The sequence below is a fragment of the Aeromicrobium sp. 50.2.37 genome (assembly GCF_024655735.1).
Classification (GTDB): Bacteria; Actinomycetota; Actinomycetes; order Propionibacteriales; family Nocardioidaceae; genus Aeromicrobium.
Map to the genome: position 1 here is coordinate 115344 of NZ_JANLGG010000003.1, position 47176 is coordinate 162519.

The window sequence follows — 47176 nt, forward strand, 5'->3', positions numbered from 1 at the left end:
AACGGCGGTGGCGAGGCGCTCGCCGCCACGATCGACGAGATCTGCGCCGACGTGTCGCGGGCCGTCGCCGACGGTGCGCGCATCATCGTGCTCTCGGACCGGCATTCCGACTCCGAGCGCGCCCCCATCCCGTCGCTGCTGCTCACCGCGGCCGTGCACCACCACATGGTGCGCGAGAAGCTGCGGTCGCAGGCCGGTCTGCTGGTCGAGGCCGGCGACGTCCGCGAGGTCCACCACGTCGCCCTGCTCATCGGCTACGGCGCCACGGCGGTGAACCCGTACCTCGCGCTGGAGTCGGCCGAGGACCTGGCGCGCGAGGGCAACTTCGTGCGCGACGTCGAGCCCCAGCAGGCGCTGCGCAACGTGGCCTACGGCCTCGGCAAGGGCGTGCTGAAGGTCATGAGCAAGATCGGCGTCTCGACCGTCGCCTCCTACACGGGCGCACAGATCTTCGAGTGCGTCGGCCTGTCCCACGAGGTCGTCGACGCGTACTTCACCGGCACGTCGAGCAAGCTCGGCGGCGTCGGGCTCGACGTCATCGCGGCCGAGGTCGCGTCGCGGCACGCCCGCGCCTACCCGTCCCAGGGCATCGTCGGCCGCCGGCGCTTCCTGGAGGTCGGCGGCGAGTACCAGTGGCGCCGCGAGGGTCCGGAGCACCTGTTCGACCCCGAGACGGTGTTCCGTCTCCAGCACTCCACGCGGTCGGGCCGCTACGACATCTTCAAGAAGTACACGCAGCGCGTGGACGACCAGTCCGAGCGGCTCATGACGCTGCGCGGCCTGTTCACCTTCAAGGAGGGTGAGCGTCCGCCCGTGCCGATCGACGAGGTCGAGCCGGTCAGCGAGATCGTCAAGCGGTTCTCGACCGGGGCCATGAGCTACGGCTCCATCAGCCAGGAGGCGCACGAGACGCTCGCCGTCGCCATGAACCGGCTCGGCGGCAAGTCCAACACCGGTGAGGGCGGCGAGGACCCCGAGCGTCTCTACGACCCCGAGCGGCGGTCCTCGATCAAGCAGGTCGCGTCGGGCCGCTTCGGCGTCACGAGCGAGTACCTCTCCAACGCCGACGACATCCAGATCAAGATGGCCCAGGGCGCCAAGCCCGGCGAGGGTGGCCAGCTGCCCGGCCCGAAGGTGTACCCGTGGGTGGCCAAGACACGGCACTCCACGCCTGGCGTCGGTCTCATCTCGCCCCCGCCGCACCACGACATCTACTCGATCGAGGACCTCAAGCAGCTCATCCACGACCTCAAGAACGCCAACCCGTCGGCCCGCGTGCACGTCAAGCTGGTCTCCGAGGTCGGTGTCGGCACGGTCGCGGCGGGCGTCTCGAAGGCCAAGGCCGACGTCGTGCTGATCTCCGGCCACGACGGCGGCACGGGCGCCTCCCCGCTGACGTCGCTCAAGCACGCCGGCGGACCGTGGGAGCTCGGCCTGGCCGAGACGCAGCAGACGCTGCTGGTCAACGGGCTGCGTGACCGCATCGTCGTGCAGTGCGACGGCCAGCTCAAGACCGGGCGCGACGTGGTGATCGCGGCGCTCCTCGGTGCCGAGGAGTTCGGCTTCGCCACGGCCCCGCTCGTGGTGAGCGGGTGCATCATGATGCGGGTCTGCCACCTGGACACCTGCCCGGTGGGCGTGGCCACGCAGAACCGCCAGCTGCGCGAGAAGTACTCGGGCAAGGCCGAGTACGTGGTGAACTTCTTCGAGTTCCTGGCGCAGGAGGTCCGCGAGTACCTCGCCGAGCTCGGCTTCCGGTCGATCGACGAGGCCGTCGGCCACGCCGAGGTCCTCGACGTCAAGAAGGCCGTCGACCACTGGAAGGCCGCGAGCCTCGACCTGTCGCCGATCCTCTACGTCCCTGAGCTGCCCGAGGGTGCCTCGCTGCGCAACACCACGGGCCAGGACCACGGCCTCGACGTCGCGCTCGACGCCGAGCTCATCAGGCTCTCGGCCGACGCGCTGGAGCGTGGGGAGCCGGTGCGGGCCCAGCTCGCGATCCGCAACGTCAACCGCACGGTCGGCACCATGCTCGGCCACGAGCTGACCAAGCGGTACCGCGGCGAGGGCCTGCCCGAGAACACCATCGACCTGACCTTCCTCGGGTCGGCCGGCCAGTCGTTCGGCGCCTTCGTGCCGCACGGCATCACACTGCGCCTCGAGGGCGACGGCAACGACTACGTGGGCAAGGGCCTGTCCGGCGGCCGCATCATCGTGCGTCCGCCGCGGGACGCACGGTTCGCGGCCGAGGCCCAGATCGTGGCCGGCAACGTGATCGGCTTCGGTGCCACCAGCGGGGAGATCTACCTGCGGGGCAAGGTCGGCGAGCGGTTCTGCGTGCGCAACTCCGGTGCGCGGGCCGTCGTCGAGGGTGTGGGGGACCACGCGCTCGAGTACATGACCGGCGGCACGGTGGTGATCCTCGGCCCCACGGGTCGCAACGTCGCTGCCGGGATGAGCGGGGGACAGGCCTACGTCCTGGACCTCGACCACTCGCTGGTCAACCCCGACATGGTCGAGCTCAACCCGGTCGAGGCGGGGTCCGAGGCGGCCGAGTCGCTCAGGACGCTCGTCGCCAAGCACCACGAGGAGACCGGCTCGGCCGTGGCCGAGCAGCTGCTGGGCGCGTGGGAGCAGTCGCTCGCACGCTTCACCGAGGTCATGCCCGTCAACTACCGCAAGGTGCTCGACGCCAAGGCCGAGGCCGAGGCCGAGGGCCTGTCCGAGGACGACACGACCGCACGCATGATGGAGGTGGCCGCACGTGGCTGATCCCCGAGGTTTCATCACGACCGCCCGAGAGGTGGCACCCCGTCGTCCCGTGGACGAGCGGGTCAACGACTGGAACGAGGTCTACCCCGGTGGGCCCGGCAAGGCGTTGCTCCCGATCATCTCCGAGCAGGCCGGGCGCTGCATGGACTGCGGCATCCCGTTCTGCCACCAGGGCTGCCCGCTGGGCAACCTGATCCCGGAGTGGAACGACCTGGTGTGGCGCGACGACTGGATCGAGGCGATCGACCGGCTGCACGCGACCAACAACTTCCCCGAGTTCACCGGTCGGCTGTGTCCCGCGCCGTGCGAGACGGCCTGCGTCGTCGGCATCAACCGCGAGCCCGTCACCATCAAGAACGTCGAGGTCTCGATCATCGACCGGGCGTGGGAGTGGCGCAACGTGCGTCCCGAGCCTCCTGAGTACCTGACCGGCAAGACCGTCGCGGTCGTCGGGTCGGGCCCGGCGGGTCTCGCCGTCGCCCAGCAGCTCACGCGGGCCGGTCACACGGTGGCCGTGTACGAGCGCGACGACAAGCCCGGTGGACTGCTGCGGTACGGCATCCCCGAGTTCAAGATGGAGAAGGTCCACGTCGACCGACGCATCGAGCAGATGCAGCGCGAGGGCACCGTGTTCCGCAGCGGCGTCCAGGTGGGTGACACGCTCACCGGCAGCCAGCTGCGCGACCGCTACGACGCCGTCGTCCTCGCCATCGGCTCCACGGTCCGCCGCGACCTGCCCGCCCCGGGCCGTGAGCTCGGTGGCATCCACCAGGCCATGGACTTCCTGCCGCAGGCCAACCGGGCCGCGCTGGGCGCCGAGCCGACGACGGACGGGTCGGAGCAGATCCTCGCCACCGACAAGGACGTCGTCATCATCGGCGGCGGCGACACCGGCGCCGACTGCCTCGGGACCTCCATCCGTCAGGGTGCGCGATCCATCACCAGCCTCGAGATCATGCCGCAGCCGGGGGAGGACCGCCCGGAGAACCAGCCGTGGCCCACCTACCCGATGACCTACCGGGTCGCGTCGGCGCACGAGGAGGGCGGCGACCGCGTGTACGCCGTCTCCACCAAGGAGTTCGTCGGCGACGACGACGGCAACGTCTCGGGTCTGCGCATCGTCGAGGTGGAGATGCAGGACGGTCGCTTCGAGGAGGTTCCGGGCTCGGAGAAGGTGCTGCCGGCCCAGCTGGTCCTCTTCGCGATGGGCTTCACCGGCCCGCAGCGCGAGGGTCTCGTCGAGCAGCTCGGTGTCGACCTCGACGAGCGCGGCAACGTCGTGCGCGACAAGAACTTCATGTCGTCGGTGCCGGGTGTGTTCGTCGCCGGCGACGCGGGCCGTGGCCAGTCGCTCATCGTGTGGGCCATCGCGGAGGGCCGCTCGGCCGCTGCGGGTGTCGATGCGTACCTGACCGGTGGGCACAGCCCCCTGCCGCGTCCGATCAAGCCGAACGACCGGCCGATGATGGTCTGAGGACCGCACGTCACGAGGACTGCGTCCGACGAGGGCAGCGTTCGACGAGGGTTGGGAGCGATGCTCCCGGCCCTCGTTCGTGGTCGGGGAGCCGCCGGTCGGGAGATTTGTTGCGCCGCACCACAAAGTGACTCGCGGGTACTGGTCCCACGTCGGTAGGGTCGGGGTGTGCGTAGAGCCAAGATCGTCTGCACGCTCGGACCGGCCGTTGCGACCGCCGAGCGCATCCTCCAGCTCGCCGAGGCGGGCATGGACGTCGCGCGACTCAACATGAGTCACGGCGACCATGCCGACCACGAGGAGAACTACGGCCACGTGCGCGCGGCCGCCGAGCGCACCGGCAAGGCGATCGCCATCCTCGCCGACCTCCAGGGCCCCAAGATCCGGCTCGGTCGGTTCGCCGACGGCCCGGTGGACCTCGCGCTGGGCGACCGGTTCACCATCACCGTCGACGACGTGCCCGGCGACGCCGAGCGCGCCTCCACGACCTACAAGGGGCTGCCGGGCGACGTCTCGCCCGGTGACGAGATCCTCGTCGACGACGGCCGCGTGCGCCTGCGCGCCGTGGAGGTCACGAGCACCGACGTCGTCACCATCTGCGAGACCGCCGGGCGCCTCAGCAACAACAAGGGCATCAACCTGCCCGGCGTCGCCGTGAGCGTCCCGGCCATGAGCGAGAAGGACATCGCCGACCTGCGCTTCGCGCTGCAGCTGGGCGTCGACTTCGTGGCGCTCTCCTTCGTGCGCAACGCCCGGGACGCCGACGACGTGCGCAGCGTCATGCGCGACCTCGACATCCACCGTCCGGTCATCGCGAAGATCGAGAAGCCCCAGGCGGTCGAGAACCTCGACGAGATCATGGACGCCTTCGACGGCGTCATGGTCGCGCGCGGCGACCTCGGCGTCGAGCTGCCGCTCGAGGACGTGCCGATCGTGCAGAAGCTCATCGTCGAGAAGGCGCGACGCAACGCCAAGCCCGTGATCGTGGCCACGCAGATGCTCGAGTCGATGATCTCGGCACCGCGCCCCACGCGCGCCGAGGCCTCCGACGTCGCCAACGCGGTGCTCGACGGGGCCGACGCGGTCATGCTCTCGGGCGAGACGAGCGTGGGGGAGTACCCGATCCAGACCGTGCGCACCATGGCCCGCATCATCGAGTCCACCGAGGACCACGGCCTGCCGCGCATGGCCGCCTACACCTGGCAGGCCAAGACCCGCGCCGGCATCATCTGCCGCGGCGCCGCCACGGTGGCCGAGTCCATCGACGCGCGCTACGTCGTCGCGTTCACGACGATCGGCGGCTCGGCCCGGCGCATGTCGCGGTACCGCTCGGCCATCCCGGTCATCGCGTTCACGCCCGACCCGCTCACCCGCAACCAGCTCGCCCTCACCTGGGGCGTGGAGACCTTCCTGGTGCCCGAGGTCAAGCACACCGACGAGATGGTGATGCAGGTCGACAAGCGCCTGCTCGAGGTCGCGCGCTGCACGCAGGGCGAGGAGGTCGTGATCGTCGCCGGTGCCCCTCCGGGCATCCCGGGATCCACGAACGCCCTGCGGATCCACCGCATGGGCGACGCGATCAACCGGGTCGTGCCGGCCTACGCGCACCCCTCCGACGAGGACTGAGTCGCCGCGCGCCGTCGCTCGACGAGCGCCTGTCCGGGTCCCGGCCTACGGTGGGACCATGACTGAATCGAACATGCATTCTGACGGCGACGACGCCACGAACTCGACGGGGGAGGTCCTCGGCGCCGACGCGGGCGGGACCACCGAGAAGGACCCGGAGGACTGGGTGACCGGCGACGAGCCCATGACCGGGGCACAGCGCAGCTACCTGGACACGCTCGCCCGCGACGCGGGGGAGACGCTGTCGGCCGACCTCACCAAGGCCGAGGCCTCCGAGCACATCGAGCGGCTGCAGCAGGAGACCGGTCGCGCCACGTCGACGTGAGCCTCGGCGATCCCGCCGGCGCGACGGTGCGGGGGTGGCGCCAGGTGGGGTGCCGACTGCGGGACTCGAACCCGCACGCCCTCTCGGACAACGGTTTTTGAGACCGTCGCGTCTACCATTCCGCCAAGTCGGCGCGCCCAGAGCGCCCGATAACCTTCTCACGTGAGCCCCACCCCACCTGAGACGGCCCTCCCCGACGATGCCGCCCGCGACGCCTCCGCCGCGCGGCCCCGCGTCGTCATCGCCGAGGACGAGGCGCTGATCCGCCTCGACCTCGCCGAGATGCTCGAGGAGGAGGGGTACGACGTCGTCGGGCAGGCGGCCGACGGGCTCGAGGCCGTGGAGCTGGCCACGTCGCTCGAGCCCGACCTCGTGATGATGGACGTGAAGATGCCGCGGCTCGACGGCATCGCCGCGGCGACGCGGATCGCCGGCCAGCGGATCGCCCCCGTGGTGATGCTGACGGCGTTCAGCCAGCGCGAGCTGGTCGAGCGTGCGCGCGAGTCCGGCGCCATGGCCTACCTCGTGAAGCCGTTCACCGCCTCCGACCTGGTGCCGGCCATCGAGATGGCCCGCAGCCGGTTCGCGGAGCTGGCCGCCCTGGAGGCGGAGGTCGAGGACCTGAGCGACCAGCTCGCGACGCGCAAGGTGGTCGAGCGGGCCAAGGCCCAGCTGCAGGCGGCGCTGGGACTGAGCGAGCCCGAGGCTTTCGGCTGGATCCAGCGAACGGCCATGGACCTGCGGATGTCGATGAGGACCGTTGCCGAGCGCGTGGTCAAGCACGGCGTCGACGGATCCACTCGTGGGGACGCCGGAGAACTGCCGGATTGAGCGCGCGGGTTACAACTTGGCTACGAAGCACGACATTCCTGCCAGGCTGACCCCGGTGACCCTGCTGGCGACTAGTTTCGACCTACGGCTCGGCCCGTCGGGGGCCGGACCACAGTTCCCCGGAGGATCAATGAAGCGCAGTACCAGGACCATGCGACTGGCCACGGTCGCAGCAGCGGGCGCCCTCGTGCTCGCCGCGTGCGGTGGTGGCGACGACGGCGGAGACGGCGGAGACGACAAGGCTCAGGCCTCGAGGTCCGACGGCGTCCTCACCGTCGGCTCGCTGCTGCCCCAGACCGGCAGCCTGGCGTTCCTCGGCCCGCCGGAGTTCGCTGGCGTCGACCTCGCCATCCAGGACGTCAACGCGGCCGGGGGAGTCCTCGGCAAGGACGTCAAGGGCGTCAAGGCCGACTCGGGCGACACCGACTCGGGCATCGCGCCCGCCGAGACCGACAAGCTGCTCGACGCCAAGTCCGACGTCATCGTCGGCGCGGCCTCCTCGGGCGTCTCCATGACGGTCATCGACAAGATCATGTCGGCTGGCTCGGTCATGTTCTCGCCCGCCAACACGTCGACCGACTTCGACAACGGCGACTACTCCAAGCCCGACCTGTACTTCCGCACGGCGCCCTCGGACATCCTCCAGGGTGCGGTCATGTCGAACCTGCTGATCGAGGACGGCAAGCAGAACGTCGCCATCCTCGCCCGTCAGGACGCCTACGGCGAGACCCTCGCCGAGGAGATCGGCAAGGGCCTGGAGAACGCGGGCAGCAAGGTCGCCGCCACGGTCTTCTACGGCGAGAACGCGCAGTCCTACGACTCGCAGGTCCAGGAGATCGCCGACGCCAAGCCTGACGCGGTCGTGCTGGTCGCCTTCGAGGAGACCACGACGATCGTGCCGCAGCTGGTCCAGGCCGGCGTGGCCCCGAAGGACGTCTCGACCTACTTCGTGGACGGCAACACCGCCGACTACAGCGGCAAGCTGCCCGACGGCACGCTCGAGGGCACCAAGGGCACCATCCCCGGTGCCGAGACCTCGGGTGACTTCAAGGACCGTCTGCTCGAGGTCGACCCCGACCTCAAGGACTACTCCTACTCGGCGGAGTCCTACGACGCGGTCATCGTCTCGGCGCTCGCGGCCATCGCGGCCGACAGCGACGGCGGCGACAAGATCGCCAAGGAGATCCCGGGCGTCACGACCGGTGGCGAGAAGTGCACCGAGTTCAAGGCGTGCGCCGACCTGCTCGCCGACGGCACGGACATCGACTACGACGGTGTCTCGGGTCCGATCGAGCTCGGCGAGACGGGCAGCCCCACGGCCGCCTCGATCGGCATCTACGAGTACGGCGCCGACAACACCTACAAGGCGGTCGACTACATCAGCGGCAACATCTGATCCGCTGACGTAGCGCACGTCCCGCACGAGGCCCCCGGGTTCCACCCGGGGGCCTCGTCATCTCCGCGCGCCAGTCCTTCAGCCCCGTCCCAGCCGTCACGGAGATTCCCAGGTCGACCTGGGAATCGTCCGGTCTGCACGGCTTCCCCTGCAGCTGCACGGGTTGCTCCCCGTGCTTCTGCAGGCTTACCGTGCCGATCCCAGCGTCCCGGCCGAGCCTCCGGACCGCGGTCTGCGCCGTTCCCCGCCCGAGCGGTGACTTTTCCACCGGATGGATCGACCAGCCGGGTGTGCGGCGTGGATCCCACCGTCTCAGCGCTGAGACGGTGGAGACGTCACCGTGCGGGCGGGGACTCGGTGGAGGACGCACCGGGCGCCCCTCATCGGTGGCTCAGCAACCGCACCTGCGCTCCCGACGTGCCAGATCCACCGATGGAGGCCCGGATCCGACCCATCGGTGCCTCAGCAACGTCAGAACGTCCTCTGTGGTTGCTGATCCACCGATGGGGCCGAGCTGCATGGCTTCCCCACGTCTGCGCAGATCGCTTCCCGTGCTTCTGCAGGATTCCCAGGTCGACCTGGGAATCTTCGGCACAGCCCCGGGGCGTCGGGGGAGCGGCGGGGACACGACGAAGCCCCCCGACCGTCGGCCAGGGGGCTTCGTCGTGGGTGGTGCGGTGCGGCGTCAGCTGGCCTTCTTGCCCAGCGTGCCGAGGTAGAGCTCGATGACCTTGGGGTCGTTGCCGAGCGAGCGACCCGTGCCGGAGTAGGCCGAGCGGCCCTGGTCGAGCACGTAGCCGCGGTCGCAGATCTGCAGGCAGCGCTTGGCGTTCTGCTCGACCATGATGACCGAGACGCCGGCCTTGTTGATGTTGCGCGTCTGCACGAAGACCTCGTCCTGCAGGACGGGGGAGAGGCCGGCCGAGGGCTCGTCGAGCAGCAGCACCTTCGGGTCCATCATGAGCGCCCGGCCCATGGCGACCATCTGGCGCTCGCCGCCGGACAGCGAGCCGGCCCGCTGCTTGCGTCGTTCGCCCAGCCGCGGGAACAGGTCCGTCACGAACCCGAACCTCTCGGCGAACCGCTTGGGTGCCTGGTAGCACCCCATCTCGAGGTTCTCCTCGATCGTCAGGCTCGGGAACACGTTGTTGGACTGCGGCACGAAGCCGATGCCCTTGGTGACCAGCTGGTCGGCTCGCTGGTTGGTGATCTCGGCGCCGTCGAGGGTCACGGTGCCCTCGTGGATGGTCACCAGGCCGAACAGGGCCTTGAGCAGCGTCGACTTGCCGGCGCCGTTCGGACCGATGATGCCGACGAGCTCACCGGGCTGGCAGTAGAGGTCGGCGCTGTTGAGGATGTTCACGCCCGGCAGGTAGCCCGCGATCAGACCGTCGGCGCGCAGGATCGCACCTTCGGCCCCGGCCGAGTGCTTGGCCTGCTCCTCCGCGAAGTTCGCGTCGCGCGCCGCCTCGCGGCTGGTGCCGTGGCCGGGCTCGTGGATCTCTGACATGTCAGGCCTCCTCGTCGAGCTCGGCCTCGGTGGCCGCCTCGAGCTCGCTCTCGTCCAGCTCGGTGATGTCGGTGTCGTGGTGCGCACCCAGGTAGGCGTCGATCACGGCCTGGTCGGACATGACCTGATCCGGCGTGCCCTCGGCGACGATCTTGCCCTGCGCCATGACGATGACCCAGTCGGAGATGTCACGGACCATGTCCATGTCGTGCTCCACGAACAGGACCGTGCGGCCCTCGTCGCGCAGCGACTTCACGTGACCGAGCAGCGACTGCTTCAGCGCCGGGTTCACGCCGGCCATGGGCTCGTCGAGCATGATCAGCTCGGGGTCGACCATGAGGGAGCGCGCCATCTCGAGGAGCTTGCGCTGACCACCGGACAGCGACCCGGCGAAGTCCTCACGCTTGGCGTCGAGCTTGAACCGCGCGAGCAGCTCGTCCGCGCGGGCGGTGATCTCGGCCTCCTGGGAGGACCACAGCGCGCGGAAGGGCGCGGACCAGAAGCTCTCGCCTCGCTGGCCGGTGGCACCGAGGCGCATGTTCTCGATGACGGTGAGGCGCGAGAGCACCTTCGTCAGCTGGAACGTGCGCACCATGCCGCGGCGCGCGACCTTGTAGGCCGGCACCTTCTGCAGCGACGAGCCGTTGAAGGACCACTCGCCGGTGTCGGGGGCGTCGAAGCCGGTCAGCAGGTTGAACAGCGTCGTCTTGCCCGCACCGTTCGGGCCGATGAGGGCCGTGATGACGCCCCGCTGGATCTCGACGTGGTCGACGTCGACGGCCTTGAGGCCACCGAACTGTCGGGTGATCGAGGTGCCCTTGAGGATCGGGTCGGGCTTGGCGACGCCCGGGGTGTTCGCGACCCCCGCGAGGGAGTCGACCTGGTGGGTGGTGTCAGCGGGCATCGATCGCCAGCTCCTTCCGGTCTCCGAAGATTCCCTGGGGTCGGTAGATCATCAGGAGCATCAGTCCCAGGCCGACGAGGATGAGTCGCACCAGGCTGGCCTGGATGTCGCTCATGGCCCAGTCGGGGATGAGCGGGTCGTCGCCTGCCGTGGCCTGGCTGAAGAACGAGCCGATGCCGGACATGAGGAACCAGAAGATCATCGCGCCGACCACCGGTCCGAGGACGCGTGCCGCGCCGCCGATGAGCAGGGCCGTGTAGGCGAAGAACGTGATGTTGGTCGAGTAGTCGCTCGGGACCACCGAGGCCTGCTTGAGGGCCAGGAAGAGTCCCGCCAGACCACCGAAGACGCCACCGAGGATCAGCGCCTGCATCTTGTAGGCGAAGACGTTCTTGCCCAGCGAGCGCACGGCGTCCTCGTCCTCGCGGATGGAGCGCAGGACGCGCCCCCACGGGCTGCGCATGAGGAGCCAGACCAGGAGGCAACCGAGCGCCACGAGGACCCAGCCGACCGTCAGCGACCACAGATCACCCCTGCGGAAGGCGACGACGCCGAGGTCGATGCCCGAGCTGTAGGGGTTGAGGTCCTGGAACGTGCTCGCGAAGCCGGTGAGGCCGTTGGAGCCGCCGAACACGTCCTTCGTCTCGACCGCGCCGAAGATGAGGCGCAGGATCTCGGCGGTCGCGATGGTCGCGATGGCCAGGTAGTCGGCCCGGAGCCGCAGGGTGGGCACGCCCAGCACGATCGCGAGCAGGACCGGGGCGAGGATCGCCACCACGACGCCCAGCCAGAACGACTGGTCGTAGGTGACGACGGTGACGGCGAGGCCATAGGCACCGACCGCCATGAACCCGGCCTGGCCGAAGTTCAGCAGGCCGGTGTAGCCGAAGTGGATGTTGAGGCCGATGGCGGCGAGTGCGAACACGATCGCCTGAGGTCCCAGCGCGGAGGAGAGTGCCGCGCTCAGCATGCTTCCGAAGTCCATGAGAGCCCTTTCAGCCGATCCGCTCGGCGCGGCCGAGGATGCCCTGCGGCCGGATCAGCAGGATGAGGATCAGCACGATGAGCGCGCCGACCTCCTTGATGGACGAGGGGACTCCGGGCCACCAGCCGATCTCGAGCGTGCCGACCTCGACCATGATCCCGATGATCATGGAGCCGACGAGGGCGCCCCAGATGGTGCCCAGTCCGCCGAGGGTGACCGCGGCGAAGACGAGCAGCAGCAGCTTGAACCCCATGAGGAAGTTGACCTGGCTGTTGACGGCGAGCAGGCCGCCGGCCAGGCCGGTCAGCGCGGTGCCCAGCACCCAGACCGACCGGATGACGCCGTCGACGCGCAGTCCCGACGACGCCGAGAGCGCCGGGTTGTCGGCCACCGCGCGCATCGACTTGCCCAGGCGGGTCTTCATGAGCACGACGCAGGTGACGGTCAGGACGACGACCGCGACGCCGATGATGGCGAGCTCTTTGTCGGCCAACGAGAAGGGACCGTACGACTCACGACCCTGGTTGACGTACTGCGACAGCGATCGGCGCGAGCCGCCGAACGTGTACTGGAAGATGTTGCGCAGGAAGAGCCCGAAGCCGATCGAGACGATCATCATCGCGATGATCCCGACGCCCTTGCTGCGCAACGGCTTCCAGAGGAACTTGTCCTGGAGCCAGCCGAAGACCGCGGACGCGATCACCGCCGCGACGATGGCGAGGATCACGGGGAGGCCGAAGGCACGGTTCGCGACGTAGGTCGCGATCGCGCCGAAGGTGATCAGCTCGCCGTGCGAGAAGTTGGTGAGCTTCGTGGTGCCGAAGATCAGCGAGAGCCCGAGCGCCGCGAGGGCGATGATGAGGCCGAACTTGACGCCGTTGACCATGGCGGCGGAGAACCGCTCACCGAAGGACGGACCGACCTTCTCGGCGACGCCGATCTGGAACTGCACGAAGTTGCCGCCGTCGAGCAGCGCATTGACGGTGCGCTCGGGGCTTCCGGCGAACTCGATGCCGGCTGGGAGCGAGTCCACGTCGAGGGTGACGACGTAGGTGCCGCGCTCGGGGATCGGGATGAAGGCTCGGCCCTCGGGACCCGTGGTCGCCTCGCCGACCTCCGTGCCGTCGGACGTGGAGGCCGTCAGCGTGGCGCCGGCGATGGGACCGCCGTCGGCACCGCTGTTCCGCAGCGTGACGCCCACGTACGGGCCGTCCGGCGGGGTGGCAGCCGCGGTGGGTGCCGAGGGGCTCGTGCTGGGCGATGGCGCGTCGGTGGCCGAGGCGCCGCCGAGCGGCACCAGGACGACCAGGCACGCCAGGATCGCCGACACGAGGACCTTGGATGTCAGTCGCACGCAGGTCTCCTGGAGGTTCGGGCAGCGCAGGTGGCGCCTTCGTCCCGGGGACTATATCCCCGGGAGGGTGGCAGGCGGCCCGATCCGGAGACTCGCCAGGTAACAGTTCTGTGAAGTCGACTCAGGCGAGAGCGACGGCGAGCTGCGTGAGAGCGGGGGCCACCAGCAGGGCGGGCAGCAGGTCGGCCACCGGGAGCTGCTTCAGGTCGAGCAGCCGCAGCGCGACCCCGACGAGGATGAGGCCGCCGGTCGCGCCCACGGCGTCGAGGTGCGCAGCGGGCAGCAGGCCACCGACGAGGACGCCGAGACCCGTGAGCGATCCCTGCACCACCAGCACGGAGAGCGCGGACGCGAGCACGCCGACGCCGAAGGCGGCCGCGAAGGCCAGCGCGGCGAAGCCGTCGAGGGTGGACTTGAGCAGCAGCTGCTCGGCGCCGCGGCCGAGTCCCTCGTTGAGCGAGCCCAGGATGGTGAGCGGCCCGACGCAGAACACGAGCGAGGCGATGACGAATCCCTGCACGAACCGTTCGCGGTCGCCGTCCTCGGGGCCGTCGGTGGCGGCAGCACCGTCGGTGGTGGGGCCGGCGGGATCGTCCAGGGGGACCGGGCGCGAGGACGAGCCACCGAGGCGGCGCTGCAGGATCGCGCCCAGGTCCTCGAGCCGGTCCTCGAGCCGGGCGAAGGACCCGATGATCCCGCCCACGGCGAGCGAGCCGAGCACGACGAGCGTCGGCGCGCCGCGTCCGGTCGCAGAGGTCAGGGCGTCGCTGTTCACGGCCGCGGCGGCGTCGGCGGCGATGAGCAGCGTGACCAGGCCGAGCGCCGACGTGACGGTCGTGCGGACGCGTTCGGGGAGGCGGTGCCCCACGAGGAGTCCGAGCCCACCGCCGACGAGCACGGTGAGCACGTTGGTGAGCGTGCCTGCCCCGATGAACATGTACGCTCTCCTTCTCGCCGTTGCCGGCGCGACCCACCCCGACGTCGCCCATCGTGGCACTGGCGCCGACCCGGTCCAGACACCACTCCCGCCGAGGACACCATGGCCACTCGTTCACCGATCGTGATGCGCGACGCGGTGCCCGAGGACGCAGCCGCTCTCGTCGAGCTGTGGGCGGAGTCGGCCAGGGCGAGCGACGCCGAGGGTGCTGAGGCCTTCTCGTACCAGTCCCTGTTCCGTGAGCCGAGTGTCGCCGAGGCCGCGTCGGCCATCGAGCAGAACCTGGCCAAGCCGGGCAAGCGCATCATCGTGGCCCTCGTCGACGGCGAGATCGTCGGCGCCACGGTGTGCGACCTCAGCACCCTGACGCCGATCACGCTCACGCCGATCCTGCTCGTCACCGACATCCAGGTCTCGCCGCGCCACCGTCGACGCAACGTCGCCGCCACGCTGCTGTCGGCCGCCGCCACCTACGGCGAGGAGCACGCCTGCGAGATCGTCGTGGCGGCCATCCCGCTCATGGCGCGCGAGCCGCACCGCTACCTCACCAAGATCGGCTTCACCCAGGTCGCGGCGGTGCGGGCGATCCAGGCCAGCCGGCTCCGCTCGCGCCTCAGCTCCAAGGCCACGCACTCCAAGGACACCGGCAAGCTGATCGCCGTCCGCCGGACGCTGCGTCGCCGCCAGGACGAGCGGCGCGCCGACAAGGTCTGAGGGTCGGCTCCCGCCGAGGCACTGCGGGTGACGCACGATTCTTCGTTCGCGTGTGATCGGCGCAGGATGCTTCGTTCGTGCCTGCCATCGGTGGATCCTCCACCGCAGACGGCTCGCAGAGGTTGAGGATCCACCGATGACGAGAGCAGGGGGTCAGGGATTCTTCCTTCTCGTGGACCGGTCCACGGGAAGGAAGCATCCCTGCCGCCCCGCGCGGCCGGGCGGCCATGATGCTGCGTTCACGTGCGCAGGCCCGAACGATGCTGCGTTCGCGACCGGATCCCGACACGAACGCGGAAGCCTTCGACGTCCAGCACGCGAACGCAGAATCCTGCGTCCCCCACACGCCAACGCAGAATCCTGCGTCCCCCACACGCGAACGCAGGATCCTGCGTCCGACCAGCACCCGCCACAGCCCGAGAACCCGGGCCGAGCCCGGCGCCGGCCGCCCGGTCGAGGCCCTCTCGAAGGCCGACCCCGGCGGGAGCCGAGGCAGCGCAGCAGTGAGCAGAAGCCCCCGCAGGCTGCGCAGCAGCGAGCCGATGCCCCCGCCGGCAGCGCAGCAACGCCGACGCCCCCGCAGGCTGCGCAGCAGCAAGCCGACGCCCCCGCAGGCTGCGCAGGAGCGAGCCGACGCCCCGCAGCAGGCCCGAGACGCGACCAGCGCCGGGGGCCACCACCGGCGCCCCGCACGCCGAGCCGTGTCGGCCCCTGCGTCTAGAGTCGAGCGCGTGGATCGACTGCTGCTGATCGACGGTCACTCCGTCGCCTACCGTGCCTTCTTCGCCCTGCCCGTGGAGAACTTCTCCACCACCACGGGCCAGCACACCAACGCGGTGTTCGGGTTCACCTCGATGCTGATCAACGTGCTGCGCGACGAGCAGCCCACGCACGTCGGCGTGGCGTTCGACGTCTCGCGCCGGACGTTCCGCACCGAGGAGTACGCCGAGTACAAGGGCAACCGCGCCAAGAGCCCCGACGAGTTCAAGGGCCAGGTCACGCTCATCAAGGACGTGGTCGCCGCCCTCGGGATCACGAGCTTCGAGAAGGACGGCTTCGAGGCCGACGACATCATCGGCACCCTTGCCACCCAGGCGCAGGCCGCCGGGATGGAGGTGCTGATCTGCACCGGCGACCGCGATGCGCTCCAGCTGGTCACCGACACCACCACGGTGCTGTACCCGCGCAAGGGTGTCTCCGACCTCGTGCGCATGACGCCGGCGGCCGTCGAGGAGAAGTACGGCGTCACGCCCGAGCACTACCCCGAGATCGCCGCCCTGGTGGGCGAGACGAGCGACAACCTGCCCGGCGTCCCCGGCGTGGGTCCCAAGACCGCGGCCAAGTGGATCAACCAGCACGGCTCCCTCGAGGCGCTCGTGGCCGACGTCGACGCGGTCCCCGGCAAGGCGGGGGAGTCGCTGCGCGAGCACCTCGACTCCGTCCTGCGCAACCGACGGATCAACGCGCTCATCCGCGACCTCGACCTCCCCGCCAAGCCCGCCGACCTGGCGTTCAGCACCGAGTGGAACCGCGACGCCATCCACCAGGTCTTCGACGCGCTCGAGTTCGCGGCGCTGCGCACGCGACTGTTCGAGTACCTCGGTGGCGGCGACGAGGCCACCACCGACGCGGCCTCGGTCGAGGTCGAGCTCGACCTGCCGGGGGAGGGTGGCCTCGCGGCCTGGATCGATGAACACCTGGGCGAGGAGGCCGTCGGCGTCGAGGTGGCGGGCGTCCTGCGACCCGTCGGCCCCCGCGTCGACACCGTCACGATCGCCACGCCCGGCGGCCGCGCCGTCTCGCTGTCCCCGGAGTCCCTCGGACCCGACGACGACGCCGCCCTCCAGGGGTGGTTGGCCGATCCGGCGCGTCCCAAGGTCATGCACGACGCCAAGGGGCAGCTGCACGCCCTCGCCGCGCAGGGCTGGACGATGCAGGGCCTCGTCGCCGACACCGCGCTCGCGGCCTACCTGGTGCGGCCGGACCAGCGCTCCTACGACCTCGCGGACCTCGCCCTGCGCTCGCTCAAGCGCGACATCGCGGTGAGCGACGACTCCGGGCAGCTCGCGTTCGACGACGACACGGCCGGCGCCGAGGGTGCTGCGCAGCGAGCCCGCGCCACCCTCGACCTCTGGGCCGTGCTGCGCGAGGAGCTGGAGCAGCAGGAGTCCCTCGACCTGCTCGACGACCTCGAGCTGCCGCTCGTCGACGTGCTCGCCCGGGCCGAGACCGCCGGCATCGCGGTCGACACCGACCACCTCGACGCCTTGCACGCCGAGTTCACCGAGCGCATGGTGGCCGCGGCCGACGAGGCCTACGCGGCGATCGGCCGTGAGGTGAACCTCGGCTCGCCCAAGCAGCTGCAGGAGGTGCTCTTCGACCAGCTCGACATGCCCAAGACCAAGCGCACCAAGACCGGCTACACCACCGACGCGGAGGCGCTGCAGCAGCTGTTCGTCAAGACCGAGCACCCGTTCCTCGAGCACCTGCTCGCCCACCGCGACGTCACGCGGCTGCGGCAGACGGTCGAGGGCCTGCAGAAGACCGTGCAGCCGGACGGGCGCATCCACACGACCTACTTCCAGACCATCGCGGCCACGGGCCGGCTCAGCTCGGCCGACCCGAACCTGCAGAACATCCCGATCCGCACCGAGTCGGGCCGACGCATCCGCGAGGCCTTCACCGTCGGCGAGGGCTACGAGACGCTCCTGACCGCCGACTACAGCCAGATCGAGATGCGGATCATGGCCGACCTGTCCGAGGACGCCGACCTCATCGAGGCGTTCCGGTCGGGCCACGACTTCCACACCGTCATGGCGGCCAAGGTCTTCGAGCGCGAGCCCACCGACATCGACGGTGGGCTGCGGGCCCGCATCAAGGCGATGAACTACGGCCTGGCCTACGGGCTTTCGGCCTACGGCCTGAGTCAGCAGCTGCAGATCTCCACCGGTGAGGCGCAGGGCCTCATGGACGACTACTTCGAGACCTTCGGCGGTGTGCGCGACTACCTGCACGGCGTCGTCGAGGAGGCCCGCCAGACCGGCTTCACCGCGACGATCCTCGGTCGGCGGCGCTACCTGCCGGACCTGGTGAGCGACAACCGCCAGCGGCGGGAGATGGCCGAGCGCATGGCCCTCAACGCTCCCATCCAGGGGTCGGCGGCCGACATCATCAAGGTCGCCATGCTCGGCGTCGACGCCGCCCTGCGCGAGCAGGGCCTGCGGTCACGGCTGCTGCTGCAGGTCCACGACGAGCTCGTGCTCGAGGTCGCCGAGGGCGAGCGCGACGCGCTTGAGGCGTTGGTCCGTGAGCAGATGGCCGCGGCGGCCGACCTGTCGGTCCCGCTCGACGTGTCGGTCGGCACCGGTCGCACGTGGCACGAGGCCGCGCACTGAACCTTGAGCGGACCCACGCGGGACCACGGGCCGTCAGTGCTCCTGCGCGGTCGTCCTGCCCGGGACGAACCAGACGATGACGGCCAGCACGGCCGAGACCGAGGCCACCGTGGTCACCAGTCCGGTCAGGTGCACGTCGAGCCCGTAGGCGACGCCCACCACGACGGCGGCGCCGGCCCACACCAGCACGACCACCCCGTGGGCGTGACGGGCGAGCGCGTCGAAGACGAGCAGGTGCACGACCGCCAGGCAGGACCCGGCGAGGGCGAAGAGCCACAGACGACCGGCGATCTCGTCGTACCGCTCGCCACCGACGAGCACGAGCGCGAGCCGCGGCAGCAGCGCCGTCGCGACGACGGCCAGGGCTCCGAGACCCGCCACGGCCAGCACTGCCTGGTTCCGGGCCCGGCGGGTCTCGTCGCGGGCCAGGTCAGGGAACAGGACCACGCTGACGAACTGCGGGGCGAACAGGGCGGCCTTCGAGAGGATGAGCCCGGCCGCGTAGAGCCCGGCCTCGTGCGCCTCGAACCGGTTGCGGGCCACCAGGGCGTCGAGGCTGCTCAGGACGAAGTAGGCGAGCAGGGCGTGCGAGCCGAGGACGGCCTCGCGCACGAGCGGACGGCGGCTGATCCCGTGCGGGTGCAGGACGTGGCCGCGCAGGAGCGGCGCGCCGACCAGGACCGGCACCCACGCACCGAGCGCGATGCCTACCATCGCCGACGTGGCGGACGGCTCCACGAGGATCGCGGCCGTCCCGAGGACGAGGCGGCCGAGCCCGTTCGCGAGGTAGATCGCCGTGAGTGACCCCCACCGCTCCGAGCCCTGTGCGACACCGGCCTGGGCGCCCATCACGGTGAGGGGAACGAGGGTCAGTCCGGCGAGGATGATCGGCCACGGTGAGTCGAGGCGCAGCAGCGGCACGAGCACCACCGACAGCAGCGCCACGACGGCGCCCACCGCCAGCGCTGCTGCGGCCGTCACCCGCACCACCACTCCGACGACGTCGGCGCGATCGTCGGGGGCCACGGCGATGCGTCGGGCCGTGACGGCCTGGATGCCGAGCGACACCACGTTGCCCATGAGCAGGATGCCGAGGAGGGCGACCAGGGCGCCCAGCTCGGCGGGTACCAGGCTGCGGGCGGCCGCGACCGTGAACCCGTAGATGGCGACGTTCATCCCCATCATGCCGAGGGCCACCGTCGATCCGCTCGAGAGGCGGTGGCTGGTGCTCGTCACCGGGCAACCCTAGCGACGGCCTGGTTCCCGCGCCTCGTCGAATCGCCCGGCGGGGGAGTCGTGCTCACCTAGTCTGTCCTCGACAAGGGAGGCACATGGCCGCGTGGCGCCGCACGATCGTCCTGCAGTGGAGCCTGCTGCTGGCGGTTCTCATCGGTCTGCCCTGGTTCCGGTCGGGCTTCGTGCTGTCCTACGACATGGTCTGGGTCCCGCGTCTCGACCTGGGTCGTCCGGACCTGTGGGGACTCGGGTCGGCCCTGCCCCGCGCCGTGCCCTCCGACGCCGTGGTGGCCGTGCTCGGGGCGGTGGTCGACCCGCAGCTCGTCCAGAGACTGGTCCTGCTCGGTGCCCTGCTCCTCGCCGGGGTGGGCGGCGCGCGGCTCGTCGCGTCGGCGGGCCTCGCCGGGCGCCTGGCCGCGGCGACCCTGGCGATCTGGAACCCGTACGTGCTGGAGCGGCTCGCCATCGGCCAGTGGCCGATGCTGCTCGGCTACGCGGCGATCCTGTGGCTCGTGGCCGAGCTGCGCCGCGACGATCCTCGCCTGCGCACGGTCGTGCTGGCGCTGGCCGGGACCGCGCTCACGCCTGCCGGCGGGCTCATGGGACTTGCCGTCGGTCTCCTCGCTGGCGCGCGGTTCGGCCTGGTCCGGATCACCGTGCTGGCAGCCGTGCTCAACGCGCCGTGGTTGGTCTCGTCGTTCCTGCAGGGATCGGTGCGGGCGGACCCCGGCGGTGTCGAGGCCTTCGCGCTGCGCTCGGAAGGACTGCTCGGGCACGTCGGCACGGCGTTCTCGCTCGGGGGCATCTGGAACGCCGACGTCGTGCCCGAGGGCAGGGGCTCGATGCTCGTGGTCGTCCTGACGGTGACGGTCTGGGCGCTCGCCCTGCTCGGGCTGGGCGTGCTGGCCCGGACCGCCCGTCCCGACCTCGTCGCCGTCCTCCTGGTGGCCGTGGCTGGTCTCGCCGTCGCCTTCACCGGGTGGCTCGCGCCCACGGCCCTGGAGGACCTGGTGGCCGCCTTCGGGCCGGCGGCGGTGCTCCGCGACGGGGCCCGTTATCTCGCTCTCCTGGCGCCTGCGCTCGTGGTCGGCTTCGGCGTCGGCATCGACCGCCTCGTGGCCGTGTCCGGATCGCGTGGGCTGGCAGCGGCACCCGCCGTCGCAGGCCTCCTGCTGCCGCTGGCGATCCTTCCCGCGCTGGCCGTCGGCATCGGGGGGCGTCTGGAGCCCGTGCAGTACCCCGGGTCGTGGGAGACCGCGCGGCTGGTCGTCGAGCGGTCGACGGTGCCGGGCGACCTCGCGGTGCTGCCCTTCACCGCCTACCGCGCGCCCTCGTGGAACGCGGGCCGACCGGTGCTCGACCCAGCGGGTCGCTTCTTCGACCGGCCGACGGTGACCGACGACCGGCTCGTCGTGTCCGGCTGCACGGTCGCGGGGGAGGACCCGCGGGCCGCCGCCGTGCGGCGCGCCCTGGCCTCCGAGGACGTGCCCCGCGCGCTGGCGCGGCTCGGCATCGGGCTGGTCGTGCTCGACACCACCGCTCCCGACGCCGATCGCGCGGCCCGGTCGGTGCGCGGCCTGGAGCTTCTGGGTGGCACCGACCTGCGGGTGTACGCGGTCGAGGGTGCGAAGAAGGTCGCGGTCGACGACACGGACCGCGCCGTGATGACCGGGGTCTGGGTGGTGTGGGCCGTCGTGGTCGGCGCGGCCCTCGCGGGCAGCGCCACCGGTGCGGCCCGTCGCCTGGGGGGCAGCCTGGCGAGTCGAGGCTCAGAGCGGCAGGCGGCGGAACAGAGGCCGCGGCACGTGCCGAAGACCTGACATGACACCGCGCAACGGCTTGGGCACCCACACCTGCTCCCGGCCGTCCCTGACCGCGTCGACGATCGCCGCGGCCACGGCCTCCGGTGTCGTGGCCAGCGGAGCCGGCTCGAGTCCCTGCGTCATGGTCGAGTGCACGAACCCCGGCCGGACCACGACGACCCGCCCTCCGTGCTCGCGCACGGCGTCCCCGAGGCCCGTGTAGAACGTGTCCATCCCGGCCTTGCTCGAGCCGTAGACGAAGTTCGAGCGGCGCGCCCGTTCGCCGGCCACGCTGGACAGCGCCACCACCACACCATGGCCCTGACGCCGGATCCGTGCTCCGAGCGCCACTCCGACCGTCACGGCGGCGACGTAGTTGACGGTGGCGATCTCGTGCGCGAGACCGACGTCCGTCCAGGCCCGCTCCTGGTCGCCGAGCACACCGAAGGCCACCAGGGCGACGTCGACGTCGCCAGGGACCGTGTCGACCACGGCGGTATGGCCGGAGGTGTCCGCCGCCTCGAAGTCGACCGCGGTCACGACGCACCCACGGGCGCGGAGGCGTTCGACCGCGGCGTCGCGCCGCGCGCCGGGTCGGGCGGCGAGCGTCACCTCCAGTCCGGGCGACGTGTCCGCCCACGCCTCGGCCGTGGCGATCGCGATGTCGGACGTACCGCCGAGGAGCAGGACGGAGGAGGGGATGCCGAGGGCGTTGATCACGAGGGCCTCACAGGTCGAGTCGGCGGGACAGGTCCGAACGCAGGACGCGTCGGGGGTCGACGGTGTCACGCACGGCGCGGAACTCGTCGAGGCGGGGGTACATCCGAGACAGCGTGGCTGCGGAGGTGCGCGAGTCCTTGGCGAGGTACAGACGGCCTTCGGCGTCGAGGACCATCTCGTCGAGCCGGTCCAGGAGGGGCTGGAGGCCTCGTCGCACCGGCAGGTCGACCGCGACCGTCCACCCCGGGGTCGGGAACGACAACGGGGCCGGGTCGGCGGAGCCGAACCGCTTCAGGACGTTGAGGAACGAGGCGTGACCGGACGACGCGAGCGTGGTGACGATGTCCCGGAGTGCCGACTCGGCACCGAATGGCACGACGAACTGGTACTGGGCGAAGCCCTGGGGCCCGTACACCCGGTTCCAGTCGGCGACCACGTCCAGCGGGTGGAAGAACTGGGTGACGTCCTGCAGCTCGTCGACCCGGTGTCGTGGGGCCTTGCGGAACCAGAGCTCGTTGAAGACGCGGACCGTCACCGGGTTCACCAGGCTCGTGGGGGGCACGAGAGGGAATCGGCCGAGCTGGGGAGCAGCCAGCTCGAGGCGGCCCGCGGACCGGGCCGCGTCGAGGTCCTCCCGCCGCGCGGCGCGGCCGCGGGTGATGACGGACCGACCCGTCGCCGACCCGCGGGCAGCGGCGTCGAACCACGCGACGGAGTACGGGTACGCGGCGTCGCGCTCGGCCAGCGAGGTCAGCAACGTCCCGAGGTCGTCGGTGCGCTCGGTGTCGACGACGAACCATGACGTCTCGGCGCGCTGCAGGGCGATGGTGGCGCGCGTGACGATGCCGGTCAGCCCCATGCCGCCGACGGTCGCCCAGAACAGCCGGGGATCGGGGTCGTCCGGCCGCACGGTCAGCACGTCGCCGGAGGGCAGCACCAGCTCGAGCTCGGTGACGTGCGTGCCGAAGCTGCCGTCGCGGTGGTGGTTCTTCCCGTGGACGTCTGCGGCGATGGCGCCACCCACGGTGACCTGTCGGGTCCCGGGAACGACCGGGAGCCACAGTCCGAGCGGCAGGAGCAGCCGCATGAGGCGGTCCAGGCTGCACCCTGCCTCCACCGTCACGGTCGCCGCGTCGACGTCGACGTCGAGGACGCCGTCCATGCCGGTGAGGTCGAGGACCGTGCCGCCCGCGTTCTGCGCGGGGTCGCCGTAGCTGCGTCCGAGCCCCCGGGCGATCGCGCCCCGTGGACCGCTCGCGACGAGGGCGGACCGGACGTCCTCGACCGACCGGCACGGCTGGACGGTCGACACCGTCGGCATGGTCCGGCCCCACCCGGTGAGGCTGCGCAGCGTCACGAGACGTACACCCCGACGGCGAAGAGCACGATCCAGACCGCGGCGAGGACGAGCAGCACCGGGTCGCGCATCACCGCGTCCTCGGGCTCCCCGGCGAGGCCGCGGTCGATGTCGACCGCGTAGCGCAGCATGCCCAGCACGAAGGGCGCGATGGAGAGGGCCTGCCAGTTGACGGTGGCGTCGGACGGGATCTCGAAGGCCCACAGCGAGTACGCCGTGACGGCGACGGCCGCGGCCGTGCTCCACACGAAGCGCAGGTAGGACTCCGAATAGAGGGCGAGGGACGGCCTGGTGCCACCGTCGGCGCCGACACCGAGCAGCTCGGAGTACCGCTTGCCCGCGACCATGAAGAGCGATCCGAACGAGGCGACGAGCAGGAACCACTGGGACAGGGGGACGTCGGCGGCGACGCCACCGGCGATCGCCCGCAGCAGGAACCCCGAGGAGACGACGGCGAGGTCGAGGACCGGCTGGTCCTTGAGCCAGTAGGCGTACGACACCTGGACGACGAGGTAGACGAGCAGGACCACGGCCAGCAACGGCCGCACGGCCACGGCGAGCCCCACTCCCGCCACGGCGAGCACGGCCGCGGCGACCACGGCGGTCGACGCCGACAGCTCCCCCGAGGCCACGGGGCGGTGACGCTTGCGGGGGTGTCGCCGATCGTCCTCGACGTCCACCACGTCGTTGAGCAGGTACACGGCAGCGGCACACACGGTGAAGGCCACGAGGGCCGTGGCGACCGACCGGAGCACGGTGCCGTCGGTGAGGACCCCGGCGGCGAGAGGCGCCGCGAGTACGAGGAGGTTCTTGGTCCACTGGCGCGGACGGGTCGCGCGCAGGAGGGGCGCTCGCCGGCGCGTCGAGGTCGTCATGGCACCGCCCAGGGTAGGCGCAGCGGGGTTCGCGCCCTGACCCCGACCGGCTGGTAACATGGCGACGTCTTGAGGGAGGACATCACTGTGGGAACTTCAGCCATCGGCGGCATCGTCGCCTTCTTCGTCGGGTGCGGCCTGGCAGCGGCCACCGCTGTCGGCGTCGTCCAGTCTCAGCAGAGTGCCGGCACCGAGCCGGTGGAGACGTCGACGGTCAACTACGGCAACAACTGACGAACGTCCGACGGGGCGGCGAGCTCCACCCGTCCGACAGGGCCCGGTCCGCGAGGACCGGGCCCTTTTCGTCGTCGTGGGTGGTCAGCGCCCCAGCACGTCGGCGAAGCGCTGCTGCGCACCCGGCCAGGTGAAGGTGGCCGACTTCGCCCGCGCACCCTCGCCGAGGAAGGTCCGCCACTGGGCGTCGCGGACGACCTCGCACGTCGCCGCGACGAACTCGTCGTGGTCCTCGACGAGGAGCCCGGAGTCCTTGTGGTCGATCGACTCGGTGGTCCCGCCGGCCGACCGGTAGGCGATCGTGGGGGTGCCGTGGGCCCCGGCCTCGCCGACGACCAGGCCCCAGCCCTCCTTGAGCGAGGGCAGGAGCATCACCCAGGCCTGGGCGAGGAGCTCGTGCTTGCGGACGTCGTCGACATGGCCGTGGAACGTGACGGCGTCGGTGAGCCCGCGTCGTGCGACGTAGTCGTGCAGCTCCTCGGACCACCATCCGTCGCCGACGACGTCGAGCGTGGCGCCGGGATGACTCGTCCGCAGGGCTCCGAGGGCGTCCACGGCGTGCTCGACCTGCTTGTGCGGGACCAGACGCCCGAGGACGCAGAGCCGGGCGAGCTCGCTGCGGCTCGCACGGGTCGGGGGCGGCGCGGCGGTGCCGTTGTGGACGACCGTGATCCTGCCGTCGTCGACACCCAGCTCGACGAGCTCCCGCCGGCTCGCCTCGGACACCGTGACGTACCGGCTGCGTCGGTACAGCCGCGGCGAGAGCCGGCTCTCGATCCACCAGCCCAGGCGGCCGACGACCCCCGGGTACACGACGGGCCACTGCTCGCGGTGCACGTGGTGCACCAGCACCACGACCGGTCGGCGCGTGGCCAGGCGGGTGAAGAACGGCAGGCCGTTCTGGACGTCGACCACGAGGTCGACCCGACCGTAGCGACGCAGGAGGAGACGCAGCACCGTGACGAGGTAGATGTCGAGCTTGGTGCCGCGACGGACGTAGCGCACACCGTCGACGACGTCGTCGTCCGCCGCCGCGGGGTGCTTGGCGCAGGCGATGGTGACGTGGTGCCCGCGCTCGACCAGGCCACGGGCCATCTGCTCGACATAGAGCTCTGACCCGCCGCCCTCGGGGTTGCGGGTGTCTCGCCAGTTGCAGATCAGGATGTGCACGTCATGCCCGGCCGGGGCCGGTCCTCCCTCGACGCCGATCCAGGTCGGCGCTTCGACGACGCCGAACGGCGCCCCCGCGTCCCTCACGCGGTCTCCCGAGTGTACTCGGCCGCTGGTCCAGGGGCTGGGCTATCGTGCCCGGGTGCCTGCGCCGTTCCGACCGTCCACGAGACGATCCTGGAGGCTGTTCCAGGCGTTCCGCGTCGAGCAGACCGATCCCGACCGGTTCTACGGGGCACTCGCCGCCGACTCCGTCTCGCACGTGGCCCACCACACCGACCTCGACGGTGCGTGGGTGCTGGACGTGGGAGGGGGGCCGGGCTACTTCGCGCGGGAGTTCCGGGCGGCCGGCGCCCGCTACACCCCCCTCGACGCGGATCTCGGAGAGCTCAGCGGACTCGGGGACCCGGAGCCGGGGACGGTGCTGGGCAGCGGCATGCAGCTGCCGTTCGCCGACGGCAGCTTCGACGTCACCTACTCCTCCAACGTGCTCGAGCACGTGCCGCAGCCCTGGCTCATGGCCGACGAGATGGTTCGTGTCACCCGGCCGGGTGGGCTGGTGTTCTGCTCCTACACGCTGTGGTGGGGGCCGTGGGGTGGTCACGAGACCGCACCGTGGCACTACCTCGGTGGTCGTCGCGCCGCCCGGCGCTACACGAGGCGGCACGGCCGGCCCCCGAAGAACGTCTTCGGCACCTCGCTGTTCGCGGTGACTGCCGCGGCCGGGCTGCGCTGGGCCCGGGGGCGTGACGACGTCGAGGTCGTGGCCCTCCAGCCCCGATACCTCCCGCGCTGGGCGTACGGGGTGCTGCGCGTCCCGCTGCTGCGTGAGGTCGTGACGTGGAACCTCGCGATCGTCCTGAGACGGCGATGACCACGCCACTCACCGCGGTCCAGCGGTGGCGCATGGTGGCCGTCTCGGCAGCGCTCGTCGCGCTGGCGTTCGTGCAGGCGCCGGACCGGATCGTCAACGACACCAAGATCGACCTCGCCCTGGCGCCCGGGCGCTTCCTCGAGCGGGCGCTGAGCCTGTGGGACCCGGCCGGCTCGTTCGGGCAGGTGCAGAACCAGGCGTACGGCTACCTGTTCCCGATGGGCCCGTTCTTCTGGGTCGGTGACCTGCTGGCGGTGCCACCCTGGGTCGTCCAGCGGGCCTGGTGGGCGCTGCTGCTGGTGCTGGGGTTCTGGGGCGTCGTCACGCTGGCGCGGGTGCTGGGCATCGGGACGCACGGGACCCAGATGCTCGGTGCCCTGGCCTACGTGCTGTCACCCCGCATCCTCACGGTCATCGGTCCGAGCTCGGTCGAGGTGTGGCCGATGGCGACCGCGCCCTGGGTCCTCGTGGCGCTCGCGATCGGGTTGACGCGTGGTGACCCACGTCGGTGGGCGGCGGCGGCGGCCCTCGCGGTCGCGGCGACCGGCGGGGTGAACGCCGCCGCGACGGCTGCCGTCCTGCCACTGGGCGTGCTGCTCGTCCTGCTGGCCGATCCGGGCCCACGCCGTCGGACGCTCATGCTGTGGTGGCCGGGGCTGACCATCGTGGCCACCGCGTGGTGGTGGATCCCGCTGCTCCTGCTCGGGCGGGTGAGTCCCCCCTTCCTGGACTTCATCGAGAGCACGACGACGACGACCTTCGCGGCTCACCCGTTCGACGCCTTGAGGGGCACGACCAACTGGTTGCCGTACCTCGACGGGACGCAGGTGGCCGGCAACGCGCTGGTCACCGAGCCGTTGCTCATCCTCAACGGCACCCTCGTCCTCGCGCTCGGTGTGTGGGGCCTTGCGCGTCGCGACGTGCCGCACCGCAGCTGGCTCGTCGGCGGGACCCTCCTCGGTCTGGTCCTCGTGACGGCGGGCCAGGCCGACGGCGGCTGGGGGAGCGGGACGGTGGCGCAGTGGCTCGACGGCTCGCTCGCCCCCCTGAGGAACACGCACAAGTTCGACCTGGTGCTCAGGATCCCGCTGGTCCTGGGGCTCGCGCACTTGGTCGCGCGGGTCCAGCCGGTCACGGTGCGCGGACTGCGCGTCTCCGGTGTCGCGGTGCTCGCGGTCGCCTCCCTGGCGTCGGCGACCACCCCGGCCTGGACGGCCGAGCTGCCACGCACCGGTGGCTTCGTCGCCGTGCCGGGCTACTGGGACGACGCGACGCGGTGGATGACGACCAACACGTCGGAGGAGAACACGCTGGTCCTTCCGGGATCGGCGTTCGGCGACTACTTGTGGGGCAGGCCGCGGGACGAGCTGGTGCAGGCGCTCGGCACGACGCCCTGGAGCCTGCGCAACGCGGTGCCGCTCGTGCCGCCCGGAGCCATCCGCTCGCTCGACGCGTTCGAGGAGGCCTTCGCCTCCGGGCGCGGTTCCCCGGCGCTCGCCGACCTGCTCCGACGCTCCGGCATCCGGTTCCTCCTCGTCCGCAACGACCTCGCCGAGACCGGCGCGACCGATCCGGAGCTGGTCTACTCCACGTTGTCCTCCACGCCGGGCGTGCAGCGACGGGCCGGGTTCGGACCCCGGATCGGCAGCCCCGCCAGCCAGGAGACCGACGACGGCGAGACGGTGTTCGTGAACGGGGGCCGCCAGGCACGCCACCGTGCCGTCGAGATCTTCGAGGTCGCCGAGACCTCGGCGTCGACGGCACGCAGCCAGCAGGTTGACGCGACACCCGTCGTGGTCGGGAGTCCTGCGGCACAGCTGCTGGGCCTGCTGCCCACGGGCGTCGACGTGCTGATGGCCCGCGACGTGCCCGACACCCTCACCCCACGCCAGGTGCTCCTGACCGACACGGACCGGCGGCAGGAGGTCGCGTTCGGTCGCGTCGTGGACAACCGGTCCGCCTCGCTGGCGCGAACCGATCCGTACCGGATCGAGCGGCCCGTGCACGACTACGTCACCCGGGGCGACGAGACCTGGCAGACCGTGCCCGAGCTCGAAGGGACCCAGGACGTCGCAGCCTCGTCCTCGGCGTCGGACGTCACCCAGGGTCGGATCGACCAGACGGCGGCTCCGTGGGCGGCGCTCGACGGGGACCCGAGCACGGCCTGGACCGCCGGCGACCTCGACGGGTGGCTGGAGGTGCGGTACGGACGTGCCGTCTCCACCGACGGCGCGACGGTCACCCTGCCGAGAGGGGCCGAGCCGAGGACGGTCGAGGTCCGCACCGACCGCGGCGTCCAGACGCTCAGGCTGCGGGCCGGACGTCCTGCCTCGATCGAGGCGGGGACCACGCGGACGCTGCGCGTCGGTCTGCCCCGTCCGGACCTCGACCCGCTGTCCCTCGCCGAGGTGGACGTGCCTCGCGCTCCGCTGGCGCGCCCCCTTCGGCTCCCCGAGCTGCCTGAGGCGTGGGGCACGCCCACGGACGTGGTGCTCACGGCCGACCCCGGCGAAGCCTCGTGCTGGCGCGTCGAAGGGGTCACGCGGTGCGTCCCGGGCCGCGACGGCCGCGGTGAGGACGCATCGTTGCTCGACCGCGTGGTGCCGATGCGGGCGGGAGCGGTGTTCGCCTCCGGGATGAGCGTGCTGCCCGTCGACGGCACGGACCTCCAGAGGCTCCTCGCCGGTCCGGTGGAGCCGACGACGACCTCGTCGGCCTCCTCGGACCCCGCGGCCGGACCGTTGGCGATGGTCGACGGAGATCCGCAGACCGGATGGGTGGCCTCGCTCGGCGACAGCGACCCGACGATCACCCTGCGTCTCGACGAGGACGCCGAGGTCTCGCGGATCAGGCTGCGCACCGATCCGACGCTGGCGGCGTCGGCGCCGCGGCGGGGCGTCGTCGAGCTGGACGACGGCACCCGGCAGCGCGTGCGGTTCGACATCGACGGCCTGGCCGAGCTCGAGCGCCCGGCCGACACACGACGGGTGAGGGTGACGGTCACCGACGTGTACGTCCGGTCCACCCTCGGCTTCGACGGATCGGGAAGCGGTCTGCCCGTCGGGGTCAGCGAGGTGTCGCTGCCCGGGAGCGGGGTCGATCCCGCGGAAGGAGCCGCCACCACGATCGACCTCCCGTGCGGCTCCGGTCCCGACCTCCAGGTGAACGATGCGCGGTACCCGACCTCCGTCCGCGGGTCGCGCGCCGCCGTCGCGGCGCGAGCCGAGCTCCCCGCCACGGTGTGCGAGGGCGGTGGCTCGATCGCGCTGCAGGAGGGTGACAACCGGATCGTGGTCCGGGGCAGCGAGGCCTTCCGACCCACCCTCCTGCGTCTGTCGCAGGGACCGCGCGCCGACGCCGCCGGCTCCGAGAGCGCCATCGGGCGCGACGGCAGCGGCACGCTGCGGGTCGACGACCTCGGTGAGGGCACGGAGCGCCTCGTCGCCGTCCCCCAGACGGCGAACCCGGGCTGGACGGCCGATGACGCCACGGCCGTGACCGTCAACGGCTGGATGCAGGGGTGGATCACGGACCGGGGAGACGTCCAGGCGTCGTTCGGCGCCGGTACGGTCTACCGCCTGGGTCTGGCCGTGGGAGCCGTGCTGGTGCTCGGCCTGGTCCTCTGGTGCTGGCGCTCGAGCCCCCGAGGCGTGCCGGGATCCGGTGCGCGACCGCGACGGCGCCTCCGCGCGACGGTCCTGGGCCTCGCGACCGTCGTGTCGGTCGGACTCCTCGGCGGATGGGCAGGGCTGGCCGTGGCCGCCGTCGGTGCCGTGGTGACCGGACTGCTGCGCGGGCGAGGCACCTGGGTCGCGCCCCTGGCGGTGACGGCGGCGGGGACGGGGTACGTGCTGGCGCCGTGGGGATCGGTGGGCGGGTGGGCCGGGGCCGAGGCGTGGCCTCAGCTCCTGGTGCTGCTGGCGCTGGGTGCGCTCGTGGGGGCCGTCGTGCCGCGTCCCCGGTCCTTGAGGCGCATCGCGGGCCTCTCCACCAGCCGGTAGGCGATCTCCGCTGCGACGACGCTGCCCAGGACCGTCAGGCCGAACAGGGTCCAGCCGTTGCCCTGGTACAGCGGCAGGTCGAGGGCAGCGGCCACGCCGTGCACGACCAGCAGGTGCAGGCAGAAGATGCCGTACGAGATGTGGCCCAGGTGTCGCAGTGGCCCCCAGGCCATCGCGCGGGCGTACCGGGTGTCGGCCGGACCGAGCACCGACGGCAGGACGACGAGCCCGGCCGCGACGGCGTACAGGACGCTCTTGACGACCGCCTGGCCCGCCGTCGGCTGCTCGAGCAGGGTCGGCCCCGCCAACGGCGTCGCCGAGACGGCGAAGGCGGCTGCGGCGAGGGTCCAGCAGACCCCGGGCTGGCCGGCGAGCCCCGCGAGACCGGCGAACCGAGGAGCAGCGCGGCGCTCGAGGTCCACCACCGCGAGCGCGAGTCCCACGGCGAACCAGCCGAGGAACGCCGGGAGCCAGAGGTTCGAGCCGTCCACGCGCGGAGCGACCAGGCCGAGCCAGCACCATGACGCGAGGCCCGCCCCGGCCAGCACCAGGAGCACGGTCCTCGGGTTCCAGCCACGACGGGCCGACCAGCGGTGCAGGGGCCACAGGAGCAGGGGCAGGGCGAGGTAGAACGCGACCTCGACGCAGAGGCTCCACATGTGCGTCAGGCCGGCCACGAGGTCGGACGGCGGGTACACCTGCGTGAGGGTGAGCTGGCGGATCCAGCTGCCCGGCCCGGCGCCGTCGTTCTCCGGCAGTGCGAGGAGTGCCACGACCACGGTGACGACGTACAGCGGGACGATCCGCAGGAAGCGTTTCCAGAGGTAGCGTCCCGCGCGCGGCGAGGCGGTCCCGTCGGCCATGGCAGCGAGGAACGGCTGGCCCAGGAGGAACCCCGAGAGCACGAAGAAGATGGCGACGCCGATGTCGAGGCGAGCCGTCATCGCGCCGAGCAGACCCTGGGGATAGAACCCTGCCCAGAAGCTGGTGTGGGTGGCCAGGACCGCGAGTGCCGCCAGGGCCCGGACGGTGTCGAGGCCCGGATAGGTCCGGCGCGTGGTCTCAGGCACCGGGCACCTCCAGGGGCTCGATGCCGCCGACCGACACGGTGTCGATGCACAGGGCAGCGGCCCCGTCGTTGCGGACGACGAGTGCCTCGTACGCACCCGTGGACGGCACGAAGGCCGTGTGGGCACCGCTCTCGAGTTCGATGTCCCGCACGGTCGTGCCGGCGGTGACCTGGGCGGAGAGGTCGCCGGCCGCCAGGTACCCGAAGGAGAGCGTGAACGGGAAGTCCAGCACCGGCGCCACCGGGATGCGAGCCGTCGCGCCGGGGCGCACGAGGTAGCCGCAGTCCTCCACGGGGCCGGGGACGTTGCGGGCCCCGCCGCCGACCTTGGCGTCCACGATCCGGCCGGAGAGGTCCACCATCTGCAGGTCGACCCCCTGGTCGACGAACTCCAGCCGGTTCCCGAGGGGGGCGAGCACCCGCGAGGTCAGGTTCTTCGGGAAGGCCGCCGACCAGAGCACGACGTCCGGCACACCGGTGTCGAGGACCTGCCGCGACGTCGTCGACGACGTCTGGGACTCGACCGTCGCCAGGTACGCCCGCTGCGGCATGGTGGCCTCCTCGTGCCACGGTCGCACGTAGAGCACGGAGCTGACCAGGCCCGAGACGAGCACCGCGGCGGCCGTCGCGACGACCCAGCGCCTGCGCAGCGGCGTGACGAGCACGGCGGGCTCCCGCGGTTCGAGCGACTGGTGCGCACCGACCACCGGCATGGTCGCGAGCCCCAGGCAGAGCGCGGCCACGGCTGCCAGGTCGGCGAAGTAGCGCAGCTCGAGCGCCGCGGACTCCGGACCGAAGGCCGTGGCGCGACCGACGGCGATGATCCCTGCACCGAGGACGGCGTAGCCGAGGACGATCAGGACCGGCCACCAGGCCCGACGACGGCGCAGGCCCTGCCAGACCGTGAGGCCCCCCAGCGCGAGCCAGGCCACCACGACCAGCAGCAGCGGGGTGTCGACGAACAGCCGGGGCCCCACCCCGCCCGGCTGGCCCAGGCTGGTCCACCACCAGGGTCCACCGAGCAACGCGGGCACCGCCGAGCGGACGAGGGACAGGTCGACCGTGTCGAAGACCACGGACGGAGTGGGGGCCGGCGAGCTGGGGGCCACGGTCAGGTAGATCCACAGGTAGACCACGGTCAGACCGCCGGTCACGACCCAGGCGTGCCAGTAGCGCCCCACCGTCTCGCGCAGTCGGGGGACGAGGCGCCGCTGCGACGCGAAGTAGCAGAACGTCACGACGAGCAGCAGCACCGGGATCAGGACCGACTTGGTGTAGCTCGCGTACCCAAGGACGAGGAAGGCGCCGGTGAGGACGGCTCGTGCCGGGGTGCGGTGCCGCAGGTAGCCGACGTGCGCCGCGACGGCACCCATCAGCGCGACCTGGTGGGGGAGCTGGTTGATGGCCGCGGCCCACCACACCGTCGTCGGGACGGTCGCGGGCGAGAACAGGTAGAGCGCGAGCGGGAGGAGGATCCCGGGCCGGTCGCCGAACACGGTGCGGAGCATCCACCAGCACGCCACGGCCGCCGCGAGCTGCAAGGCCAGGATCTGCACGACCGCGGCCCACCACGCGTAGGGACCGCTGTGCCCGACGAGTGTCGTGAGCCAGCGGCTGAAGGGCATGAAGTGGACGTTGTGCGGCTCCAGGAACCACCGCCCGCGGTCGGTCCCGGTGGCGGTGTCGCCGAGGAAGATGAAGTCGTCGGAGTAGAACCAGCTCCCGGTCACGGCCCAGAGCCGGAAGAGCAGCGCCGCGACCACGAGGGCGAGCGCACCGAGGACGACCCACTCCTCGCGGTCGAGCGGCCGGCGCCTCACGAGGAGGGCTCCTCGTCGCGTGGTGTCACGGAGCCGACGCGCACGTCGTCGACGCACACGCTGAGACCGGCCGAGGCGACCAGGCCGACCGTGCGGAAGTCGCCACCGCTCGCGAACAGCATGCTGTGCAGACCCCGGTCCACCTGGATCCGTCGGAACATGTCGCCGGCCGTCACGTCGACGAAGCCGTCGGCACTCGCCAGGTAGTCGATGCGCACCCACCACGGTCCGGCGACGACCTCGGTGACCGGGATGCCCGTGCGTGCCTGCTGCACGAGGTGTCCGCAGCCCTCGACGTCGCCGGGCGCGGCCCGCCCGGGGGCGTCGATGGTCGCCCGGCGGATCCGACCCTCGGCATCGAGCATCAGCAGGTCCGAGCCCTGGGTCGTGGTGCGCAGCCGGTCGCCGAGGGCGGCTAGCTTCCACGAGGGCAGGTTGTACGGCGGGGTCAGGGGGTTGGCGACGGTCACGGGAAGTGGGAGGTCGGCCACGGTCACGGGACCGTCCCGCTGGTCCAGGGACCGTTCCACGGCCGCGACGTAGGCCCGCTCGGGAAAGGCGCGGGGGTCGGCCTCGGCGTGCCAGGGGAGCGCGTAGGTGATGGTCGAGACCAACGAGCCGGCCACGAACACGGTGACCAGCATGATCACGCCGCTGCGCGGCAGGGGTACCAGGATGCGGGGGTCGGTTCGGCGCTCCGGGCCGGTGCGGGCGCCACGGATCGTCAGCAGGGCCGTCGCCAGGGCGAGGGCGCCGACGGCGGCGAGGTCGGCGAAGTAGCGCACCTCCCGCGCACCCACCTGGCTGCCGAAGGTCGCTGCCCGACCACCGAAGACCAGGCCGATCGAGGCCGCCGTGTAGGGCACGACGATCCACAGCGACAGCAGGGCGTTGCGGTGGCGTGCCCAGCGGTGCAGGACCAGCACGACCACGAGGACCCACGAGAGGGCGACGAGGGCCAGAGGAGCGGCGACGAGGGACTGCGGGGCGCCACCGACGATGAGGTCCGGCGTCCCGCGGTAGGCCAGGGGCACGCAGTCGGACGCAGCGATGAAGGGATCGATGCCCCCGGTCCACAGCCGCCACGACCACGGTCCGCCGACGAGGCCCGTGCCCACGGTCTCGAGCAGGGAGGTCTCCACGAGCTGCGGGGCCTCGCACGCCTGGTTCGGAGGGGCGGTCGTCTGCTGCGAGAACCACAGGACGACGTAGCCCGCGAGCATGACGCCCAGGCCGAGCCAGACCGGCCACTGGGTGGCCAGCTGGCGCAGGCGCGCGCGCCACGACCCGCTCGTGAACCACAGCAGCGAGATCCCGAGCAGCACGAAGCAGATGAGCGGTGCCTTCAGGTACGAGCCGAGCCCCAGGAGCGTGAAGGCGAAGGTGCCGACCAGCGGCAGGGGTCGGCGCCGACGCAACCAGGTCACGTGGCAGGCCACCGCGCCGAAGATCGCGATGTGGAACGTGTGCTGGTAGATCGCCACGGACCACCAGACGTCGCCCGGGACCGTGAACGGGCTGAACACGTAGAAGGCCAGGGGGAGGAGCAGGACCCGGTGGTCACCGAAGAGGACCCGCAGCATCGTCCAGCACGCCACCGAGGCCAGCGCCTGCAGCACGACGATGTGCAGGGCGTAGACCCACCAGGCGAAGCCGGCCTGGCCCACGAGCGCGACCATCGCGAAGGAGACGGGCTGGAGCAGGCTGAAGTGGCTCTGGAACAGCCACGCCCAGCCCACCTGACCCTGGAGGACGTCGGCGATGAAGATGTAGTCGTCCCACATGAACCAGCTGCGCGACGCCGCCCACCCGCGCACCAGGAGCGACGCGGCGATGAGGGCGAGCGCCAGAGCCGACGTCGTCCCCATCCGTGGGAGCCGACGGGCCATGCGACTGCGGGCCGGCCGGGAGGTCGCGATGCGTCGTCCGGCGCGGCGCAGGAGCCGGACGACCGGGTCCTGGTGGGTGCTCATCGGGCCACCACCCTCCCGTAGCGGATCCTGGTCACGCAGAGCTCGGTGCCCTCGCTCGCGCCCACCGTGATGGTCTGGCGTGGCGCGGGTGCGGCGGCCAGGAGCCGGTGACGGCCGGCCGGCGCGTCGATGCCGAGCCTGGTCACGCCGATGCCACCGACGGACAGCGTCCCGGAGTCCTGCGACCGGTAGTCGACGGCGACCCAGAGGCCCAGGGCGGCCGGCGGGACGATGCCGAAGGTGCGACCACCGGGTCCGACCGGGACGCACCGGTCGAGGGCAGGCTCGGGGAGGACGCCCTCGACCGGTGCGACGTCCGCCGCACGGAGCCGACCTGCATCGTCCAGCGTGCGCAGGTCGACGCCTGCGGAGTAGACCTCGAAGTGGTCCCGGAGGAGCGCGAAGTAGTTCGCGGTGAGGGACCGTTCGCCGAACAGTGGTGTGGCGATGCTCGGGGGGACGAGGGTGTCGGTCAGGCGGAGGTCGTCGCCGGCGCGGAGCGCCTCGACGGCCTGCCCGGTGGTGCGCCGCTCGGGGAAGTCGACGTAGCCCCGTGCGTAGGTCGTCGAGCTGAGGAGTCCGAGCCCCACCACGACGCACCCGAGACCGGCCAGGGCCCACCGGGGCGGTGCGATCCGCGCCAGGGGACGGTCACGGGCGACGGGCGGGTCGGCCACGCCCACCACCGGCCGGAACATCGCCGTCCCTGCGAGGAGCAGCAGGGGTGTGGCGTCGGAGAGGTACTGCACCTGGATGCCGACGCTGCCGCCGCCGAGCAGACCGATGGCGAAGGCTCGTCCCTCGTAGACCAGGACCGCCGAGGCCAGCAGGTACACCCCGACGGGCCACAGCACCAGGAGGGCTCGCCGACGGGTGCCCCACGCGTGCAGCAGCGCGACGGCCAGGACCACGGTGCAGGCCACGACCAGGGGGAGTGGTGGTGCGGCGAACTGCACCGGTCCCTCTCCGAAGGGCGTCCAGCGCACGGGCCCCCCGAGCACCGTGGGAATCGTGGACTCGAAGATCTGGGCCTGCACGAGCGTCAGGAACTGGCTGGGTCGACCGCCGAGACCCACCTGCGGACGGGTCAGGTAGATGCCGAGCCACGCGACGCTCAGGGCGCCGTAGACGACCCAGGCGGACCTGAACTGGTGCACGGCCGACCAGAAGCGGTCCCAGGGCGTGCCGCGCACGAGCCAGATGAGGGTCAGCAGCACGAGCGTGACCACGATCAGACCGGTCTTCGCGTAGGACAGGTAGCCCACCAGCAGGAAGAGGCCGGCGACGGCGACCCATCGCCGTCGCCGGGTGCGCGCGTAGAGCACGTGGGCCGCGATGGCACCGAAGAAGGCGATCTGGTGCGGGTACTGGTTAATCGCGACCGCCCACCAGAGCAGGGCCGGCATGGTGAGCGCGGTCGAGGCGTAGACAGCGAGCGCGACCACGGCGGTGCGGCCGGCCCCGAACACCGTGCGCAACATCCACCAGCAGGCGAGGGAGGCGAGAGCCTGGAGCGCGAGGATCTCGACGGCCACGGGCCACCAGCTGTACGGCTCGCTGACGCTCACCACCAGCTTCACCAGCAGGAACGAGAGGGGCATGAAGTGACCCTGGTGCAGGCGCAGGTACCAGTCGAGGTCGTCCTGGCCCCGAGCGATGTCGGCCATGAAGATGTGGTCGTCGAGCAGGAACCAGCTGCGCGAGACGTACACACCCCGCACGACCAGCTGCACGAGGATGATCAGGAGGGCCGCCGAGGTCACCGCGGAAGGCGGTCGGAGGCGCAGGGTCACAAGGGAGGATCCTGCCACGTGCCCGGGTCCGGCGCGGGCGGCGAGTCGTGACCCTACGGACTGGTAACGTGCCGCTGATCACAACGGCGGAGGGAGCCCCACTGTGGGAAAGAAGCTGGGACTGGTGGCGCTCGTACTGGGCGCCTTCCTGGTGGTACTGGCAGGTCTGAGCAAGTTCTACATGTACGACCGTCTCGCGGTCGTCCCTGACAACAACCAGACCACGAGCATCTCGCAGACCGCGGCCGGCGAGGACGCCGAGTACCTCGACGTGGGGGCCGAGGGGGGACCGGCCGTCGTGACGGGTCCGCTCAAGTCCACGCGCATCGTCGAGGGCAACGTCGAGCTGAGCGAGGAGGCCTCCGACCAGCTGAACCGCGACATCGCCGTGTGGGACACGTTCACGTGCACCGACACGCCCGACTTCGACTGCGGCAGCGGTGAGACCCCCCTGAGCAGCACGAGGGACACCGTCGCGTTCGACGCCCACACGGGCGAGACCGTCGACTGGGCCAAGACGCGCACCGAGTCCGGTGGCACCAAGACGCGTGGAGCCTTCAAGGGCCTCTACTTCAAGTTCCCCTTCGGGACCGAGAAGAAGGACTACATGTTCTGGGACGGCACCCTGAAGGAGGCCACGCCCGCGACGTACCAGGGCGAGACCACCATCAAGGGCCTCGACGTCTACGAGTTCGAGCAGGTCATCGAGCCGACGAAGACGGGGACCATCGCGGTCCCCGGCTCGCTCGTCGGCGAGGACCGGTCGACCGTGGTCGCCGACCGGATCTACGCCAACACGCGCACGTTCCTGGTGGAGCCCGTCACGGGCGTCATCATCCGCGGCGGGGAGTCGCAGGACGCGTACCTGGAGGTCGCCGGCGAGCGCAGGGCCACGACCACGGAGGCCACGCTCGGCTACACCGACGCCTACATCCAGGAGACGGTCGACGAGTACAAGGGCAAGGCCACGCTGCTGAAGGCCGTGAACTCGACCTTCCCGATCGTGGGTGGGCTCGTGGGACTGCTGCTGCTCGCCGTCGGCGTGGTCGTCCTGGCCCGCGGACGCCGGGAGAACGGCACGCACACCGCGTAGTCACGCCACCACCGCCTCCGGCGCGCCACCCTCACCGGTGGCGCGCCGGAGGCGTTCGTGCGCGACGGCGGCGGGGTCTCGGGACCGGTCGGACCATGCTCGATACGGTGAGGCCATGCCTGCTGCCGACGACCTCTGCCGCTTCGTGGACGCCTCGCCGTCGCCCTTCCATGCCGTGGCGACGGCGGCCGCGGCGCTCGACGCCGCAGGCTGGTCCCGCACGGACGAGCGCGATGCCTGGCCCGCCTCGGGCGGACGAGGCTACGTGGTGCGTGGCGGCTCCCTCGTGGCGTGGGACGACACCGCGGCGACCGGACCGGCCGACCCGTTCCGCATCGTCGGTGCCCACACCGACAGCCCGAACCTGCGCCTCAAGCAGCACCACGACCGGCGGTTCGAGGGCACCGACGTGCTCGCGCTCGAGCCGTACGGAGGACCGTTGCTCACGACGTGGCTCGACCGCGACCTCGGCATCGCCGGCCGGGTGGTGCTGCGCGACGGGTCCGAGCGGCTCGTCCACGTCGACGAGCCCGTGCTGCGCGTGCCGAACCTGGCCATCCATCTCGACCGCGACGCCGCCGGGGCGCCCGACCGCCAGCGTCACCTCGACGCGGTGTGGTCGCAGCGGGGCACGCCGTTCCTGGCCTGGCTGGGGGAGCGGCAGGGTTTCGCGGCCGAGGACGTCCTCGGCCACGAGCTCATGACGACCGACGTGGTGCCGAGCGGGCGCGTCGGGGCCGACGGCTGGCTGGTCGCTGCCCCGCGGCTGGACAACCAGGCCACCTGCTTCGCCGGGCTCGCGGCGTTCCTGGCCTCGGCCACCTCGGGTTCCGGGCCGGTTCCGGGCCGGCGCTCGGTGCTCGTGCTGTTCGACCACGAGGAGGTCGGCAGCTCCTCGGAGCGGGGGGCGGCCTCCGACCTGCTGCTCACCGTGCTCGAGCGCATCGTGCTGGCCGCCGGAGGAGCGCGCGACGACCTGCACCGCGCCGTGGCCGGGTCGATCTGCGCGTCCGGCGACATGGCGCACGCCACGCATCCCAACCACGCCGAGCGCCACGAGCCGCTGCACCACGTCGTGCTCGGGGGAGGGCCCGTGCTCAAGGTCAACCAGAACCTGCGCTACGCGACCGACGCCGTCGGCGCGGCGGTGTTCGCGCGAGCCTGCGAGAGCGTCGGCGTCCCGCTGCAGCGGTACGTCCACCGGGCCGACCTGCCGTGCGGGTCCACGATCGGACCCATCAGCGCCGCCCGGACCGGCATCACCACCGTGGACTTCGGAGCGCCCCAGCTGGCCATGCACTCCGCGCGGGAGACGATGGCCGCCGCCGACGTCGAGCACTACGTGAAGGCCCTCACGGCCTTCTTCGAGCTCGCCGACTGACGGTCCGGCCGGCTCGCGACCGGCCTGGGCGTCTCAGGGGCCCCGCCACCCCGGAGCCGAGGAAGATCGCGTACCCTGAGAGATGCGCTGGTGACCTGTGCGTTCCTCGGGACGACCAGGAGCGTCCTCGGCATGTCCGTCCTGCGGACTCCGTGGCGCCGTCCACCGGCCGTTCCCGACATCATCCATCCATCGGAGTCCATCTACCTATGAGCATCGCTCCCTCTGCGGCACCGCAGGTTGCGGTCAACGACATCGGCAGCGAGGCCGACTTCCTCGCCGCCATCGACTCGACCATCAAGTACTTCAACGACGGCGACATCGTCGACGGCACCATCGTCAAGGTGGACCGTGACGAGGTCCTCCTCGACATCGGCTACAAGACCGAGGGCGTCATCCCCTCGCGCGAGCTGAGCATCAAGCACGACGTCGACCCGAACGAGGTCGTCAGCGTCGGCGACAGCGTCGAGGCCCTCGTCCTCCAGAAGGAGGACAAGGAAGGCCGTCTGATCCTGTCCAAGAAGCGTGCTCAGTACGAGCGTGCCTGGGGCGACATCGAGAAGATCAAGGCCGAGGAAGGCGTCGTCGAGGGCACCGTCATCGAGGTCGTCAAGGGCGGCCTCATCATGGACATCGGACTCCGTGGCTTCCTGCCCGCCTCGCTCGTGGAGATGCGTCGCGTCCGCGACCTCGACCCGTACATCGGCCAGAAGCTCGAGGCGAAGATCATCGAGCTCGACAAGAACCGCAACAACGTGGTCCTGTCGCGCCGTGCCTGGCTCGAGCAGACCCAGTCGGCCGTGCGCCAGAAGTTCCTCGACGAGCTCAAGAAGGGGCAGGTCCGCAAGGGCGTCATCTCCTCCATCGTCAACTTCGGTGCGTTCGTCGACCTCGGCGGCGTCGACGGTCTCGTCCACGTCTCCGAGCTGTCCTGGAAGCACATCGACCACCCGAACGAGGTCGTCCAGGTCGGCGACGAGGTCACCGTCGAGGTCCTCGACGTCGACCTCGAGCGCGAGCGCGTGTCGCTGTCGCTCAAGGCGACGCAGGAGGATCCGTGGCAGCAGTTCGCCCGGACCCACCAGATCGGTCAGATCGTGCCCGGCAAGGCCACCAAGCTCGTCCCCTTCGGCGCGTTCGTGCGTGTCGAGGAGGGCATCGAGGGCCTCGTGCACATCTCCGAGCTGGCCGAGCGTCACGTCGAGATCCCCGAGCAGGTCGTGCAGATCGGCGACTCGGTCATGGTCAAGATCATCGACATCGACCTCGAGCGTCGTCGCATCTCGCTCTCGCTCAAGCAGGCGAACGAGACGCAGGCGGCCGAGGGCGACGACTTCGACCCGACGCTGTACGGCATGACCTCCTCGTACGACGAGCAGGGCAACTACATCTACCCCGACGGCTTCGACCCGGAGACCGGCGAGTGGCAGGAGGGCTTCGACGAGGCCCGCGCCGCGTGGGAGAAGCAGTACGCCGAGGCTCACGAGCGCTGGGAGGCGCACAAGAAGCAGATCGAGGAGGCCGAGAAGGCCAACGTCGAGGCCGGCGAGGTCAGCAACTACTCCGCCGGTGGCGAGGTCGAGACGACCGAGGGCTCCCTCGCGTCCGACGAGGCCCTGCAGGCCCTGCGCGAGAAGCTGACCGGCGGCGAGTGATCCACACTCCCACCGCACGACGCTGATCCAGCACACGAGACCCCCCGACCGTCAGGTCGGGGGGTCTCGTCGTGTCCGGGGGTGTGGCGGGGTCACCGGACGGTCAGGTGCTGGCCGCTCGGGTGGCCGGGCTCGAACGCGTCCTGGTGGTGGCTGCGGGGCGGGGGGCGTGTGCCGTAGCCGTCGAAGGACACGAGGACGGCGAGGGTGATGACGAGGGCGGACAAGGCGAGGAGGAGCAGGAGGATGATCATGGCAGCAATTCTCGTCCTGTGGAGATCCTGCCGACAGTGGCAGATCCGACAGGGTCCATGGATTATCTGCCAGACGTCTGCCATGCTCGGATCATGAAGAAGGTCGCCGTGGTCGTGCAGGACGGGGTCGAGGCCTTCGGGCTGGGCGCGATCTGCGAGGTGTGGAACGAGCCCTACCACCCCGACGACGACAACCCCGTGTTCGAGTTCTCGATCTGCACCCCCACGCCCGGGCGCGTCCGGGGCTCGAGCGTCGACCTGTTCGTGGAGCGTTCGCTCGAGGCGACCGCCGATGCCGACCTCGTGTGCATCGCGCCGAAGCGCGGGCACCGCGACCACGACCCGGCAGCGGTCGAGGCCGTACGTGCGGCGGCCGATCGCGGCGCCTACGTCTCGGCGCACTGCACGGGTGCCTGGCTGCTGGGGGAGGCCGGCCTGCTCGACGGCCGCGAGTGCACCACCCACTGGCGCTACGGCGACGAGCTGCAGGAGGCCTTCCCCGAGGCCGTCGTGCGCCCCGAGGTGCTGTACGTGCTCGACGGCAACGTGCTCACGGGCGCGGGTTCGGCGGCCGGCATCGACGCCTCGCTGTACCTCCTGCGGCGGGTCTTCGGCGCTCGGACGGCCGCCACCACCGCGCGCCGCATCGTGATGCCGCCGCACCGCAGCGGCGGGCAGGCGCAGTTCGTGCGCACGCCCGTCGGACAGGTCGAGGCCGAGACCCTGTCGCCGTTGCTGGCGTGGGCACTGGAGCACATCGACGAGGCGCTGCCGGTCGACCGGCTGGCGGCCCAGGCCCACATGTCGGCCCGCACCTTCGCCCGACGGTTCCGCGACGAGACCGGGACCACTCCGCTGCAGTGGCTGACCAGCCAGCGGATCGCGCTGGCCGAGGAGCTGCTCGAGGGCTCGTCGTTGTCCGTCGAGCAGATCGCGACCCGCGTCGGGTTCGGCAACGCGGCCACGCTGCGCCACCACTTCACGCAAGCCGTCGGCACCACGCCGCAGGAGTTCCGCCGCACCTTCACCTGCCTCGAGGCCGGCTGAGCCTCAGGGCCCCCCTGCGGCCTCGCTCACAGCTCCGTGCGGCGCACCTTGCCCGTGGCCGTGCGGGGGAGCGCGTCGAGCCGCTCGTACTCCTTCGGGCGCTTCGGGGGAGCGAGCCGCTCCGTCGCGCGCCCGCGCAGGACGTCCTCGTCCACGTCGCCGACGTAGGCCGCCACCACCCGCTGTCCCCACCGGTCGTCGGGTCGTCCGAACACGGCCACCTCGACCACGCCGGGGACGTCCTCCAGCGCGGCCTCGACCTCGGCCGGGTAGACGTTCACGCCACCGCTGATCACGAGGTCGCTGCGCCGGGCGTCGAGGTGCACGTAGCCGTCCTCCACCCGCCCGAGGTCGCCGACGGTGAACGCCGGCCCCGCGGCCGTCTCGCGCCACGCGTCGGCCGTCTTGTCGTCGTCGCGCCAGTAGGTGAAGCGTCCCCACGGCGGGACGACGCACCAGAGCAGGCCCTCGTCGTCGACCGTCACGACCCGTCCCGGCCGCGCACGACCGACCGTGCCGGGGTGCTCGCGCCACTCCTGCGCACGGCAGGCGGTCCACTGTCCCTCGGTCGATCCGTAGAACTCCCAGACCGCGTCGACGCCGAAGCGGTCGTGCGCCCACCGGCGGACCGGCTCGGGGCAGGGGGCCCCGGCGTGTGCGACGAGGCGGAACGAGGAGAGGTCGGGGTGGCCGCCGGTGTGGTCGAGGTGCTGCCGCAACCGCTGCAGGTGCGCCGGGACGCAGAACATCGTCGTCGGGCGCACCGTCTCGACGGCGTCGAGGAACGCGGCGGGCTCGAAGCGCGGCAGCACCGCGATGCCGCCCCCGGCCAGCAGGGTCCCGGTGGCGAAGCGCAGGGGAGCGGAGTGGTAGATCGGCGACACCACGAGGTCGACGTCGGTGGCGCAGAACCCCCACAGCTCGCGCTCCTCGGCCACCAGCTGGGCCGCGTCGCCCGCGTCGAGCAGGCCCGACCACACGCCCTTGGGTCGGCCGGTCGTGCCCGACGTGAAGTGCATGGGCCGACAGCGCGGGGCGGCGTCGAGCTCCGTCGGTTCGCCGTCGAGCAGGGCGTGCAGCTCGTCGGCGCTCTCCACGACCAGCGCGGCATCGAGGTCGTCGAGGATGCGCGACCGCTCCCACGGGGTGAGTCGCGGGTCGAGCGGCACCGGCACGACGCCGCTCCGGCAGGCTCCGAGCACGACGCTCGCGTAGTCCGGCTCGCCAGGGCAGAGCAGCACCAGGCGGTCACCCTCGCGCAGCCCACGCGCCCGGAGCGCGCCGGCCACGCGGGCCTGGTCGTGCCGGCTCCGCTCGGCCGTCAGCACCTCCACGTCGCTCTCCCTTCGTGAGAGGTCGGTCACAGCCCCCGCGGGGCGACGGGTGTGGATCGTCACGAGTGCGTGAACTCAGGCACAAAGTATGCTTCAGTGGTTGATCGGTCTTGTCCCCCCTCCGTCTGAAGGTGATCGTCTGTGGCTTCTTCGCGCCACAAGCACGCCGTCCCGCGGCGTGCCGGACGCGGAACCACGTCCCCCGCTCCCCGCTCCACCGCCCCCGCTCGACACAGCAGCCGGCACTCGGCGCCGTCCCCCTGGCGCCGTCAGGTCATCAAGGTCGCCATGCCCACCGTCGGCGCCCTTGCGGTGCTCGGTGCCGCGGTCGCCGTAGTGTCCTCCGACGCCGAGGTCGCGCCGGCCTCGGCCAGCGTCGCCGCCCCGGCCGACGACATCATCACCGAGGCGCTCGCCGACACCCCCGAGGTCAACCGCAGCGCCGAGCGTCCCGAGCTGCCCGACGAGGACACGGTCGCGGTCGACGTGACCGGCCAGAAGGTCGCCCTCGAGGACGGCGTGACGATCCACGCCGACGCCGACGCCGCCTCGCCGGTCCTGAAGGAGCTGGAGCAGGGCGAGACGGTCGACGTCACGGGCGAGGAGAAGGACGGCTGGAGCGAGGTCGTCTACAAGGGGCTTCCGCGCTGGGTCAGCACGAAGAAGATCGCCGACGACCTCCCGCTCGGCACCGAGCCGTGCCCCAAGCTCTCCGAGAGCGGCATGCAGCCCGACACCGTCAAGGTCTTCCGGGCCGTGTGCGCGAAGTTCCCCGGGGTCTCGTCCTACGGCGCCATCGCCGGCCGCGGTGAGCACGCTACTGGGCGCGCGCTGGACATCATGCTCGGGCCTGACCTCGGCTACGACGTCGCCGACTTCCTGCAGGCGAACCGTGCCGAGCTCGGCATCGAGTACCTCATCTACCGTCAGCGCATCTGGCGTCCGGCGACGTCCAACAGCTGGCGCGGCATGAGCGACCGAGGCAGCGACACGGCCAACCACATGGACCACGTGCACGTCACCACCTACGGCAACGCCGCCACCGGCTGAGCCGGCCGATCAGCTGGGCCGCGACGTCGACAGCTCGTCGATGATGCGGCTCCAGCGCTCGACGTACTCGTCCTGGGAGAAGCGGGCCGCGCCGGCGACACAGCGACGACGCGTTCGCCGCGATCGCCAACGACGTTCGCGCACGACACGCGTCATCGCCTCGGCGAAAGCGGCGACGTCTCCGGGCTCGACCAGGAGTCCGGTGCGCCCGTGCTCGATGATGTCCGACGGTCCGTACCGGACGTCGTAGGAGACGACGGGGACTCCTGCAGCCAGGGACTCCAGCACGGACAGCCCGAATCCTTCCATCGCTGATGAGCAGACCGTGGCGACGGCACCGGAGAGGAGTGTCGCTGGGTCCTCCACGTAGCCGGGGAAGCTGACAGCCGGGCCGAGGTGCAGGTCGGTCGCGTGGCGCTCGAGATCGTTCTGGAGATCTCCTGTGCCCGCGATGACCAGCCGCGCCTGCGGGTGTCGCTCGAGGACGACGGCGAAGGCCTCGAGCACGTGGTCGAGCTGCTTGACCGCGACGAGACGTGTCGCGACGACGAACGTGGGGGGCCGTCGGCGAGGATGTCGCCGTGGCGGGGACGCTTCGATGGCATGAGGCACCACCCGTAGGTGTGGGCGCGGCCCGAAGTGCGCCTCGATGTCGCGGCGTTGGCGCTCGGTCAGCACGACGATGCGGTCGAACTCGTCGGCGGTCTCGAGGGCACGGCCGTTGTAGGGCGTCACGGCCGCGACGTCGTCGACATCGGGGGAGAGGTGGGAGCTGTGGATGACGAGGACGGACGGCACCGTCCCGGCGGCGGCCCGCGTCGCCAGCAGGTCGTCGCTGCGTCGGTCGTCGCAGATGACGACGGACGGAACCTGCGCGTCGAGGGCGGCGATCCAGCGTGAGGCTAGCTCCTGCCAGGTGACCTCGTCCTGGCCCGGACGGCGTGCCGTCACGACGCGGCCGTGTCGGTGCAGGACGAGGAAGACGTGACCGGACGGCGCCAGGTAGGTCTCCGTCGTCGAACGGTCCTCGGCGACCTCCGTGACGACCCTCGGTCGGCTCTGGCGGTCATAGTGTTCCCGTCGCACGAGGACACCGTCGCGATGGTGCTCGACCAGGTGCAGGCTCGTGTCCTTGCGTCGTCGCACCACCAGCTCCAGGCCGGGCGGGCAGGACGGCTCGTGGGCTGGGGGCACGGGAGGCTCCACGACGTAGAGCGGCTCACCGGCGAGGTCCTCGAAGAGGTTGAGGTGCTCGACCGCAGACGGGAGGTCGACCCGGCTCCTCCACTGCCGCAGGATCTCCTCGTAGCCGATCTTGTGGTCGAGGGTGACGATCGCCACCGGGAGACCGGTCCGTGCCAGCGCAGACGCGCGTGCGAAGGTCGCACGCGTCCGCCCCCCCGCGGAGGTGGAGAAGGTCCTGCAGAGCATCAGGATCCGTGGACCGGATCGTTGCCCCATGGTCGGTCCTCCTGCGCTGCGGATACAGTCGGTTCACCGTAGCGGTTGGAGGATGTCGCATGCAGGTAGGGCTCACGGGTGGAATCGGGTCCGGCAAGAGCACCGTCAGTGCCCGCCTGGTTGCGCTCGGTGCCGTGGTCATCGACTACGACGTGCTGGCGCGTGAGGCGGTCGAGCCGGGCACCCCGGGCCTGGAGGCCATCCGCGCGCGCTTCGGCGACGCCGTGATCGCCCCCGACGGGACGCTCGACCGGCCCGCCCTGGGCTCGGTCGTCTTCGCCGACGAGCAGGCCCGGCGCGACCTCGAGGCCATCACGCACCCCGCCATCCGCGAGCTCGCCGCCGTGCGGGTCGCCCAGGCTCCCGCAGGGGCCGTCGTGGTGCACGACCACCCCCTGCTCGTGGAGATGGGGATGGCCGGGCCGTGCGACACGGTGGTCGTGGTCGACGTCCCGACCGACGTCCAGGTCGAGCGGCTCGTCGAGCAGCGCGGGATGACCGAGGCCGACGCCCGGGCCCGTCTGGCTGCTCAGACGTCGCGCGAGGACCGCCTCGCCGTCGCGGACGAGGTGCTCGACAACAGCGGGACCCGCGAGCAGCTGCTCGACGCCGTCGACGCCCTCTGGGACCGCCTCACCGGCTGACCGACGTCCGGGGACGGTGTGAGGCTCACGCCCGTCGGAGATTCCCAGGTCGACCTGGGCGGATTCGTGTCGTGGGTGCAACGGGTTGGTCTCAGGCGCCGAGGATGAGT

General features: G+C 71.4%; 35 protein-coding genes and 1 tRNA gene (1 of these 36 running past the window's edge). 18 read left to right on the forward strand and 18 right to left on the reverse strand.

Annotated features, from left to right (window positions below):
• The 4 genes from gltB to NUV38_RS03045 form a co-directional block, all read left to right on the forward strand.
• Positions 1–2772, forward strand: partial view of a glutamate synthase large subunit gene (gene gltB / locus NUV38_RS03030; protein ID WP_374625913.1) — the 3' portion only. 1734 nt of this gene lie to the left of the window's left edge; only the last 2772 of its 4506 coding nucleotides appear in the window; the start codon falls outside the window, past its left edge; it ends in the stop codon at positions 2770–2772.
• Positions 2765–4246 (forward strand): glutamate synthase subunit beta, encoded by a 1482-nt coding sequence (locus NUV38_RS03035; protein WP_257727691.1) that lies wholly within the window; start codon positions 2765–2767, stop codon positions 4244–4246. The genes gltB and NUV38_RS03035 overlap by 8 nt, the downstream gene beginning before the upstream one ends.
• Before the next feature lie 168 nt (positions 4247–4414).
• Complete coding sequence (gene pyk / locus NUV38_RS03040) at positions 4415–5872, forward strand: pyruvate kinase (protein ID WP_257727692.1); 1458 nt, start codon at positions 4415–4417, stop codon at positions 5870–5872.
• A 58-nt stretch (positions 5873–5930) separates the two neighbouring features.
• Positions 5931–6197 (forward strand): DUF3072 domain-containing protein, encoded by a 267-nt coding sequence (locus NUV38_RS03045; protein ID WP_257727693.1) that lies wholly within the window; start codon positions 5931–5933, stop codon positions 6195–6197.
• 50 nt (positions 6198–6247) lie between these two features.
• On the opposite strand, the gene NUV38_RS03050 is transcribed toward NUV38_RS03045, so the two are convergent.
• Positions 6248–6330 (reverse strand) — tRNA-Leu (locus NUV38_RS03050).
• A 29-nt stretch (positions 6331–6359) separates the two neighbouring features.
• On the opposite strand from NUV38_RS03050, the gene NUV38_RS03055 reads away from it, so the two are divergent.
• Together NUV38_RS03055 and NUV38_RS03060 are read left to right on the forward strand one after the other, a co-directional pair.
• Positions 6360–7028: an ANTAR domain-containing response regulator gene (locus NUV38_RS03055; RefSeq protein ID WP_374625892.1), complete on the forward strand. Its 669-nt coding sequence runs from the start codon at positions 6360–6362 to the stop codon at positions 7026–7028.
• A 130-nt stretch (positions 7029–7158) separates the two neighbouring features.
• On the forward strand, positions 7159–8424 hold the full coding sequence (locus NUV38_RS03060) for an ABC transporter substrate-binding protein (protein WP_257727694.1): 1266 nt from the start codon (positions 7159–7161) through the stop codon (positions 8422–8424).
• A gap of 685 nt (positions 8425–9109) precedes the next feature.
• Here NUV38_RS03060 and NUV38_RS03065 read toward each other — a convergent pair.
• From NUV38_RS03065 to NUV38_RS03085, 5 genes are all read right to left on the reverse strand, one after another.
• Positions 9110–9934, reverse strand: a complete 825-nt coding sequence (locus NUV38_RS03065; RefSeq protein ID WP_055965867.1) for an ABC transporter ATP-binding protein — start codon at positions 9932–9934, stop codon at positions 9110–9112.
• A gap of 1 nt (position 9935) precedes the next feature.
• Positions 9936–10838, reverse strand: coding sequence for an ABC transporter ATP-binding protein (locus NUV38_RS03070; RefSeq protein WP_257727695.1), 903 nt, complete (start codon positions 10836–10838; stop codon positions 9936–9938).
• Positions 10828–11823, reverse strand: coding sequence for a branched-chain amino acid ABC transporter permease (locus NUV38_RS03075; RefSeq protein WP_257727696.1), 996 nt, complete (start codon positions 11821–11823; stop codon positions 10828–10830). Before NUV38_RS03075 ends, NUV38_RS03070 begins: the two co-directional genes overlap by 11 nt.
• A 10-nt stretch (positions 11824–11833) precedes the next feature.
• Positions 11834–13177, reverse strand: coding sequence for a branched-chain amino acid ABC transporter permease (locus NUV38_RS03080; RefSeq protein WP_257727697.1), 1344 nt, complete (start codon positions 13175–13177; stop codon positions 11834–11836).
• A 121-nt stretch (positions 13178–13298) separates the two neighbouring features.
• Positions 13299–14114 carry a DUF554 domain-containing protein gene (locus tag NUV38_RS03085; RefSeq protein WP_257727698.1) on the reverse strand — a complete coding sequence of 272 codons (816 nt, stop codon included), beginning with the start codon at positions 14112–14114 and terminating at the stop codon, positions 13299–13301.
• Between the two features lie 102 nt (positions 14115–14216).
• On the opposite strand from NUV38_RS03085, the gene NUV38_RS03090 reads away from it, so the two are divergent.
• Together NUV38_RS03090 and polA are read left to right on the forward strand one after the other, a co-directional pair.
• Positions 14217–14828, forward strand: coding sequence for a GNAT family N-acetyltransferase (locus tag NUV38_RS03090; protein ID WP_257727699.1), 612 nt, complete (start codon positions 14217–14219; stop codon positions 14826–14828).
• Positions 14829–15559: 731 nt separating this feature from the next.
• Positions 15560–18223, forward strand: a complete 2664-nt coding sequence (polA, locus tag NUV38_RS03095; RefSeq protein ID WP_257727700.1) for a DNA polymerase I — start codon at positions 15560–15562, stop codon at positions 18221–18223.
• Positions 18224–18256: 33 nt separating this feature from the next.
• Here polA and NUV38_RS03100 read toward each other — a convergent pair whose 3' ends face one another.
• Positions 18257–19459 carry a lipopolysaccharide biosynthesis protein gene (locus NUV38_RS03100; protein WP_257727701.1) on the reverse strand — a complete coding sequence of 401 codons (1203 nt, stop codon included), beginning with the start codon at positions 19457–19459 and terminating at the stop codon, positions 18257–18259.
• Between the two features lie 95 nt (positions 19460–19554).
• On the opposite strand from NUV38_RS03100, the gene NUV38_RS03105 reads away from it, so the two are divergent.
• Positions 19555–21279: a hypothetical protein gene (locus tag NUV38_RS03105; RefSeq protein ID WP_257727702.1), complete on the forward strand. Its 1725-nt coding sequence runs from the start codon at positions 19555–19557 to the stop codon at positions 21277–21279.
• Here NUV38_RS03105 and NUV38_RS03110 read toward each other — a convergent pair.
• Genes NUV38_RS03110 through NUV38_RS03120 form a run of 3 tightly spaced genes read right to left on the reverse strand, consistent with a single transcriptional unit; the run spans position 21229 to position 24213 of the window.
• A complete protein-coding gene (locus tag NUV38_RS03110) occupies positions 21229–21981 on the reverse strand; it encodes a decaprenylphospho-beta-D-erythro-pentofuranosid-2-ulose 2-reductase (RefSeq protein WP_257727703.1) in 753 nt (250 codons plus the stop codon). The two genes, NUV38_RS03105 and NUV38_RS03110, sit on opposite strands and share 51 nt — an antisense overlap.
• 7 nt (positions 21982–21988) lie before the next feature.
• Positions 21989–23302 (reverse strand): FAD-binding protein, encoded by a 1314-nt coding sequence (locus NUV38_RS03115; RefSeq protein WP_257727728.1) that lies wholly within the window; start codon positions 23300–23302, stop codon positions 21989–21991.
• Between the two features lie 32 nt (positions 23303–23334).
• Positions 23335–24213 (reverse strand): decaprenyl-phosphate phosphoribosyltransferase, encoded by an 879-nt coding sequence (locus NUV38_RS03120; RefSeq protein ID WP_257727704.1) that lies wholly within the window; start codon positions 24211–24213, stop codon positions 23335–23337.
• 87 nt (positions 24214–24300) lie between these two features.
• Between NUV38_RS03120 and NUV38_RS03125 the strand changes: the two genes are divergently transcribed.
• Positions 24301–24447, forward strand: coding sequence for a hypothetical protein (locus NUV38_RS03125; RefSeq protein ID WP_257727705.1), 147 nt, complete (start codon positions 24301–24303; stop codon positions 24445–24447).
• 84 nt (positions 24448–24531) lie between these two features.
• On the opposite strand, the gene NUV38_RS03130 is transcribed toward NUV38_RS03125, so the two are convergent.
• Positions 24532–25704, reverse strand: a complete 1173-nt coding sequence (locus tag NUV38_RS03130) for a glycosyltransferase family 4 protein (RefSeq protein ID WP_257727706.1) — start codon at positions 25702–25704, stop codon at positions 24532–24534.
• A gap of 55 nt (positions 25705–25759) precedes the next feature.
• Between NUV38_RS03130 and NUV38_RS03135 the strand changes: the two genes are divergently transcribed.
• Complete coding sequence (locus NUV38_RS03135; protein ID WP_257727707.1) at positions 25760–26491, forward strand: class I SAM-dependent methyltransferase; 732 nt, start codon at positions 25760–25762, stop codon at positions 26489–26491.
• Positions 26488–30492, forward strand: coding sequence for an alpha-(1->3)-arabinofuranosyltransferase (locus NUV38_RS03140; protein WP_257727708.1), 4005 nt, complete (start codon positions 26488–26490; stop codon positions 30490–30492). Before NUV38_RS03135 ends, NUV38_RS03140 begins: the two co-directional genes overlap by 4 nt.
• On the opposite strand, the gene NUV38_RS03145 is transcribed toward NUV38_RS03140, so the two are convergent.
• The 4 genes from NUV38_RS03145 to NUV38_RS03160 are packed head-to-tail and all read right to left on the reverse strand — an operon-like array spanning position 30393 to position 37147.
• Positions 30393–31562, reverse strand: a complete 1170-nt coding sequence (locus NUV38_RS03145) for an acyltransferase (protein WP_257727709.1) — start codon at positions 31560–31562, stop codon at positions 30393–30395. The genes NUV38_RS03140 and NUV38_RS03145 overlap by 100 nt on opposite strands.
• On the reverse strand, positions 31555–33381 hold the full coding sequence (locus NUV38_RS03150; RefSeq protein WP_257727710.1) for a hypothetical protein: 1827 nt from the start codon (positions 33379–33381) through the stop codon (positions 31555–31557). Before NUV38_RS03150 ends, NUV38_RS03145 begins: the two co-directional genes overlap by 8 nt.
• Positions 33378–35354 carry a hypothetical protein gene (locus NUV38_RS03155; RefSeq protein WP_257727711.1) on the reverse strand — a complete coding sequence of 659 codons (1977 nt, stop codon included), beginning with the start codon at positions 35352–35354 and terminating at the stop codon, positions 33378–33380. The genes NUV38_RS03150 and NUV38_RS03155 overlap by 4 nt, the downstream gene beginning before the upstream one ends.
• On the reverse strand, positions 35351–37147 hold the full coding sequence (locus NUV38_RS03160) for a hypothetical protein (protein WP_257727712.1): 1797 nt from the start codon (positions 37145–37147) through the stop codon (positions 35351–35353). Before NUV38_RS03160 ends, NUV38_RS03155 begins: the two co-directional genes overlap by 4 nt.
• 124 nt (positions 37148–37271) lie before the next feature.
• Here NUV38_RS03160 and NUV38_RS03165 point away from each other — a divergent pair, with 124 nt between their 5' ends.
• The 3 genes from NUV38_RS03165 (at position 37272) to rpsA (ending at position 41276) form a co-directional block, all read left to right on the forward strand.
• On the forward strand, positions 37272–38240 hold the full coding sequence (locus NUV38_RS03165; protein WP_257727713.1) for a DUF3068 domain-containing protein: 969 nt from the start codon (positions 37272–37274) through the stop codon (positions 38238–38240).
• Between the two features lie 115 nt (positions 38241–38355).
• Positions 38356–39621, forward strand: a complete 1266-nt coding sequence (locus NUV38_RS03170) for a M18 family aminopeptidase (RefSeq protein WP_257727714.1) — start codon at positions 38356–38358, stop codon at positions 39619–39621.
• A gap of 209 nt (positions 39622–39830) precedes the next feature.
• A complete protein-coding gene (rpsA, locus tag NUV38_RS03175) occupies positions 39831–41276 on the forward strand; it encodes a 30S ribosomal protein S1 (protein ID WP_055965904.1) in 1446 nt (481 codons plus the stop codon).
• Between the two features lie 92 nt (positions 41277–41368).
• Here rpsA and NUV38_RS03180 read toward each other — a convergent pair whose 3' ends face one another.
• Positions 41369–41530 carry a hypothetical protein gene (locus NUV38_RS03180; RefSeq protein ID WP_257727715.1) on the reverse strand — a complete coding sequence of 54 codons (162 nt, stop codon included), beginning with the start codon at positions 41528–41530 and terminating at the stop codon, positions 41369–41371.
• A 93-nt stretch (positions 41531–41623) separates the two neighbouring features.
• Here NUV38_RS03180 and NUV38_RS03185 point away from each other — a divergent pair, with 93 nt between their 5' ends.
• Positions 41624–42577 carry a GlxA family transcriptional regulator gene (locus NUV38_RS03185; protein ID WP_257727716.1) on the forward strand — a complete coding sequence of 318 codons (954 nt, stop codon included), beginning with the start codon at positions 41624–41626 and terminating at the stop codon, positions 42575–42577.
• A 26-nt stretch (positions 42578–42603) separates the two neighbouring features.
• On the opposite strand, the gene NUV38_RS03190 is transcribed toward NUV38_RS03185, so the two are convergent.
• Positions 42604–43911 (reverse strand): class I adenylate-forming enzyme family protein, encoded by a 1308-nt coding sequence (locus NUV38_RS03190; RefSeq protein ID WP_257727717.1) that lies wholly within the window; start codon positions 43909–43911, stop codon positions 42604–42606.
• A 288-nt stretch (positions 43912–44199) separates the two neighbouring features.
• Between NUV38_RS03190 and NUV38_RS03195 the strand changes: the two genes are divergently transcribed.
• On the forward strand, positions 44200–44961 hold the full coding sequence (locus NUV38_RS03195) for an SH3 domain-containing protein (RefSeq protein WP_257727718.1): 762 nt from the start codon (positions 44200–44202) through the stop codon (positions 44959–44961).
• Between the two features lie 9 nt (positions 44962–44970).
• Here the strand turns inward: NUV38_RS03195 and NUV38_RS03200 are convergent, their stop codons facing one another.
• Positions 44971–46302, reverse strand: coding sequence for a glycosyltransferase (locus NUV38_RS03200; RefSeq protein ID WP_257727719.1), 1332 nt, complete (start codon positions 46300–46302; stop codon positions 44971–44973).
• A 179-nt stretch (positions 46303–46481) separates the two neighbouring features.
• Between NUV38_RS03200 and coaE the strand changes: the two genes are divergently transcribed.
• Positions 46482–47066 (forward strand): dephospho-CoA kinase, encoded by a 585-nt coding sequence (gene coaE, locus NUV38_RS03205; protein WP_257727720.1) that lies wholly within the window; start codon positions 46482–46484, stop codon positions 47064–47066.
• The last annotated feature ends 110 nt before the right edge of the window (positions 47067–47176 follow it).

What these genes read in the sequence shown, in the direction of transcription:
- NUV38_RS03045 (WP_257727693.1), top strand. Translation starts at nt 5,931, where the DNA reads ATGACTGAATCGAACATGCATTCTGACGGCGACGACGCCACGAACTCG.
- NUV38_RS03060 (WP_257727694.1), top strand. Translation starts at nt 7,159, where the DNA reads ATGAAGCGCAGTACCAGGACCATGCGACTGGCCACGGTCGCAGCAGCG.
- NUV38_RS03065 (WP_055965867.1), bottom strand. Translation starts at nt 9,934, where the DNA reads ATGTCAGAGATCCACGAGCCCGGCCACGGCACCAGCCGCGAGGCGGCG.
- NUV38_RS03070 (WP_257727695.1), bottom strand. Translation starts at nt 10,838, where the DNA reads ATGCCCGCTGACACCACCCACCAGGTCGACTCCCTCGCGGGGGTCGCG.
- NUV38_RS03075 (WP_257727696.1), bottom strand. Translation starts at nt 11,823, where the DNA reads ATGGACTTCGGAAGCATGCTGAGCGCGGCACTCTCCTCCGCGCTGGGA.
- NUV38_RS03085 (WP_257727698.1), bottom strand. Translation starts at nt 14,114, where the DNA reads ATGTTCATCGGGGCAGGCACGCTCACCAACGTGCTCACCGTGCTCGTC.
- NUV38_RS03090 (WP_257727699.1), top strand. Translation starts at nt 14,217, where the DNA reads ATGGCCACTCGTTCACCGATCGTGATGCGCGACGCGGTGCCCGAGGAC.
- NUV38_RS03105 (WP_257727702.1), top strand. Translation starts at nt 19,555, where the DNA reads ATGGCCGCGTGGCGCCGCACGATCGTCCTGCAGTGGAGCCTGCTGCTG.
- NUV38_RS03115 (WP_257727728.1), bottom strand. Translation starts at nt 23,302, where the DNA reads ATGCCGACGGTGTCGACCGTCCAGCCGTGCCGGTCGGTCGAGGACGTC.
- NUV38_RS03120 (WP_257727704.1), bottom strand. Translation starts at nt 24,213, where the DNA reads ATGACGACCTCGACGCGCCGGCGAGCGCCCCTCCTGCGCGCGACCCGT.
- NUV38_RS03140 (WP_257727708.1), top strand. Translation starts at nt 26,488, where the DNA reads ATGACCACGCCACTCACCGCGGTCCAGCGGTGGCGCATGGTGGCCGTC.
- NUV38_RS03155 (WP_257727711.1), bottom strand. Translation starts at nt 35,354, where the DNA reads ATGAGCACCCACCAGGACCCGGTCGTCCGGCTCCTGCGCCGCGCCGGA.
- NUV38_RS03170 (WP_257727714.1), top strand. Translation starts at nt 38,356, where the DNA reads ATGCCTGCTGCCGACGACCTCTGCCGCTTCGTGGACGCCTCGCCGTCG.
- rpsA (WP_055965904.1), top strand. Translation starts at nt 39,831, where the DNA reads ATGAGCATCGCTCCCTCTGCGGCACCGCAGGTTGCGGTCAACGACATC.
- NUV38_RS03180 (WP_257727715.1), bottom strand. Translation starts at nt 41,530, where the DNA reads ATGATCATCCTCCTGCTCCTCCTCGCCTTGTCCGCCCTCGTCATCACC.
- NUV38_RS03185 (WP_257727716.1), top strand. Translation starts at nt 41,624, where the DNA reads ATGAAGAAGGTCGCCGTGGTCGTGCAGGACGGGGTCGAGGCCTTCGGG.
- NUV38_RS03195 (WP_257727718.1), top strand. Translation starts at nt 44,200, where the DNA reads ATGCCCACCGTCGGCGCCCTTGCGGTGCTCGGTGCCGCGGTCGCCGTA.
- coaE (WP_257727720.1), top strand. Translation starts at nt 46,482, where the DNA reads ATGCAGGTAGGGCTCACGGGTGGAATCGGGTCCGGCAAGAGCACCGTC.